Below are 57,671 nucleotides of genomic sequence, written 5' to 3'. Positions count from 1 at the left end.
TGGCCACGATGACGGTCTCCACGGCCTGCGGGTAGCGCGTCAGCGTCTGCATCATGGTTCTCAGGAATCCGATCACCCGGGATAGAATCGGCAGGTGCGGCGCCAGCACCATGAATGCGATCGTCGCCGGCACGGCAACGAGCAGGCCGGCGCCGCGTCCGGGATAGAGCTGATTGGTCAGCCAGCGGATTTGGCTGACCATGAACACATAGAAGACAACGGCGATCGTGACGTAGGCGAGGACCGCGAAATAGTAGCGATCACGCATCACGGCATAGCGGATCTCCTCGGTTTCGAAAGGGGCGTGAAAGTCGATCGCGCTGACGATGCAGATCGCGATCGCACCGAGGCCGAGAGCAACGACGGACGGGTCAAAGCCGTACATTGATGAACATCCGCTAGGGTCCAGCTCGGTCCACGAAAATTTCACCGTCGAGGCCGCGCATGTAGAGGACCGGAGAAATCCATTCGGCGAAATGCCGCGCCTTCAATTCGGCCCTCGTATGCGCCAGAGCGGCCTGAATCGATACGTTGTCGGCAAGATAAGTGTAGAACGTATCGGCGAAGGCGAGCCCCATGTTGTCGCTGATCTCGAACTGCATGGCGATCACCGCGGGCACGCCGCCCTGAATGAGCTCGGCGGCGGTGCTCGAGAACAGGGAACCGTCGGATTGCGCCCCGCTGCAGGAGTTCAGAACGACGAGGCTCGGCGTTTGGCCAGGCTGGGTGAGGAACATTCTCAATGTGTCGGCGTACAGCCGGATCCCGCTCGCCCCCCCCTCTTCCTGCACCACGATGAAGCCCATCTGCCGATCCGGATCGTGTCCGCCGTGACCGATGAAGTGAAACAGATCCCACCGCTTGCCATCATCTCCCCTCAGGAAACGACGGTTGAGATCGCGCGCCTTGGCCGAAGGAATCCAGGACAGCTTCAGTCTCTTGCCGTCGTTCAAATCGTTCAGTGCCTTCTTGATCGCGACCTGCTCGGCATCGACTTCGATCTCATCCAGCGGGAATCCGTTGAGAACCTTGACCCTCGCCGCCATGCCCAGCACCCGTATCGGCCTTGCCGCGCTCACCCGGCGTTCGTCGCCATAGTCATCGACGGCACGCGTGAACGGTGTGCTCTGGGAGGTCGTCACATAGAAGCGGTTCCTCTTGTCATACATCGTTTCCCAGGGCACGTAGGCGAGCGCGGGATCGCTGACTCGCAAGCGGATCAGGAACGGCTCGTCGCCTCTTCGCGCTGCCTGGAAACATTCCTGGTAGAGTTCGAGGATCTTTCGCTGAAAGATGAAGTCGAAGAGTTGCGAACCGATTTCCTGGACAATTCGCTCGTCCGATCCCGAAGTGAAGGCACCGGCAGCATCACGGATGGCGGGTCTTGCTTCATTGCCGCCATTTGACGCGGCCGCATCCAGGTTTCGCGGGCGTAGCGCGGCCTCGGCGCTGCGCGCGGCAGGACTCTGAAGAATCGCTTCCTGCAGCGGTCTCAGGTTCTGGCGAAAACTCGGCTTGAGCTTCTCGACTTCGATCTCGCGGCTCGAGGAGTTGTATTCCGCAACAATGCGGCAATGGTCTTCGCCACAATCCTCAATGGTCAGATTGAAAACGACCTTCGCCACGACGCAATCCTCAGCCGCGCACTATCAGCGCAAAAGGCGCCCTGCAAAAAAGTCCCGGGCGGTCAGCAAGGCCCACATCGCATGTGGAGCGCGTCGTGCCACGACATTTCCGCGCTCCGCACCTTGGAAACGGTGCAGGCCACAACCGCTATTTCGGATATCATTCTCCGCATCTTGGCAGCCGGCGTTCTGCCCGCCAAGACACACAGCTCGGGGTTCGCGCGGGCCTTCTTCTTGACTCCGGTCCTGATCGCAGCGGCGCACCGCACGGCGTCGGTCGGCGCAATCAAGGAAAGCTCGCTGGCTTCCCGAAATCTAGCGGATTTCTCTCGACATCACTGTGAGCCGCTTCACACCTCTCGCTTTGGTGATCACTGTGAAACACGCCTGCGTCGGCGACGCAGTCGATGCCCGGTTTCGGCGCTAGCCTGACTTCGTATGATGGTTCTGGAATGCGGCTCTCAGCTCAGCCAGTTGGTCGCGCGTTGCTCCCAGCTCTGCCTCGGCGCGACTTGTCGGCAGGTCCTTGTAGACAATCGGCTGATCGAACTGGCTGGCCGTGAAGTCATACCTCCGGCCTTCGATCCTGTTGTAGAAATGGTCGCCGGCCGGCAGAGGCGTCTTCAGCAAATCACCGCCGAAGAGTTCTTGAACGAGCAGAGCGGTGACGTTGCATTGTCCGGCCGCGGGATTGTTCGCCGTCCATTGGCGTGCGGTCGACAACGACCACGCCTTGCGCAACGTCCTTTGAATATCGTCGGGATCGAAGCTCATCGTTGTCTCCAGGCGGGCATCGACAAACTCTATTTCGGATTATTCGATAATTGCTTTCTACTCCTGTTTTGCCCGACAGGTCAAACTGCTCCTGGTCGAGGGGCTGCCGGGCGAAACGGTCCATCGATCGGCTGGTTCCGGAATGGATTTTACCGCAAACCGGAGCATCGGCCCCGCCTGCGTGAAGGCCGCTTGGACCGCCGATTTTTTCCGAGCCGTATCAAGCGTTGGCTACTGTGCATGGGGTTGTTTTCCAGGTTTTGATTCAACCCCTGCAAACAGCAGCGCCCCGGAGCCTTCGCTCCGGGGCGCTGCCTGCGACGGATGGTGCGATCAGCTCTGCGAACGCCGCGCCATGAAGATGTCGTAGCCGACCTCGGCGACCTGGAACCAGGCGTAGCCGTCGCTCGTGAACTTGGCGAGCGAGTCGTTCACCTTCTTGAAGTTGGGGTTGGTCGCAGCGACTTCGGCGTGCAGCTCCTTGGCGGCCTTGTAGCAGGCATCCATGATCGGGGGCGAGAAGGCATGCAGCTTGGTGCCGCCCGCGAGCAGCTTCTTCAGCGCCAGCGGATTGGCGTTGTCGTAGCGCGCCATCATGTAGTTGTTGGCGTAGTGGCCGGCCTGCTCCAGCACGCTCTGGTAATATTTCGGCAGCGCGTTCCACTTGTCGAGGTTGACGAAGGCCATCAGCATCGGCCCGCCTTCCCACCAGCCGGGATAATAATAGTGCGGCGCGATCTTGTAGAAGCCGAGCTTTTCGTCGTCATAGGGGCCGACCCATTCGGCGGCGTCGATGGTGCCCTTCTCCAGCGCCGGATAGATATCGCCGCCGGCGAGCTGCTGCGGCACCACCCCGAGCTTCTGGAGCACGCGGCCGGTGAATCCGCCGATGCGGAATTTCATGCCTTTGAGATCGTCGGGCGTGTTGACCTCTTTCCTGAACCAGCCGCCCATCTGGCAACCGGTGTTGCCGGCGAGCAGCGAGACGACGTTATAGCCCTTGTAGAACTCGTTGAGCACGTCCCGGCCGCCGCCCAGCATGTACCAGGCCTGGTTGATGCGCATGTTGGGACCGAACGGCACGGCCGAGCCGAAGGTGAAAGTCGGATCCTTGCCGAAATAATAGTAGGACGCGGTGTGGCCGATCTCGCAGGTGCCGTTCTGGACGGCGTCGAGCACCTGGAGGCCCGGCACGATCTCGCCGGCCGCGAAGATCTGGATCTGGAATTTGTTGTCGGTCGCCTCCGCGACCATCTTGCACATCATCTCGGCGCCGCCAAACAGCGTGTCGAGCGATTTCGGCCAGCTCGTCGGCATGCGCCATTTGATCTCCGGCATCGACTGCGCGATCGCGGGAGCGGCGAGCGTGGCGGCGCCGGCCGCACCAAGTCCTGTGACCTTGATGAAGTCTCTTCTCTTCATGATTTCCTGCCCTGATGTACCAGTGATTGTGGGCCTTCTTGTCGAGGCTTGCCGCAAGCATGACGCAAGCCGCGGCCGAATGCCATCGTGATCGCACTGCGGCAAAGAAAAAGCCCGGCCTCGCGAGCGAGGCCGGGCCATCCGTCTTACGACTTAAGCCGCAGATCAGCCGCGTGTGCGCGAACGGATCATGAAGCTGTCGTAGGTATATTCGGCGACCTGCCACCACAGATATTCGTCGGAGCGGTAGGCCTGCATGGCGTCGATCGACTTCTTGAAGTCGGCGTTCTTGGCCGAGATCTCAGCCCACAGCTCGTTGGTGGACTTGAGGCAGGCTTCCAGCACTTCGTTGGTGAACGGGCGAAGTTGGGTGCCGCCGGCGACCAGGCGCTTCAGCGCGGCCGGGTTCTGCATGTCGTAGCGCGCAGCCATCCAGGTGTTGGCATGGGCGGTCGCGTTGGTGAGGATCGCCTGGTAGTTCTTCGGCAGCGCATTGAACTTTTCCAGGTTGGCGAAGGCATGGACGGTCGGACCGCCTTCCCAGAAGCCCGGATAGTAGTAGTACTTGGCAACCTTGGCGAAGCCGAGCTTCTCGTCATCGTAGGGGCCGACCCACTCGGCCGCGTCGATGGTGCCCTTCTCCAGCGCCGGATAGATGTCGCCGCCGGCGAGCTGCTGCGGCACCACGCCGACCTTCTGGAGCACCTGGCCGGCGATGCCGCCGATGCGCATCTTGAGGCCGGAGAGGTCGGCAACGGTCTTGATCTCCTTGCGGAACCAGCCGCCCATCTGGGTACCGGTGTTGCCGCAGGGGAAGCCGATCACGTTCGACTTCTTGAAAAACTCGTTGGCGAGCTCGTTGCCGCCGCCCTGATAGAGCCAGGAATTCTGCTGGCGCGCGTTGAGGCCGAACGGCACCGAGGCGAAGATCGCAAAGGTGGGGTCCTTGCCGACGTAGTAATAGGAGACCGTGTGGCACATCTCGACCGTGCCGCTCGAGGTCGCGTCGAGCGCCTGGAGGCCGGGGACGATTTCGCCGCCGGCGAACACCTGGATCTGGAACTTGTTGTCAGTCATCTCGGCGACGTACTTCGACACCTGCTCGGCGCCGCCATAGATCGTGTCGAGCGACTTCGGAAAGCTCGAAGTCAGGCGCCACTTCACCTCGGGCGAGGATTGCGCGATCGCCGGCGAGGCCACTGCGGTCGCCGCCGCGCCTGCTGCCGACACTTTAAGAAAATCACGACGCTTCATATTCAGGTCTCTCCTTGCTGGGGCGTTTCCCCTTAACTTCTCTTATGCCGCCGCTCATTCCGGCGACGCGTCGATGTCGCGTCGAACCGAAGGGGCTTGACTGCCGTGCGCCTTTAACACGGACAGCACGGTTACGGAACGCGACAATGGCATGACGGGGCTCTACAAAAGTCGCATGTCCGAGGGGGCTTGCGGCCGGCCGGTTCAGGCTGCGGCGATGATGCCCTTCAGCTGGTCCCGAACCTGCCCTGCAATGGCGCGGTAGATCGCCGCATGAGGACCGTCCGGCTCGCTGTCGACGACGGGATTACCGGCGTCCGAGGTGGCGCGAATCGCCATGTGCAGGGGGATCTCGCCGAGGAACGGCACCCCGAGCTTCTCCGCCTCATGCCGCGCCCCGCCATGGCCGAAAATGTCCGACTTGGTCCCGCAATGCGGGCATTGGAAGTAGCTCATATTCTCGACGATGCCGAGCACGGGCACGTTGACCTTCTTGAACATGGCAAGCCCCCGCCGCGCGTCGATCAGGGACAGGTCCTGCGGGGTCGAGACGATCACGGCGCCCTTGAGCGGCACGTTCTGGGCCAGCGTGAGCTGGGCATCGCCGGTGCCCGGCGGCATGTCGACGACCAGCACGTCGAGCTTGCCCCATTCGACGTCGCGCAGCATCTGCGTCACCGCCGACATCACCATGGGGCCGCGCCAGATCATCGCGGTCTCTTCCTCGACCAGGAAGCCGATCGACATGATGGCGAGGCCGAAACGCCGAAGCGGAATCATCTTGCGCTCGTCGTTCAGCTCCGGCTTGTCGCGCAGGCCCGTCAGGCGCGGCACCGAGGGGCCGTAGATATCGGCATCGAGCAGCCCGACCTTGAGGCCGAGGTCGCGCAGGCCGAGCGCCAGATTGAGCGCGGTGGTCGACTTGCCGACGCCGCCCTTGCCGGAGGCGACCGCGATCACGGCGGCAACGCCCGGGATTTCCGATTGCCGCGCCATCGGCGACCCGCCGCCCTGCGGCGGCTTGTGGGCATGGGCCGGCTGCACGCCCGGCGTGCCGCGGCTCGGCTGCGGGGGTGGCGGCGGCGCGGAGCCCGGCTTGCGCTCGGCTGTCAGCGCCACCATGACGGTGGTGACGCCGGGAATGGCGCGCACCGCGGCCTCCGCTTCGGCCCGGACGGATTCCCAGGCCGTCGCCTCGGCGGCATCCACGTTGATCGAGAAGAACACCTTGCCGTCGGACGCGCTGATCGCGCTCAGCACATCGGCATGAGTGAGCGCGACCCCGCGGGGCGACTTGACCCTGGCGAGGCTGTCGAGAACCTGTTGCTGCGTCACGCTCAAAGCGCATCTCCTAGAGTTGAGGATGCCCCATTAGAGCGGAAACGCCCAAAAGGCTACTGCCTGCCGATATCGTCAGCCTTCTCGGCGGGCGCAGCCCCCTGCTCCCTGGCGGCCTCGTAATTCAGCTCGATCATGACCCCATTGGGGTCGTGGACGAAAATCTGCCAGAGATCGCCGCCGGGCACCTGGCGGGCCTCGAACTTCATCCCCTTGGATGCCAGCCGCTGCTTCATGCCGTCAAAGCCGCGACTGACGAAGGCAACGTGGTGGACAACGCCGGAATCCGGCTTTTGTGGCTCGGCGGTCGCAGAAATGTCGACGAGGTGCACCACGGGTTTACCCTCGCTGTACATCCAGGCGCCCGGGAAGGCGAAATTCGGCCGTGCGCCTTTTTCCAGACCCAGTACGTCCGCGTAGAAGCGGACGGTCTCCGCCAGATTCCGGGTCCGGATGTTGAAATGATCGAGGACGCCAACGCTCACGCCGCCCATGCTTTCGCTCCCTTGTTTTGAAGTCCTTCGGGCGCCATCCTAGCACAGGGGCCGGCCAAACGAAGCCGTTGCCCTCCGGCCTCAAGGGTTTATGGTGCGCCTCCAATCCGCCCTCACCGCGGAACCCAGGCGCCCTCGCCTGGCAAGAACCGTAAAACCCAAACTACGGACAAGGTACCACACATGGCTAAAGTCGCTTTCCTCGGTCTCGGCGTGATGGGCTTCCCAATGGCCGGACACCTCGTGAAAAAAGGGGGCCATGAGGTCACCGTCTACAATCGCACCGCGGCGAAGGCGAAGGAATGGGCGGACAAGTTCGGCGGCAAGACCGCACCGACCCCGAAGGCCGCCGCCGAAGGCCAGGATTTCGTGATGTGCTGCGTCGGCAACGACAACGATTTGCGCGCGGTCACGATCGGCCCGGACGGCGCGTTTGCCGGCATCAAGAAGGGCGCGACCTTCATCGACCATACGACCGCCTCCGCCGAGGTCGCGCGTGAGCTGGACGCAGCCGCCACCAAGGCCGGCTTCAAATTCATCGACGCCCCGGTCTCCGGCGGCCAGGCCGGCGCCGAGAACGGCGTGCTGACGGTGATGTGCGGCGGCGCCCAGGACGCGTATTCGGGCGCCGAGCCGATCATCACAGGCGCCTATGCGCGGATGTGCAAGCTGCTCGGGCCCGCAGGCTCCGGTCAGCTGACGAAGATGGTCAACCAGATCTGCATCGCCGGTCTGGTGCAGGGCCTGTCCGAGGGTATCCACTTCGCCAAGAAGAGTGGCCTCGACGTCGCCGCAGTGATCGAGACCATCTCGAAAGGAGCCGCGCAATCCTGGCAGATGGAGAACCGCTACAAGACCATGAACGAGGACAAGTACGATTTCGGCTTCGCGGTCGAATGGATGCGCAAGGACCTGTCGATCTCGCTGGCCGAGGCCCGTCGCAACGGCGCCAGCCTGCCTGTCACCGCGCTGGTCGACCAGTTCTACGCCGAAGTCGAGAAGATGGGCGGCAAGCGCTGGGATACGTCGAGCCTGCTTGCACGCCTGCAACGCTGAGACCCTGTTACGGCCTCGTCCGGGCCGTGCAGCATCGTGCTTCGTCGCGACCCCGGCCGCGACGAAGTCCAAAACGCGCGAACCGAAATAATCATAAACTTCTGGGGGAGCCTTGCTTAGCGTGATCGCCGCCATCCTCGTTGTCGCCTACGTCGGCGTCGCGCCGGAGCTCCGACCGGGATTCGCCGGGATTGCCGCGGGTGGTGCCTGTCGGCGGGGATCGGGCCTCATTGCTCGCCTGCTCCCGATCGCGCTCCTGATCCTGGTTGCATTACCTTCGCAGGCGCTCGCCGCATCGCTCGATGGGACGAGCATTCGCCCGCAATGGGCGCTCCCCTTCGCCGGCATGTTGCTGTCGATCGCGATATTTCCGCTCGCAGCGCCTCACTTCTGGGAGCACCACCAGGGCAAGATTGCCGCGATGTGGGCTGCCCTGATCGTGCTGCCGCTTGCCGTCTGGTACGGCCCGCTTCCAACCATCCAGGCGCTCGTTCATACTGCGCTGCTCGAATACATCCCCTTCATTCTGCTGCTCCTTGCTCTGTTCACTGTGGCCGGCGGAATCGTGGTGCGCGGCAATCTTCACGGCTCCCCGGTTCTGAATACGATGCTGCTCGCTTTGGGCACCCTGATTGCGAGTGTCATCGGCACGACCGGCGCGTCGATGGTCATGATCCGTCCGGTCATCCGCGCCAATGACGACCGACGGCACAACGCGCACGTCGTCATCTTCTTCATCTTTCTGGTGTCGAACATCGGCGGCTCGCTCTCGCCCCTGGGAGATCCGCCGTTGTTCCTAGGGTTCCTGCGCGGCGTGGACTTCTTCTGGACGACGACGCACCTGTTCCCGCAGACCACGTTCGTGGCGTGGATTCTGCTCGCCCTGTTCTTTTGCATCGATGCTTATCTTTATCGCAAGGAAGGCCGCGTCAAACCGGACCCAACTCCGGACAATCCCTTGCGGATCAGCGGCGGCCTCAACTTCGTTCTGATGGGAGTCATCATTGCTGCGATCCTCTTGAGCGCCAAGCTCGACCTCGGCGGATTTGAGGTTCTCGGCACGCACCTGCAGCTGCAGAACCTTCTGCGCGATGCCGTGATGATTGGCGTCGTGTTCGCATCGCTTGCCGTCACCTCGAAGGAGGACCACGACGCGAACGGCTTCTCTTGGGGCCCAATGATCGAAGTGGCAAAGCTGTTCGCCGCCATCTTCATCACCATCATTCCCGTGCTTGCGATCCTCAACGCCGGCAAATCCGGTGCGTTTGCCTCCGTCGTAAACATGGTCACCAACGCCGACGGCACGCCGAACAATGCCGCCTATTTCTGGTTGACCGGGTTGCTCTCATCGTTTCTCGACAACGCGCCGACCTATCTGGTCTTTTTTGAACTTGCCGGGGGCGACGCCAAGCATCTGATGACGAACGGCGCCCTCACCCTTGCCGCGATTTCCGCAGGTGCGGTGTTCATGGGCGCAAACTCCTACATCGGCAACGCGCCCAACTTCATGGTGTACGCGATCGCGCGAGCGGGCGGCGTCGCAATGCCGGGCTTCTTCGGGTACATGGCCTGGACTTCCGTCCTGCTGCTGCCTGTGTTCGCGTTGGTCACGCTCGTCTTCTTCAGGTGAACGTGCTGCGGGTTCCGCAGGCGGAGGTCGGGACCGAGCATGAATTAACGCCGGGTTAACGTAATTCTTTAGCTCCTTAAGTCAGCTCTTAAGGATTTCTTGCCAGAGATAGACAACGCAGAAGTCCCGCGCCCGGCGTGGGCAGGAATCGTGTTGCTTGATGAGTAACCCCGCTGAAAAGCCCGAGGTTGTGCAGCTGCCGGCCGAGCCGGTGAGCGCGCCATCGGCGAGCAGCCGAAGGGCTGCAGCGCAGCGGGTGCGCGAGGCACGGGACAAGTTAACGTCGACCAGTGGAACCCGGCCGGCTTTCGATGCCGAGATGCTGCGGCAATATGCCCAGACGCGGCTATCCGCCTCCTATGTCGTGATGCTGCTGGTGGTGGCCACCGGCGTGCTGTTCGGGCTATGGATGCAGCCGATCCCGGCCGCGGCCTGGACCGTCGGCATGATCTGCATCCACGCCGCCATGATCCGCAATTGCCGGCGCTTCCTGACCGAGCCTGCCTCGCCCGCGGCAACCCGCGCATGGCGGACGCGCTTCGTCGTGCTCGACCTGCTCTATGGCCTGTGCTGGATGGCGATCCTGATCCATCCCGTGCTCGACATGGTCACGGAAACGCTCATGATGTTCCTGATGCTGCTGGTGATCGCAGTATCGAGCATGCTCGCCGCCAACCTTCCGATCGCAGCCCTTGCCGCCACGGCGCCGGTCGCGGTCGCGATGGCGCTCAGCTTCGCAGTGACCGGCTCGCTGGACAATTACATCCTGGCAGCGCTGGCGCTTGCCGCCGAAGGCTATTTCGTCCTGCTGGCGCACCGCCTGCACTCCTCCACCTTCGCCACGCTGGAAGCGCGCGCAGAGAAGGACGCGCTGATCGGCGAGTTGGAACAGGCCAAGGCGATCTCGGACGAAGCGCGCCACCGTGCCGAAGCCGCCAACGTCGCCAAGTCGCGCTTCCTCGCGCAGATGAGCCACGAGCTGCGCACGCCGCTGAATGCCATCCTCGGCTTCTCCGAGGTGATGAAGAGCGAGATCTTCGGCGCGCACGCGGTGCCGGTCTACAAGGAATATTCCGCCGACATCCATAATTCAGGCGTGCACCTGCTCAACCTCATCAACGAAATCCTCGATCTGTCGCGGATCGAGGCCGGCCGCTACGAACTCAACGAGGAAGCGGTGTCGCTGGTCGGCATCGTCGCCGACTGCCATCATTTGATGAAGCTGCGTGCCTCGAGTCGCGGCATCACCATCCACGAAGTGTTCGAGCAGGCCATGCCGCGGCTCTGGGCCGACGAACGCGCGATCCGGCAGGTCGTGCTCAATCTGCTCTCCAACTCGATCAAGTTCACCCCGCAGGGCGGCGAGATCTGGCTCAAGGCGGGATGGACCGCCTCGGGCGGACAGTATCTCTCGGTGAAGGATACCGGCTCGGGCATCCCCGAGGATGAGATTCCGGTCGTGCTCGCCTCGTTCGGCCAGGGCTCCAATTCGATCAAGTCGGCCGAACAGGGGGCCGGCCTCGGCCTGCCGATCGCCAAGAACCTGATCGACCTGCATGGCGGCACGTTCACGCTGAAATCGAAGCTGCGCATCGGCACCGAGGTGATCGTCACCTTCCCGCCGGAGCGTGTGATGAGTGCGCTTGCCCCGCTATCGGATGATTCCCCGCCGCTCCAGCCGGAGAGTTCCGTCCTGCCCGACGAGAGACGCCGGCCGCGCCATAAACCGATCATGAGCGCGGGCACAGGCTCTTAACGAGATGCTTGCAGAGATGTCCGACGATCCCTCACTATGTCCGAATGAGCAAAGAAACACCGTGCGTCGCCGTCTGCATGATGGATCCAAAGACCAAGCTGTGCTTCGGGTGCGGCCGGACCTTGCCCGAGATCGCTCGCTGGCATGCCATGGAAAGCGCGGACCGGCTCGCGATCATGGCCCTCTTGCCGGCGCGCATGACGGCAGCTGGACTTGCGCCCATCGCGGGATCGCCGAAACGCATCTGATCCGCCTGCGGGCCCTCGGGGGCGCAGGATGATCCGCTTCCTGCTCGTTCTGGTCATGCTCGCCGGCACGGCAGGTGCCGTCGTCGCCTATGGCGACCCCGACCAAATCGCGCGGGCTAGCCATAAGGTCTCGCACATCTTCCGCGGACAGACCGCCGCCCCGGCGCCGGCCGTCCAGATCCCCCGCGGACAGGGCGGCGAATTCACGCTGCGTGCGAAGATCAACGGCGTTACCGCGCCGATGGTGATCGATACCGGCGCGACGTCGGTGGTGCTGACCTGGGAAACCGCAAAGGCGATCGGGCTACCGATCGAGATGCTTGAATACGACGTCGATCTCGAGACCGCGGGCGGCCACACCAAGGCGGCGCGGCTCACGCTTGACCGTCTCGCCGTCGGCCATCTCGTCGAGAAGTCGGTGCCGGCCCTCGTTGTCCAGCGCGGCCAGATGAAGACCAATCTGCTCGGCATGAGTTTCCTCGACCGCCTTGAGAGCTGGGGCGTGCGCGCCGACAAGCTGATGCTCACCGGCTATCCGGAACTCCAGCGCAGTCATCGCCGCTCGCGCACGGCAGTCGACTAGCTGACCTACGCCGCCTCCGCCGGCGCGCGCGCAGCGACGCGCGCGATCGCATCGCGTAACACCTCGAGACGAGCGCCCGGCTTCACCCCTTGCTCCGCCAGATGACGGCGAAAGGCCCGCGCGCCCGGTACGGCATGGAATGCGCCGACGAAATGCCGCGTGATCGCGTGCAGTCGCGTTCCGCGCGCGAGCTGCTGCTCGATGTAGGGCATCACCGCCTCGAGTGCATCCTGCATGGTCGCATGCGGCGCCGCTTCGCCGAAAATCTCCCGATCCACGGAGAGCAGCCGCCACGGTTCCTGATAGGCGGCGCGGCCGAGCATCACGCCGTCGACATGTTGGAGATGTACCTTCGCCTCTTCGAGACCAAGAATGCCGCCGTTGATGATGACAGGCACATCGGGCATTGCGCGCTTGAGGCGATAGACGCGGTCATAATCGAGCGGGGGAACGTCGCGATTCTCCTTCGGAGACAACCCGTTCAGCCAGGCCTTGCGGGCATGCACGATCAGCGCGTCACAGCCGGAGTCGACCACCGCATGTGCAAGCGCATCAAGCGCGAGTTCCGGGTCCTGCTCATCGATTCCTATGCGGCACTTCACGGTGACGGGAATCGCGACCGTGCGCTTCATCGCATCAATGCACCTCGCCACCAGCTCCGGCTCTGCCATGAGGCAGGCACCGAAGCGGCCATCCTTCACGCGATCGGACGGACAGCCGACATTGAGGTTGATCTCGTCATAGCCGAACGCCTCGCCGATCCGCGCAGCCTCGGCGAGTTCGCGCGGATCCGAGCCGCCGAGTTGAAGCGCCACCGGATGCTCGCAACGATCGAACCCGAGCAGCCGCTGCCGATCGCCATGAATGACGGCGCCGGTGGTGAGCATCTCCGTATAAAGCAAAACCCGCCGCGACAGATGACGATGGAACACCCGGCAATGCCGGTCCGTCCAATCCATCATGGGCGCCACGGAAAACCGATAGCTTTGATATTCCAACTACTTATCCTATCATTTCAACGGACTAGAACAGGAACACGTGCACAGGTGTGCACTCCAAACTAGCCAAAATTGCACACGTTTGTACCGCATTTGATCTCCCGGTGCACACGTAGCGCACACGAAATCGGGGTGGAGTTCACACGCAATGCCAACGTTTATAAAAGTCAGATCGGGAAGCTGGCGCGTTCAGGTTAGGAGGAAAAACGAATACATTGCCACACGTTCATGCCAGAGCAAGAAGGCCGGGCACACCGATATTAGGCATCGCAGCATCTACCAGCGCGACGTTCGGAACAAGAAGCCGTATTGCCTCGCTGCAGCTTGCTGCATCTCCGCGAGGGGCCAGGATCGTAAGATCACTCTGCGCGGAAAGGACGCTGCGCATACCTTGCAAGACGATCGGGTGCCGATCCGCGATGACAATTCTGATGCGGCGCATGTTTCCTCAGCCCGAGAATCAAAACCTGCACGGCGCCGCTTTATTCCGGCGATGTCCCTACTGAAACGCGTGACGCACCTTAACCATAAAACCAATACACAACTTCAAAGCGTGGCACCTGCTGCGGCCTTATCAGCCGCGGCAGTGTAACTTGTTTTGGAAATGCATGCAGCACCTCATGAATGCGGGCTTCGCTGGAGAGCGGGACCACGAATTCTTCCGACATTGACAATTTTAAGTGGTTGTGTCAAAAAATTTTGGCAGAGATGTATTAGGATCGAAATTCATCTTATCATCCCCTCGATTATTGCCGAGGATATATAGCCACAATCGCAATTTAAATCTAACATTCAGCGAAGTTTCGCTGAAGCTCGCTGAGGAGCGTGACGCTTCTCACGCGTGGGATTTCAATGGAGGTGGCCAACAGAAAGCATCACAATCGACAAAGGCTTCTGTTTCAATTTATGGGACCGTTGAACGCTGATCGGCAAAGCAGATCGGCACCTTCACCGTCCGACGTAGTTTTTTGCCAAGCGGTCAAAAGTGATCTTGTAACGATTAGGTGGTCACATGTATTCTGCGGCTGTTTTGCGTCAAAATCATCAAGCGCTCATCATTCAATTCACTGAATTGCAGAACTTGCGTAGTCGCGTGTTTAGGGCCGAGCAGCGGTTGCTTGCACCCAGACGACGAGCCCGCGGACGGAGGGCGCCTGGGGGGCGCCCCCTCGCTCGAAAGCAAGGGCCCAGCCGGTAAGTCCCACCACCACGTTCCGGCGCAGGCGCGCGAGTGGATCGAGCTTGCCGGACCCTGGTTTGACCTGATAATCCCCACTCCGGTTTCGATTCGGAGCTAGTTGGGCGGCTTTCATGGAGAACGAGGACTGGGCATCCGTGTCCACAGCTGAGCTGTGGCAACTCTACGATGAGGTCACGACCGTTCTTGGTCGCAGAATGACCGCGGAAAAGGCCAAGCTCGAAGAGCGACTTCGCAGGATTGAGGGGACGGCCGCTCCGACCCAGAACGAGGCACGTCCTCGCCGCCCCTACCCCCCAGTGCTGCCGAAATACCAGAACCCGAGGGATCCATCCGAAACTTGGTCCGGTCGCGGCAAGCAGCCCCGATGGCTGAAGGCCCAGCTTCGAGCAGGCAAGAAGCTGAATGATCTCCTAATCGACCGCCCATCTCGACAAAAGCGCCGCTGAACGGGCTGAACATCCGACCATATCGTTAGGGCGGCGGCGGTGTTCAGGGCTCGTGGGCGGCACGGCCGTTACGCGCGCGCCGTGACGATGCTTTTTGCAGCGCCGGACTTTCTCAGCGCGGTTCGGGCCGCACGCCCCTCTAGCGCCGCCTTCGCCCCTGCGGGTCTCGCCGGCCGGCTGTTGCGCTTGGCGCGATCGCCCAGTGCGTGAGCGCACCAAATCCAATGCCAGCCTCCCGACCGCGATCCGGCAAGTCCATCAAGTCAGCAGCGCACGCTACGGCAGTCTCCCGCTCCACGCCGTCTTGCGCAGCCAGGGACGTGGCGCAAGCCGTGGCCGGATCGAACGGCTGATGCAACGGCATGGCATTCGGGCGATCATGGCGCCGCCTCGTCGGGTCCGCACCTCCTACAACCGCCACAATCTGCCGATCGCACCGAACCTGATCGCGCGCGACTTCACGGCTCGCGCCCCGAACCGGGTCTGGCTCGCCGACATCACCGACATTCCGACCGCGGAGGGCTGGCTGTATCTGGCGGCCGTCATGGATCTATTCAGCCGAAAGATTGCCGGCTGGGCCATGCAAGACCATATGCAGGTCGAACTCGCATCGGCGGCGCTGGCGATAGCCATCAACCAGCAACGTCCGCAGACCAGATTGATCCATCATTCCGACCGCTGTGTGCAGCTCACACGCTTATCGCAGTTCTCACCTGCCGGCATCGTCGCATCGATAAGCCGCAAGGCCGATTACAACGACAACCTCGCTGCCTCGAACTTGAACTCGCGACTGAACTTTCGTCTCTGCATAACCTGTCTGCAGCGTGATGATTCTAAGTGCTAATTTGATTATTTCGAACAAACTGTTGCACGATGGCTTGCAACCAATCTGTACCGGCATTAATCGCGTCGTCAGACAGGGTCCGCAGCCATTCCACATGGCTCATGGAGCTTGGCTCTATTGCCAACGGACATGCAATTGAGGGGAGTTGCATGGCAGGCAGAGTGCTGACTCCAAGAAATTGAGCAAGCCTGAACCACCGCTCCGACATACTGCTATCGATGAGATGGATCGCTGCATCCATCGCCATCCCCAAATGAGACTGTCTCTGCTCGCCAGTTAAGCGTGCTTTCCGTACCGCAACATACCAAGCGCGAAGGGCCGCTAGTTGGCCGACGTATTCTAGGTTTCGTTCGACTCTTGGGCCAGAGAGTCCTCTTGCTTCGAAGGTCCAAGGAGCGTCGATTCCGCGCAGCGTTTCGGCATGGATTCGTCTGGCTCCAACATCCGAACGTATGACCTGTCCGGCAACAGTGAAGGTGCCGTAGCCTATGCGGTTAGGGCCGACCATCCCACTGATGCCGCCTATGAAAATTCGCTCCTGCCTGAGAAAGACTCCTTGAGGAACGTCGCCAATCAGCGAGGGAGTTGCTTTGTCGCCGGCTTCTCCCCACGGGGTGAAATTGAAATGAATGAACCCGCTACCGATTTCCGTGTGATTGGACCTTGAGCGCCCCCCTGAAATGAAGCAGTCGCAACAATTAATGAGCGAACCCAGTGTTACGAAGCTCGTCAGGATCGTGTGCTTAAGGCCGACCGCATGAGCAGTCGAAGCCTCCTCTTCAAGGAGAGTACCCCCGCGAACGTGCCCGCTCGAGCCTATTCTAGCTTTCGAAAGAAGCACCGAGTCGGTGACAAATCCGCTGGCAATTTCCGCATCTTCTCCAACGATCGAGTTTACAACGGTTGCCGGTCCCTCGGTCCCCAGCTTTGCGCCAGGAGCAACAACGGTTCCATACCCTAGCAAGCGGGTCCCCGGAAACAGTACAGATCCCGGAAAAATGCGATCCAGTTGGACTTCATCGTCGATGAATGTTTGGCGGGGATCAACGAGATTTACGCCCTTCTCAGCAAGGCGCTCAAGTCGGTCGACAAGCGAAAGCTTCTTCATTTGTAGCGCATCTGACTTGTTAAAAGTAGACCTCGGATCCCTTAGGATTGCGAACGATGGATCCTGCCGCGACTTTGTCGGATGAAGCCACAATCGAGCCCGGGCAGATTATAGCCCCAAGACCCAATCTAGCTCCGTCGCCGACGAATGCCACCCGATCTGGCGTTTCAGCTGCTGCATCTCCCACGAGACACCCCGCTCTGACCAATACGTCAGACCCGAGAACGCAGTTCTGCACAACGGAGTTCTCGCAAAGAGTACAGCGATTCATGACTATGCTATCAGAAACGAATGACCCGGCTCGAAGCTGTGATCCTGTCCCAATGAATGACCTGCCGAGAATTGTCGCCCCACATTCAATGACGCAGTCCGGGCCAACGATCAGAGGGCCGCTTAGAACGGCCCCCGATTTGACGTGACTATTCGGACCCAAGTAGACGAGCCCCGTCACAATGGCCTGGTCTTCGATGGTCCCTTCGATCTGCTGACGACCGAGCTTGGCGTAAAGCTGATCCCGAGAGGAAAATAGATCTTCGAGCGTCGCAAACTTCGATAGCCATTTCTCGAATTCTTCGTCCATGGGGGAGTGAAACAAGTCACTAGGTCGCATTGGTGTCTCTCAGTTCTCGCGCCAAGGCTCGCACGGCCGACCCTAAGCGTCTCTACCATGATTTGCGAGGCAATAGATAACCAGAAGGGCTTCGGAGGACTGATCTGGAGCGCCTGATGTCGCGACAGGGGCTCCATAATCCGCCACAGAGCCGCAGATCGCTCCGGAACCGAATGGAAAGCCCTCGAGGGGGGTCCTGAACCGCCCCCCTGTGCTACCATTGGCAAGGAAAGGATGATTCGCATTTTGCTCGCGCGGTCAGGATTATGTACCTTTGCCGTCGATCGTCGCCCATAGCTGGTGACTGCTCGGCATTTGCACGCGAAGCCAGCGATAGGGGACTTCCGACCAGGGCTTGATCTCCAGGGCGAGATTGTCGAGCACGAGATCGCCGCTCAGGGTGCGGACGAGCAGCACCAGATGATGCCGTCCGGAACCAACGATGACCTCGCTCAGTAGCAGGGCCCGCGCCGGCCAGCCACGCCGAAGGAGTTCGTGACGTTTGCTTACGGCGTAGTCATTGCAGTCCCCAAGATCGGGATTGATGCTCCACGCCTCGTCGGCCAGGCTCTGGTCGTTGGGCACCGGCACAATGGCCAGATTGATCATGCGATTGACATCCAACAGTTCCAACCACCGCTCGCCCGTCAGCCGGACCGGACCGCCCCGGAAGCCTCGCCGCGACCGGCATTCGGCCTCATAGCGCTGGCAGAACATCGTGTACGTCAGAGGCGGAAGCGTGGGCCGTCCGAGTTTGATGCGGACTGGTGCTGCTTGAGGAGTCGTGGCCATCGCCAGGCGCCCTGCGCCCGGCCACGGGGCACCTCCGACCATCATGGCGACCGCTGCAATCAAGACGGAGCCGGAGACTCGATACATCTGCCGATCCCCTTGCAAGCACCATTGAGGTTCGGATCCGGTCGCAGCAAAGCCATGGCCAGAACCGTGCGATTAACCATCTTCTCGTATTTAAGGATATTAATTTTGATAAAATTATCAACAAAAATCACGGAGCGATTAATTAATCCAGCGCGGACCAAAGGACCCGGCCCGCCAGTGGACAATCAACTACACGGCGGCTGCCTCATTCCGGGAGCGCTGCCACTCTCGCGCGGCCCTGGCCTCCGTCGTCGGCAGGAGCGTTCGTGTCGCGAGCATCGCGCTGCGATCGGCCGGGCTCCGACTTCGTCCCACGGTCCAGCCCACAATCGTAACGGTGACGTTGCACGCCAGGCGAATGGATGCACCGAGTGGACGCATCTCCTGCACAGGGGATCGCCGCACTGGTCCGCGGTCATTCGCCCAATTCTGTGCGCAGGGCAAACGCCTGACCGACGCCTGCGATGGAGCCTACGAGCGGGATTCAATCCGAACGCTCGGATTGGACATTCAGGGCTATTGTGCCGCGGCTCGGTCGCGTTGAGGCCGCCGATCGAACTCGGCCATCGATTCCGGCTGAGCCATCAGGACGGCTGCGGCTTTTCCATCGCCTCCGGCATGTTACCGGGGGCCTCTTGATCGGTGGGTGATGCGCTCGCGACGGCCGCAGGGCATGCGCGGCGGATCTCCCACGGCCACAAATCCACCGGCTCGCCTGCTCCCGAAGTGGAGATCTTTGTCCGTAGCGCCGGGGCGAGCCGCTCCAAAATCAGGTGCCGCTCCAAACGGATCTCGCGTTCGAGGGCGTCCGAATAGACCGGGAGCGCGTGGATCGTCTCGCGAGGGATTCTGCAGGACACGTGCCCAAACGGGGTCGCTGCCCCGACCACGATCGCCTTGCCATCCCATTCGATTTCGCCGACGAACTCGATGTCTCTGACAGAATTCAGCGTCATGTTAAATTCCAATCAGATAATTTCACACCATCAATTCGCACTATTAAATACCACGGTTAAATAAAATACAAGCGCAACTCAATTTCGGAGATTCTGCGAACCGCACTTCGGGGTCGTCAAAATCGACTCCGCCTCAGGTTCTCGCAATGATCACGCACTCTATTTTTGGCGGGATGACGTCGCGTCACCGGCCAGCAGAGCCGGATTGTCACCGTCCAACACGAAGGCGACTTTGCAGCGAATTCCCCCCGGCAGCGCCAAACGCGGGTTCGGCAAGGCAAGACGCACCCCGAACGTTCCGCTGGCAGCGTCGAGTACACGGTCGACAACGGCGACAGAGGCGATATAGACGCCTCCGATGGGCAGCTCCGGTCGCACCTCGGCTCTGCTGCCGGTACGGATCTGACCAAAATATGCGGTGGGCACGAACACTTCGACCCTTAACGGATCAATCTGTGCGAGGGTGAGGACCGGGCTCTGGTCATTTCGATATTCACCCGGAACGAGAAGCCGCTCGACCACCACGCCGTCGACCGGGCTACGCAGCTCGCGTTGATTCAAAACCTCTTCGGCGTGCGCGACCTCCAAACGAGCGAGTTCCTGGTTAAGCCGCGCCTCCTTGAGCTGCTGCTCGGCAACCTGGACCTCCGCTTCGGCTTCCTGGAGTGAGGCGAGAGGACTGACGGACCTCGCATAAAGCTCTTTCAGACGCTCATGCTTCTGACGCTGGAACAGCACGCGGGCGTCGGCCGATTTCACGGGGGCATCATTGGTTGCACGCGCCCGCGCGAGCGCTAGCGTTGCGGCCTCGACTCCATCTTCGATCTTGCCAATAATCTGGCCCTGCCGAACGATATCGCCGCGATCAACATCAAGGCGCGCGATGGTACCAACCGCCGAGCTTGCCAGCTTGACGGTTTGTTGCGGCTCGATCACGCAATTGAATTCCCGCTCCCCCGCCGAGATTTCCGTGGTCTCTGCCCCTGCACCGGATCCGGCAAGCAAGCTCCCTGCCGGCAGGTGCAAGCACAACACGATGTAGCTCATGTACCGAGCTCTGCGGACAACTCTCTCAATCGAACCCACCATGCGAGTTCCCCAATTCCGCTTCGGCTCCCAGGCTCATTGTACATAATATTAATGCACATTAAATAAAATTAAAATCGCGCAACACGAACATAATATGATAAAGGGATTTGGTTTAAAATGGCGGCCGCCCTTCGACGGGCGCCATCGAGCCATTGCTCGGCCCTTGTCCTGGACAGTACATGTCTGAACCCGACTTGACGGCAAGCGGGGGTCCCGCCCCACAATTGCGGAGGGTGCCCGCAGATAGGACGTCGTCGCCGCACTGGCAAGGATTGCTGAATGCGGAGAACGAAGCGGCATTTGTTGCGGCCTGGCTGGCGCTGCAATGCAGCCGTATTGCCGGCGTGTCAGCGGGCCTGTTGTTCATGCGCCGGGTTGATTCAGCTGCGCCGTTACTATCGGTAACGTGGCCGCCTCGGGATGTCGACGCCAGCGATCTCATGCGCCTGGCCGAGACCGCCTACGCGGAGCGCCGCCTGGTCGTTGCTCCCGGTCGCGTCGGTCCTGATTCACGGCCCGCGCAACCTGTGGTCCTAATAGTTGCTCTGCCGCTGGGCACTACGAGCGAGCCGATTGCGGCTGTGGCCATCGCATTGACAACGACGGCCGCCAGGCCGCTGGTCACCCCGGCCATCGTCGCCGAGCAATTGCGCTGGGGCGCGGGCTGGCTCGAGTCATTGCCCTGGGCCAGGCGCACCAAGGATCTCTCGTCTGACGTATCGCGAGCCGCATCGTGCCTCGACCTCCTCGCGACGGTGAACGCGCAGCCGCGGCTGAGCGGCATGGCAATCGCGGTCGTCAATGAGCTGGCAACCCGCCTCCAGTGCGAGCGTGCGTCGCTGGGTATCGTCGGCCGAAACGGCACAATCAGCCTGCGCGCAGTTTCGTTCTCCGCCAGCTTCAAACGCGAGAGCCGCCTCGTCAATGCGATCGAGAGCGCAATGGAAGAAGCGATCGAGCAGCGTGCATGCGTCGCTTATCCACCATTGCCGAGGATGGGGCGCGTCGTGGCCATCGCCCATCGGGCGCTGGCGGCGGAAGCAAAGGCGCCGGGCTCGTCGGCGATGTCAGCTATACTGGTCGGCCCCGATGGAGAACCGATCGGCGCTCTCACCTTGGAACGTCACCGCGCCGATCCCTTTACGGACGACGCGCTGAAGCTGATAGAGGGGATCGCGGCGCTGCTGGGACCTCAGATCGGATTGCAGCTGCGGGCGAACCGGCTCCTGGGCGGGCGGGCGGTTGACGGTATCGGCGACGGATGTGCGGCACTGTTCGGCCCACGGCGGCCGACCCTCAAGCTCTGCATCGGCAGTGTCATGGTGCTTGCGCTGACCTTGGTCTTTGCGAAAGGCGAGCACCGAGTCACCGCGAAATCGGTGCTTGAGGCCGAAGTGCAGCGCGCAGCTGTGGCTCCGTTCGACGGATTTGTTCGAGCGGCCCCGGCTCGGGCTGGCGACACGGTGCGGCAGGGCGATCTTCTCGCCCTGCTCGACGACCGGGATCTTGTTCTCGATCGGCTGAAGTGGCGAGCCGAACTCGACAAGCTACTTCAGCGCGATCGCGAGGCGCTCGCCAAGCACGATCGCAACGGCCTCGCGGTACTGGAACCGCAGATCCGGCAGGCGGAGGCCCAGTTGGCTCTTGCGGAAGACAAGCTCGCGCGCACCCGGATGCTCGCTCCGTTCGACGGTGTCGTCGTCTCCGGCGACCTGAGCCAGATGCTCGGCTCTCCCGTCGAGAAGGGAAAGACGCTGTTCGAGGTGGCGCCACTCAATTCCTATCGCCTGATCGTTCAAGTCGACGAACGTGATGTTCGCTTCGTGGCGGTCGGACAAAGCGGAACCGTCGCGCTCGCAGGCAGGCCCGGCGAACCGGTGCCGATGACCCTTAGCAAGATCACGCCGGTTACGCTCGCCGAGGAAGGACGCAATGCTTTTCGAATAGAGGCCCGCCTCTCGGAGCCGGGCCTTGCATTGCGCCCCGGAATGGAAGGCGTTGCAAAGATCAATTCCGGACGACGCTCGATTGCGTGGATCTGGATGCATCCTGTCATCGATTGGCTGCGCCTTGCCGCGTGGAAGTACCTGCCGTGAGAGGGGCAACATGACCGCAGCCCCGTTTCTAAGCTCATCCTGGTATCGCGTCGCGCAACGCAGGCCGAGGCTTCGCGATCATACCTCGGTCTACCGACATCGGTATCGGGGCTGCACCTGGTATGTCGTGCAGGATCACGCGACTGGCCGCATGCACCGCTTGTCGCCCGCCGGCTACATGATCGTGGCCGCGATGGACGGCGCGCGAACGGTTGACCAGATCTGGCACGAGGTCGGATCCACTCTCGCGGAGGAGACGCCGAGCCAGAGCGACGTCATCCAGTTGTTGGCCGAACTCAGCGCTTACGACCTGTTACAAACCGAAGTGACTCCGGATGCAAGCGCGCTGGTCGCGCGTGCTTCGAAAGCCAAACGGTCCAGGTGGCTCGGCAACGTGCTCTACCCGCTGGCCCTACGGATTCCGCTCTGGCATCCGGTCAGGTTTTTCGAGCGTACCCGGCCACTTGCAGAATGGCTGTTCGGCTTGCCGGGTGCCGTGCTGTGGCTGCTGGTGGTGTTGCCGGCCCCTCTATTTGCGGCCCAACACTGGCAGGAACTCACATCCGACGCGTCCGACCGAATCCTGGCCACCGATAACCTTCTGTGGCTCGCGCTGGTGTATCTCCTGCTCAAGACCCTGCATGAATTTGGGCACGGATTTGCGGTCACGGCGTTCGGGGGAACAGTCCCAGAATTCGGAGTAATGATCCTGGTGTTCGCCCCGCTGCCCTATGTTGACGCCTCTGCGGCATCGGCATTCCGCAGCAAGTGGAGGCGCGCTCTTGTCGGCGCGGCCGGAATGATCGTCGAAGTGTTCTTCGCTGCGCTCGCGCTCTACGTATGGCTCGCAGTGGAGGCTGGACTTGTCCGCGCGCTCGCATTCGACGCACTGGCCGTTGCCGGCGTCTCGACACTGGTCTACAATGGTAATCCACTCCTGCGTTATGATGGCTACTACATTCTCGCGGACCTGCTCGAAATCCCGAACCTGGCGCAGCGTGCTACCCGGTATTCGGCCTCCCTGGTCAATCGTTACGCGTTTGGCGCCGATGAACCGGGGGATTTCGTGGCCACGACCGGCGAACGAACCTGGCTCCTTCTCTACGCACCGGCTGCTTTCGTCTACCGACAGGTCGTGATGCTCGCGATCGCCGTGTTCGTCGCCTCGCAGTATCTCGCCCTCGGCGTCTCGATCGCGGTCTGGAGTCTGCTGACAGGTGTTGTGCTGCCGATCGGCAAGGCACTGTGGTTCGTGCTCGCAAGCCCGAGGCTTCATCGCAATCGCGCCCGCGCCGTAACAGCGACCTTCGGCATGATCCTGGCCGCCGGGCTGATGACTTTCCTGGTTCCGGCCCCTTCTTACAGCACGACCGAAGGCGTCGTTTGGTTGCCGGAGAACGCAATCGTGCGCGCGAGAACCGATGGCTTCGCACGCGCGCTTCTGGTCCGTCCGGGCGCGCACGTCACAGCCGGGGAAGCGCTCGTCGAAAGCGAAGAATCGACACTCAAGGCCCAGCTCGCAATTCTCGGCGCACGGGTCGCCGAGCTCGAGACGAGGCTTGCCATCGAGCGCTTTACCGACCGGGCGAGCGCAAAGATCACCACGACGGAATTGGGACAAGCACGCGCCGAGCTCACGACCGCAACCGATCGCGACGCACGCCTCATCGTGCAGAGCCGCAGCGAGGGCACCTTTTCGGTTATGAAACCACAAGATCTGCCAGGACGCTTCCTGCGCGAAGGGCAACAGATCGGCTACGTACTTACTCCCGGTTCACGAGTCGTGCGCGCAACAATCCGTCAGGACGACATCGACCTCGTTCGCCATCGGCTGCAGAGCGCCGAAGTCAAACTCGCAGAGCGCCCAGATGAGACGCTGCCAATAGAATCCATTCGCGAAATACCGTCAGGCCGTGATGTTCTCCCCAGCAGGGCTCTGGGGGGCTCCGGCGGCGGCGCCTTCACTGTCGACCCCAGCGATCCCGAAGGGCTAAAGACGCTGCAGCGCGTCTTTCAAATTGATCTCGTACTGCCCGAGAATGCACCGGCAGCCACCGCGTTCGGCGGTCGCGCCTACGTCCGCTTCAACTTCAGTTGGGAGCCGCCGGGCCAGCAGATCTGGCGCCGTCTCCGACAATTGCTGCTGTCCCAGCTGCAGGTCTAAGGGCTCGGTATGCTCAAGCGCAAACGCCACCTTGTCGGTTCGGCCCCGGTGGCGGTGGACGCACCCTACGCGGAGCAGGCCGCTCGCCGAGACATTGCACTTGACGCCGCCCTGCTCGACGCTTGGGGCCGGGTGTTGCCCTTCCTGCAGCCGGCCCTCGCGCGTGACCGCCTCGGCCGCTTTGTCCGGCTTGTCGGTGATCTGGAACCGGAGTTCGCTGTCCTGACGAACCGGCGTTTGCGTGAAACCGCGGAGGAGCTGCGCGCATCATTGCTGTCAGCCCCCCTCTACTCGCACCAGATGGCGCGCTCGTTTGCGCTTACGCGCGAGGCGGCGCGACGTCACGTCGGGAAGCGTCTCTTCCCGGTGCAATTGCTCGGCGGCACCGCCATGATGGGAGGCGCGGTCGCCGAAATGGAAACCGGTGAAGGCAAGACCTTGACGGCGTTGCTGCCGGCGATCACCGCCGCACTCATGGGACGTCCGGTTCATATCATCACGGTCAACGACTATCTCGCGCGCCGCGACGCCGAACAGCTCGCACCTATCTACAACGCGCTTGATCTCACCGTCGGGCTCGTCGAGCCTGGGCAGTCGCCGCAGGAGCGGCAAAGAGCCTACGCAAGCGACGTCACGTATTGCACCAACAAGGAGCTTGTGTTCGACTATCTCCGCGATCGGCTCGCGCTCGGCCCCCGCCGCGCCCGTTCCCGACTTTCTCTCGACGCGATATTCAACGGCCGACCTGCCGGTCACCATCAATCCCTGCTTCTGCGCGGGCTGCATTTTGCGATCGTGGATGAGGCTGACAGCGTCCTGATCGATGAGGCCCGTGTGCCACTGATCCTCTCCGGAACGCAAGAAGGGCCCGAGAACACCGACGGCCTCTACGAGACCGCACTGGATCTCGCTCGACGCCTGGTGGCCGGCGACGACTTTCATGTGCGTGCAAACGAGAAGTCGGTGCGGCTAACAACCCGCGGCGAGAGCCAGATCGCTCAGTTCGCTGCAGGACAACCGGGCCTATGGGCGATCCGGCGCGCACGTGAAGAACTCGCTCAACACGCGCTTGCAGCCCTTCATCTCTACCGACGCGACGTTCAGTATATCGTCGCTGATGGCAAGGTGCAGATCGTCGACGAATATACCGGGCGCGTCATGCCGGACCGTTCGTGGGAAGGCGGCATTCACCAGCTCATCGAAGCCAAGGAACATTGCACCATCACGGAGCGACGCACGACCCTTGCGCAAATTACATATCAGCGATTCTTTCGGCGCTACATGCATCTTTGCGGCATGTCCGGCACGGCGATCGAGCCGACGGGGGAACTGTACGGCATCTATGGCCTCCGAGTTGCGCGTATCCCGACGAACCGACCATTGCGACGAACGAATGCCGGCACACGCCTGTTTCCGACGGCCAACCTCAAATGGGACGCCGTGGTCGATTCTGTTCACGACATCGTTCGCGAAGGTCGCGCCGTGCTCGTCGGGACCCGCTCGGTTGAAGCCTCTGAGCAAATTGCGCGGCTGCTTAGCAAATCCGGACTCGAATCTGAGGTTCTTAACGCGCGACAGGACCAGGCAGAGGCCGAGATCATTGCGGGCGCGGGTCAACCGGGCCGAATTACCGTCGCCACCAACATGGCCGGCCGCGGCACCGACATACAGCTGCATCCTGCGGTCCGGAGCCGAGGCGGCCTGCATGTCATCCTAACCGAATATCACGAGTCTCGCCGCATCGACCGCCAACTCTTCGGGCGCGCCGGCCGCCAGGGTGATCCCGGTAGCTACGAAACGATCGTCGCGCTCGATGATGAGCTCTTCAAACGCTTCATGAACCCGAAGCTTCTTCGGTTGCTAGGCAAGCGATCGAAACGGGCGCAGCCGATTTCAGGACCAACAGGACGCGCACTCCGCAGTTATGGCCAACACGCGGCGGAGCGTTTGCACGCGCGCGCCAGACGGGCTGCCCTCAGCGAAGATCTTCGCTTCAACAGAATTCTCAGTTTCGCCGGGACTGAATGACGGCTCGCTTCGCGGAACTCGATGATTATATTCTCCCTCAAAATATTATAAACCAGTGGCGATTGCCATATATTGTGATATTAATAAAACGACAATTAAATATATTATTATGCAGTAGCGATTTCGCTTCTGGCATTTGGAGACAAGATGTCACGTTCCAGAGGCCTGTTCAGCCATCTGTCGCGACGGATCCTTCACGGCAGCGCGAGGAACGATCGCAAGCGCGATGCCAGCCATTCGCCGCTGATCCTCGAGGTACTCGAGCCACGCATGCTGCTCGCTGCGGATCCCCTCGGCATCACCGCAGGCTACGCCTTCAACGAGGTCTCGGGCACCACGACGGCAGATGCGTCAGGTCACGGCATCATCGGCACGCTCACGAACGGTCCGACCTTCACAGCCGGAAGATACGGTAATGCGGTGGCGCTCGACGGCGTGAACGACTACGTCGATCTCGGGAATCCGAGTGCGCTGCAATTGACTGGCAGCATGACTCTCAGTGCATGGGTTTACGTCCGTTCCTTCCCCGCCGACGATGCGCCCGTTGTGTCCAAGCGCAACTGGGGTGAATCTGGATACCAGCTTGACATCACTGCGGATACCGGACCCCGCACCATCGGATTCAAGCTCACCAACAGTTCGGGCGGACAGATGTTCCGCTACGGCGCGACAGCGCTGCAGTCCGACACCTGGTATCACGTCGCCGGTGTCTATGACGCTGCGAGCCAGGCCTTGAACGTCTACCTCAATGGTGTCCTCGACAACGGACAGTTGACCGGCACAGTCACGAGTTCGCAGCAGAATTCAACGGCCAACGTGAATATCGGTAATCGACCGGGCCGTACGGGCTTCGCGTTTCCTGGTCTTATCGATGACGTGCGCATCGCCGATCATGCGCTCACGCCCGATCAGATCCAGACCGATATGGCAACCCCTCTTGCCGGAACGGCAGACACCATTGCCCCAACCGTGTCTCTCACGCCTCCGGGCGCGATCGTGTCCGGCACCGTGAATCTTGCAGCGAGCGCTTCGGACAACATCGGCGTTGCCGGCGTCAAGTTCCTGCTGGACGGCAACACTCTGATCGGCACCGAGGATACCACTTCGCCGTACGGTGTCTCATGGACCACGAGCACGGCATCGAACGGCTCGCATGCGCTGACCGCGCAGGCACGAGATGCTGCCAATAACATAACCACTTCGACGCCGGTCAACATCACCGTCGACAATCAAGCGCCGACTGGTACGGTGACGATCAATGGCGGCGCAGCGGCGACTAACAGCCCATCGGTCACGCTGACGCTCACAGCGACCGATGCGGTGACGTCCGTCACGCAGATGCGCTTCTCCAACAGCGGGAGTTCGTATTCGACGGCGGAAGCCTTCGCCCCGACCAAGTCCTGGACGTTGTCGAGTGCAACGGGAACCAAGACGGTCTATGTCCAGTTCATGGACGCCGCAGGCAACTGGTCTGCGGCGGTGACTGATACCATCGTGCTCGACACGACCGCACCGATGATTTCCGGGGAGACAACAACGAGCATTACCGGCAGCACCGCACAAGTCACGTGGACGACCAATGAAGCCGCGACCTCGCGGGTCGAGTATGGGCTGACGACCAGTTACGGGTCCTCGACGATACTTGATGCGACCTTGGTGACGGCACACAGCGTTGCGCTAACCGGCCTTGCTCCCAGCACTACTTACAACTACCGCGTTCGTTCGATCGACGCTGCCGGGAACGAAAGGATCGGCTCAAACGCCACATTCACGACGACCGCCACCCAGGACACCACGCCACCATCGACTCCTACAGGCCTGGTGGCGACCGCGGCTTCGACAACGCAGATCAATCTGTCGTGGAACGCCTCGACCGACAACGTTGCGGTCACCGGCTATCAGGTCTTCCGCAATGGTGCGCAGGTAGGCACCCCGACGACGACCACGTTCAGCGATACCGGCCTATCGCCAGGCACATCCTACACTTATACCGTGCGGGCGAGGGACGCGGCGTCGAACCTCTCCGGACAGTCCACACCGGCCAGTGCCACCACGCTGACGCCCGACACGACACTGCCTACGGCCACGATCACAGTGCCGATGGGATCGGCGACCGTTTCAGGTACGATCACGATCAGTGCCAATGCATCCGACAATGCCGGGGTGGCGGGCGTGACCTTCCTGGTGGACAACATCGCAGTCGGCGGGGGCGAAGACCTGACATCACCCTACAGCGTCAGCTGGGACACGACGACGGTCGCGAATGGCGTCCACACGATCACGGCGCGCGCACGGGACACCTCCGGAAACACCGGCGATTCGCTGCCCGTCAGCATCACTGTGTCAAACACTCAAACACCGGGCCTGGTCGCTGCCTATTCCTTCGATGAAGGATCAGGAACGACTGCGGGCGACTCCTCAGGGCAGTCGAACCTGGCGACACTCAACAACGGCGTTGCCTGGGTAGCCGGCAAGAATGGCCGCGCCGCGAGCTTTGACGGAGTCAACGACTTCGTTTCCATTCCAGACTCTGCCTCGACCAACATTTCCGGTAATGCCCTCACACTGTCGATGTGGATCAATCCCCAGTCGCTCGCGAGTGGCGATTCTGTCGTCATTGGTAAGTTCTGGAATACGACAATGTCGTCGCCCTACTACCAGTATGGGCTCGAACTTCGCGGCGGCAATCAGACCGATTTCTATATTGGGACATCCAGTGGCGCGCGAGTCGCCTCCGGAGGAACCACTTTGCCGTTCAACCAGTGGTCTCACCTCGCCATCACCTTCGATGGCGCGCAAGTCATGACCTATGTCAACGGAACCCTCGTCAACACGCAAGCGCTGTCGGCAACGATCACCGCGCGCGGCAACCCCATGCGCATCGGCGCGGATGCGTCGACCGCTCAATTCTACAAGGGAGCGCTCGACGATCTGCGCATCTACAACCGCGTACTGACCTCTGCGCAAGTACAATCGGACATGACGACGCCCGTCGGCAACTCGACCGCCGAATCACCGCAGGTCTTGATCGATTCCCCAATCAACGGGGTGCAGGTTAGCGGCATCGTCAATGTGACCGCAGATGCAACCGACGATACCGGCATCGCCAACGTGCAGTTCTATATCGACAACGTGGCAACCGGCTCCCCCGATACGACCGATCCTTACGCGCTTGCGTGGGACACACGTACGGCAAGCAACGGCGCGCACACTATCACCGCGAAGGCGACTGACATCGACGGCCACGCGACACTATCAGCGCCGATAACCGTCAACGTCGCGAATAGCAGCTTCTTCCAGAACGAGATCCTGGCGACGGGCTTCAATCTGCCGACCGCGATCAAGTTCCTGCCCGACGGCCGCATGCTGGTGGTGGAGCTCGCCGGCACGATCAAGACGATGCCGCCGCCCTATACCACGCCAGATCCCACGCCCTTCCTGCAACTCACCAACATCGGCTCGGCGGGCGTGCAACAAGGCATCTATGACATAGCGCTCGATCCCAACTTCAGCACCAATCACTACTACTACATCTTCTATACGCTGGGTACGCCGAACGTAGATCGCTTCTCGCGCTTCACGGCGAACTCAACGCTGACGGGCACCGTTCCCGGCAGCGAGTTCGTCATTTATCAGGACACGGAAATTGCCAATGCCGAGCACCACGGCGGAGCAATCAACTTCAGCAACGACGGCAAGATCCTTCTCACGACCGGGGAGCATTTTCAGGCCGGCGAAGCTCAGGATCTCACGAAGCCGCGCGGCAAGATCCTGCGATACAACATGGACGGTACCGTTCCCACCGACAATCCGTTCTATGACAGCAACGGACCGAACTACGATGCGGTATGGGCACTTGGTCTGCGGAATCCCTTCCGCGCCTACTACGACGCGCCCACAGGGCGGCTGATCATTGGCGATGTTGGTGGGAACGTCTACTCGACTGCAATCGAAGAAATCGACATCGGAGCGAAGGGTGCCAATTACGGCTGGCCGAACGTAGAAACTCCGAACGGGAATCCCGCTTACACCGCACCGGCCTATTACTACCCACACAATGGACGCGACGCCGCAGTCGTCGCCGGGTTTGTCTATCACGGCACGCAATTCCCAAGCAGCTATCAGGGCAGCTTCTTCTTCGCGGACTACACTCAGAACTGGATCAAGCGCATGACGTTCGACGCCAACGGAAACGTCACCGGCGTCTTCAACTTCGAGCCAGCCGACGGCTCGGTGGATGGCCCTTACGGGGACATTGTCTACTTGACCGAAGGCCCCGATGGCGCGCTTTACTATGTCGACCTCGGCTATTCCGATATCAGCGGTACATTCGGCGTAAGCAAGATCCGCCGCATCGAATTCATTCAATCGGATCTGCCTCCGGTCGCGACGGCTTCGGCATCACCGACGACAGGACCCAGCCCGCTCACCGTCGACTTCTCCAGCAACGGTTCATCTGATCCGGAAGGAAAGCCTCTCACCTATTCGTGGAACTTCGGTGACGGCGCGACTTCGACCGCGGCCAATCCATCGCACACATATACGATCTCCGGTCCGTATCAGGCCCGGCTGACGGTCTCCGACGGAGTCAATTCCACGCTATCGACCCCGATCGCGATCAGCGTCGGCAATAGTCCCGTTGTCAGTCTCCTTGCGCCAACCGATGGCGCGACCTTCAGGGCGGGCGACGTGATCACATTCAGCGGCACCGCGACCGATGCCGAAGATGGTACACTCCCCGCAAGTGCATATACCTGGAATATCGACTTCCTCCACGAAGGCCATATTCATCCCGGGACTCCCATCACCGGCGTGACCAGCGGCACGCTCACGATCCCGACCTCCGGGCACGACTTCAGCGGGTTCACGCGGTACCGAATAATGCTGACCGTAACCGATTCCAGTGGGCTGCAATCGAGCCAATCCGTCACGATCTTCCCCGATAAGGTCAATCTCAATTTCAACACGGCGCCTGCCGGATTAACGCTGTATCTGGATGGCATCGCACGCACCACACCGTTCACCTACGACACCTTGATCGGCTTCAATCATGAGATCGAAGCGCGCAACGCGACCGTCGGAAGCACGACCTATAACTTCGTCTCGTGGTCGGATAGCGGCGCTCAAGATCACATCATCACGGTCCCCGTCGGCGGTGCGACCTATACTGCGACTTATGATGCCGTCACGACGCCGGCACCGTTAGCATTCGTCCAAGGCAACTACGCCACCCCGCAAACCAACCAGACTCAGGTATCGGTCGCCTACACGAATGCCCAGACGACAGGGAATACGAACATCCTCGTAGTCGGATGGAACAATACGACATCGAACATCACGTCGGTCACGGACTCGGCCGGCAACGTCTATCAGCTCGCCGTCCCGACGGCTCGAGGCAGCGGTATCAGCCAGGCCATCTACTACGCCCCGAATATCAAGCAAGCCGCCGCCAGCGCGAACACTGTGACGGTGACCTTCAACACTGCGACTCAATACGTGGACATTCGCGCCCTGGAGTACAGTGGTCTCGCTCCCCTCAATCCGTTTGACGTAGGCACCTCGGCGTCAGGCACCACCAGTTCGGCAAACAGTGGAGTCGTTACGACCTCCACCGCGCACGAACTCATTTTTGGTGCCGGAACGACCGTCGGTGGGTTTACGGAGGCAGGCAGTGGTTTTACCACGCGTCTCATTACGAGACCCGACCTTGATATTGCTCAGGACCGTTTCGTAACCGCCACGGGTACCTACAATGCGACCGCGCTTCTCCAAGGTTCCGCGGCATGGGTGATGCAAGTCGCGACCTTCAAGGCAGTGGGTTAGTCCGCATGCCGGGATCCCGAGACTCATGCGATGCCGTCGTGCGCCACCTCGTGTGTAGCAATGCCCTGAACGGCCAACTTACCCACGCGATCCCAGCCGTTTGGCGGCTGGTCGGTCGAACTGACGCACCGAGGTCTCGGACCGAGCAGGACGACCGCTTGCAAGGAGCCCTTGCATGTACCCGACCGCCGCGGGGGCTCCAGGGACGGAGAGACCTCGGAGAGTTCGAAATGGCGCTCCAGTTGTCGCCTGGGCCTCTCACGGCTAGGTTGAAGTGGCACGAGGCACTTACATTATGACTGCTTCGGATGAACCGATTGTCGGAAGTTACGCATCGCCCCTGGTGAAGGATCTAACTCGTGGCGGATACTTCGGAGGATTATTTGCTCTGGGGTGTGCCAGTGGCCTTGCATCCCGTGTCATTCAATCGGTCCACGGACGTGGATGGCTAGACGCGTTTCTCGACACCTTTGAGATCAGTATAATCGTTTGGATATCGTGTGTCGCCGGAGTTTCCCTCGTTCTTCAAGACCGAACGGTTGGGATTCGTTCTTCAGAACTCGTCTTGGGAGCGGCCTTTGTGCTGCTCGCTATTCTACCGGTAGGTCCCGCCAGCTGGCTGGCGGTAACCGCGCTCAGTCTCTATGTCATCAGCACGTCGGATGCCTCTTCGACGCGGCGTGGCACTCTTATTCTTCTTGCCGTTACTGTGCCCATGCTTTGGAGCCGGTTGTTATTTCATTTCTTTGCTGAGCTGATTTTGCGGATCGACGCCGCACTCGTCGGTTGGATATTGCGCGTCCCCCGAACCGGGGACGTCGTCGAATTTGCCGACGCTTCCGGGGTTCTCGTCATTCTGCCGGGCTGTTCCTCGCTCGCGAACGTGTCGCTTGCATTTCTCTGCTGGGTGACTGTGAGCCAGTTAGCCGGCCACAAGCGATCTGCTTACGATCTATTCTGGTGTCTGATGGCTTGCTTCTCGGTCGTAGCTGTGAATGTCACTCGTATAAGCTTCATGGGCTTGAGCCAATGGCACTACGCCATGTTTCATAGTTGGTGGGGAAGCGCGGTCGCGAACACAGCCATTTTGGGCCTGACGGTCGGCTTCTGCGTGCTGGGGGTGAGGCGTGAGCTGCTCCGTCCGCTTTAACTGGGTTATCGCCGCCGTGCTGTTGCTAGCCACTGCATGGAAGATTGCGATACCATTCGAAAATCCAGGCCAGCTAAGAGAGGATCTTGTTAGATTTCTCGAACAAAATCACTTCAGCGTCGTAGCGACCAATGAAGTTACGACCGGCACTCTGATCATCCGCGCCACCAGAGCGTCATGTCGATTGCAGGTCGCAAGGCTTACTCCCGACGGCTCCAACAGAAATCTCGTTCGACATCTGGCACCAGGAACCGATCGCTCGTTCGTCGTGTTTCGGGGCGAAGTGTACGCGCAACAGCCGATAGCCTGGACGGTGCTTCATTATCTGTGGTCGAGATTTCTTCGCGAACTTGGATTCGTTCGACACATCACCCCGGTCATCGACGTGGCGGAGAGCTTGGGCTGCAATGCGGAACGGCTCCCATGGGCTACGATTCAGGATCGCACCGCGTGATTCAGTTTCGACCTTCTCGTGCGACCATCGGGTCTTGATGTCCTGGCGCCAAATCGTCGCGCGCGTATTCTCCATTAAGCTCTATCCGAGATTTATATTGACATCGATTTAATTTTTGATGATTATAATATCGTAAACATTTATTTTATAAACTGCAGGAGAAAAGGCCATGACGTTGCCCGGGTGGGTCCTCGCAATTTTCCTCACGATGGCCGCAGCGGTGCCGGCCGGCGTCTATTTCACGGCTACCCTGTTCTTTCCTCCTGACCAAAGCTACACCTACGTCGGCCAGGGAACAGCACAGGGCGCGCCTGGACCGGTCGCGGGCGCGGGGCTATCCTTCGCCGGGGTTGCCTATGCGGCCTATTGGATAATCAGGCGCCGTCAACGCAAACCGGACTAGGCGCGACTTGATCGAGCTCTGTACCGCGCGAAGTCGAACAATCCTGCTCGGGGCGTATGGCGTGCGAGCAGGGAGGGAACGGCGGCTAGCTTCATGCCCCCCTCGCTGTTTGCAAGCCGGGTCCCACCGCCGTCTCGACCGGCAGGCCACAGTTGCGTAAGCGGACGAATGCCGGTTCGGCGCGACGCGGCCCCAGTTACGACTCATGCCGGCGCGCTGTCGTGTTGTGACGGCTGTCGAGACTATCCAGCCAATCGTCGATTGAACCAGCTGTTCACCGAGACAAGATCTTCAAACGGGCCTTCCTCGGGGAGGACAGATTTAAAATGCCAGGTGAGCTGCTCGTCGTTCTGGGGGCCGAAACTATAATACTTGCCTGTGTGGCGGTGATGACCCTGTACGCCAAGCGAATGGACGTGCTGAGCGGACGGTCGCTCGAGCGATCGGTAGTTCCACCCAGGAGCAACAGGCATCCGCCACGCTCGATCCGTCGAAAGCCGCGTGCTCTACTGCGGTTGATCGGGAGGTGGGGCAACCTCACCATGTTCGCCCCGCCAGACCTCTTGCGGCGAGCTGACATCACCATAACGGCGCGGTTGGGTCTTCAAGCCAGGCTGCAGATTCTGTCTCGGCTCGTGACGCTCTTTCGTCGGTCGGGTACGCCCGGTGCTGACGCCGTGCTTTCAGAGGCTGCCCCAACGCCGACGCCCACGTATAGGCGTTGGCCCGATCGCCCTGAAGTCGAGCGCCGCTAGCTTCCCCGAGGAATCAGCGCTCCTTGAACGCACGCTCGGCCTGATCGTGCAGCGGCTTGAGCAGGTAGGACAGCGCGGTCCGACCTGCCGTCTTGATGAAGACCTCCACCGGCATGCCGGGCAGCAGCTTGGCCGACCCGAGTTTCGCCAGCTCTTCGGGCTTCAGCAGGACGCGCCCGGTATAGTAGCTCGTGCCGGCCCGCTGATCCTGCGTACTGTCCGCCGAGACCATGCTGACCTCGCCGTCGATTTCGGGCGTGGTCTTCTGGTTGAAGGCCGCGAAGCGCATTGTCGCGGTCTGCCCCACATAGACCTGGTCGATGTCCTTCGGTGCGATCTTGACCTCGACGGCGAGCGAATCCGCGTCAGGCACGATCAGCATGATTTGCTCGCCGGGTGCGATTACACCTCCGACCGTGTGGACGCTGAGTTCGTGGACGCGGCCGGATTGCGGTGCCCTGATGTCGACCCGATTCAATTGATCGACCGCCGCAGTTCTGCGCTCGCTCAGTTCGGAGAGTTTCGAGCGCGTCTCGATCAGGTCCTTACCGACCTCCGTCCGAAGGTCCTGGTCGACCTGAATGATCTGGAGGCCGATTTCGGAGATCTTGCCCTTCGACTGAGCAATCATTCCTGCGAGCTGGCTGCGCTCGCCTTCGATGCGGGCCGAGTCGCGCTCGAGGGAATTGAGCCGCGTGATCGGCACCAGATTCTTCTGCCAGAGGCTGCGCACGCCCTCCAGCTCCTGACGGATGAATTCGACTTCCTTCTGCTTGGCCTCGGTCTGTCCCACATAGCCCTTGATCTCGTTCTCCAGCTGCGTGCTTTTCTCCTGCAGCTGCGCCTTCTGGCCGCTCCTCGCCTGGCGACGCAGGTCAAACAGCTTCCGCTCCGCGGCGATCGCACGGCTCGCTTCCGAGTTGTTCTCCTTGGCTCGGTCGAGCAGCACTTTGGGAAACGTCACCCGCTCGGAACCATCGCGCTCGGCCTCGAGACGCGCCTGCCGCGCGAGCAGCTCATCGATGCTGTTGGTGACGATTGTCGCATTCGCGAGCGTCTGAGTCTCGTCGAGGCGTATCAGAATGTCGCCCGCCTTGACCCGGTCGCCCTGCCGCACGCGCAACTCTCCCACGATCCCGCCGGTGGCGTGCTGAACCTTCTTGACGCTCGAATCCACCACGACCACGCCCTGGGCGATCACCGCGCCCGACAATTGGGTCGTCGTCGCCCAGCCGCCGACCCCAAAGGTCACCAGAGCGAGCATGATCAATCCGACGATCATGTAACGCTGGATGGATTGCAGCGCCGGCGCTACCTGAGCGTTCATCGCCCTCCTCCGTGAGCTTCAGCGACGACCTTGAGCGGCACCGGATTCCGCAACACTTTCTTGAGAACCTCCTCTCGCTTGCCGAAGGACTGAACCCTGCCTTCGCCAAGGCACAGGACATGGTCTACGCCTTCAAGCGCCTTGGGACGATGCGCGACGACGGCGACAATCCCACCGCGGCGGCGCACGTTCAGGATCGCCTCGGTCAGCGCCTCCTCGCCCTCTGCATCGAGATTGGAGGAGGGCTCATCGAGCACGACCAGGAAGGGTTTACCGTAGAAGGCACGCGCGAGACCGATGCGCTGCCGCTGCCCGGCGGACAGCGCCAGTCCTCCCTCGCCGATCTTCGTGCCGTAGCCGTCCGGAAGCGAAAGGACGAGATCGTGCGCACCGGCGGCATGTGCGGCCTCCAGAACAGCGGCAGCCGTCGCTTGCGGATCGAACCGTGCGATGTTCATGGCAATGCTACCGTCGAACAATTCGACGTCCTGGGGCAGATAGCCGATGTGCTTGCCGAGGGCATCCGAAGACCAGTGATCGAGTGCGGCATTGTCCAGCCGTATCCGGCCGCGAATGCACGGCCATACCCCCACCAGCGCTCGCGCCAGCGTGGATTTGCCGGATCCGCTCGGCCCGATGATTCCGACGGCCTGCCCGCTCCGCAGTTGGAACGACACTTCGCCGAGCGTGGGCTTCTCCGAGTTTGGTGCGCCGATATAGAGATGCTCGACCGTAAGCGTTTCGGCAGGGGGAGGCAATGCCAGCCGCTCCTCCTCGTGAGGCAGCAGCTTCAGCAGATGATCGAGCCGTTGTCCCGACTGCCGCGCGGCGACGAATCCTTTCCAGTTCGCAATAGCCATTTCGACGGGCGCCAGTGCCCGCGCGGTGAGGATCGATCCGGCAATGATGATGCCGGCCGTCGATTCCTGGTTGATGACGAGGACCGCGCCGACGGCAAGAACCAGCGATTGCAGGATCGCTCGAAAGATCTTGGAGGCCCCCCCGAGCCCGTTTGCGACGTCGCTGGCCCGTTCATGGGCCGCGAGGTACTTCGCGTTGACTTCCTGCCAGCGCAACGCCGCCTGCTGCCGCATGCCCATGGCCTGCAGAACCTCGGCATTTCGCCGCCCCTCGAGCGCCAATGCCGTTCGCGAGACCGCAAGACGCGAGGACGCCTTTGCCGGCCCTCGTGTCCGCGTCTCCGTGAGCACCGTAATGCCGACCAGCACCAGCGCGCCGGCCAGCGCAGTGACGCCAATCCAGAAGTGAAAGAGGAAGCAGACGCCAAGATAGATCGGCATCCAGGGCAGATCGAACAGCGCCGTCGGCCCTCCGCTCGACAGGAAGCTGCGGACCTGATCAAGGTCGCGCACCGGCTGCAAGCCGTCGCCATCGGCTCTGGTCTTCAGGGGCAGGCGAACGAGCGCGTCGAATATGCGAACGCCGAGCCTTTCATCGAAATACCGGCCGACCCGGGCGCTGATCCTGCTCCTGACGAGGTCGAGCCCGCCCTGAAACAGGTAAAGCACCGTGGCCAGAACCATTAAGGCGATCAGCGTCGGTATGCTGCGCCCGGGCAGCACCCGATCGTAGACTTGCAGCATGAAGAACGAGCCGGTGAGCATAAGGAGATTGCTCATCCCGCTGAAGGCCGCAAGTGCCCAGAATATCCGGCGGCAAGACCGCAGGAAGCCCGACAACTCCGACCGCGACTCATCATAGTCGTTAGCCGGCCGCGGATGACCGGAGAACAGTCGTTGCCGCAGGACTTCGACGAGGTGCTTTGCCGAGCCGATCGGACCTCGCGTCCGCAGTTCGGCGTCTTCCACCCACTGTCGTACGACAGCCCCAAATCTCGCCAGATGCGAAAGTTGGATCCGAAAAAAGCTTGCTGGCAGGGGGATCACCCCCCACCGCTCAAAGTTTGTCATGGCTCCCACCCTTGAACCGTGCCTTATGTGAGATCCCCAAGAAGTCCCGAAGGCAGATTTGAGTTTGATGTCCCTGTCGTCGAGCTAGTTACGCGAAGTAGAAGTCAGGCCAATCTGCGCACCGAGCCTTGTCAACCTGAGCGTGTTGCCCGCCGGCGCTACCGTGAGATGATGGCCATCCTGCCATTTGATCTGCGCTCCCAGTTTCTTCGATCCGTACTCCACGACCAAGCCGTTCGCAGAGCGCGTATCGTGGCGATCCGCATCACCACCTCATGGTTAATCAGCCTGGCCTCACGTGCCGGTCGCCATGGGCTTTTTTGGGACCAGATGGGGGCCGGGCCGAGGTTTTTTTTAACCATCACGCCAACTCGCGGCGCCGAAATAATCGCGCATTTTCCCTGATTAAATCGTCGCGCATATCCCTGATCTCACGCCGGACAGCCAGACTCAACACGCTTTCCGTTGCGGCATGGCCTTAGCCCACAGAAATCGTTTGCTTCAACGCCCCGACGAGACCGTGCGGGGCACGTGACCGGCACTGCATTTAATTCTATTTATTCCCACGTACCCGCAATAGCCCTGACGCGATGAGAGCCGGACAAGACCGTCAAATCGGAGCGACAAAGTGTAGCGGCGCGCGCTTGGTTGCTGGCGGTCCGAGAATGACCGTCGCCAAAGCGCCGGCCGGCCAAGGTTGCGCATAGCGATCCTGTCCGCGCCTTGTATCCCGCCAACACGGCGAAGCTGCTCATGCGTGGAGCAAGAGAGGCAGCCGGAATAGAAGAAGGCGGGGACCATCCCCCGCCTTCCATGATCTGCACCGCAGATGGGTGGCTACTCCCTGTCGCCGAACTCGCGACTACGCGAAATGGAAGTCGTGGCTGTTCAGCTTGTCGAGCTGCGTGTTCTTCAGCGTGAGGGTGTCGCTCCCCGTCGCGATCACGACGTCGTGGCCTGACTGGGCCGCATGGGAGAGAACGCTCGCAAAACTGTCGAACACGCTCTTGCTGAACTCGATCGTGTCGTGAGCCGGCCCGCGGGCAGCGAAGTCCTTGATAACGTCATGGCCGAAGTTCGACGCGAACTGGAACGTATCCGCACCCCATTTGCCAACCATGATGTCGTTGCCCTTGGTACCAGTCAGCGTGTCGCTGCGGCCCGAACCGACGATCGCCTCGCCCGAGTTGGTCCCGACCACGTGGCCTGTGGTGTCGACCTGCTTTGCGGAAAAGGCGTGGCTCTTGCCCGACAGGTCCGAGGTCTTGAAGCTCCACATGCCGTCGGCTCCCGTGGTGACCGAACCAACCGAGGTCGTGCCGTCAAACAGCTTGATGGCGCTGTTGGGATCGGCCGTGCCCTTGATCGTTGCCGTGTGACCCCAATGGTGCTGCACATTGGTGACTTCCACGGTTGAGGTGCCGCCGCCGCTGTGCGGGCCAATCGGCGGATCAATCGGCTGCGACAAGGCGCTGGTGTTGTCGGCAGCGTCGGTGGCCGTCGCGGTGAAGGTGTGGGACCCCTGCTTGAGATTCGGGGTCGTCACGCTCCAGCCGCCGTCACTTGCAACGGTCGCGGTACCGAGCAGGTTCGTGCCCTCATAGAGCTTGATCAAGCTTCCCGCTTCCGCGGTGCCGGATACCGTTGCCCGGTTGTGCGTGGTCGAATCGCTCAACAGAACCGGAGCATCGGGGGCAGCGGTATCCACCGTGACATCCAGCGCAGTCGATGCCTTGCTGGTGACGCCGGAAACCGTGTCGGTCGCGATGAAGCTGTGCTTGCCGTCGGGCAGCGCTGCAGTCGAGTAGTGCCACGCTCCCTTCGCATCCGCCGTGACCGTGCCGAGCTGGGTCTTGCCGTCGAACACCTTGACCGTGCTGTTGGCTGCCGCGGTCCCCGTCAGGGTCAGCGTGTTGTCGCTCGTGATGTGATCACCGGCGACACCGGTGTCTTTCGAAAAAGTGGCGATCTTCGGTGCGGCCGGTGCAGAGGTGCCCGTGCCCGATGTGCCGGTGCCAGAGGTACCCGATCCGGAAGTACCCGAGCCGGAGGTGCCTGTACCCGAGGTACCTGAGCCAGACGTGCCCGAGCCGGAAGTACCTGTACCCGAGGTACCCGAACCGGAGGTGCCCGAGCCGGTGGAGCCCGTCGTTCCGGAACCAATGACCGGATCCACAGCCGTCGACGCAGCGCTGACGTTGCCGGCAACGTCCGTCGCCTTGGCCGTCAGCAGGTGCGAACCGGACGACAGCGCAGACGTCGTGACACTCCACGCACCGCTCGAGTTGGTTGTCGCCGTCCCGACCTGCGTCGTTCCGTCATACACCTTGATCGCGCTGTTCGCTTCGGCAGTCCCCGTCACCACCACCTGATTGGCAGAGTTCACGGTGTCGCTCGCGATCGTCGGAGCAGCCGGGGCCTCGGTGTCGATGGTGACGACCTTCGCAGCCGATGCCACGCTGGTCTGGCCCGACGAGTCGGTCGCAGTCGCGGTGAGCGTATGCTTGGCGTCGGTCAGGACCTTGGTGATGTAGTCCCAGCTGCCGGTCGAGCTCGCAGTGGTCGTGCCGATTTGCGTCGAGCCGTCGTAGATCTTGACCGTGCTGTTGGCCGCAGCGGCGCCTTTGAGTTCGATGGTATTGTCATTCGTGATACCGTCGCCGGCAACGCCGCTGTCGCCCGAGAGGGAGGCGATCGTCGGGGCGCTCGGCGGTGCCGGGACGCTCGGAGCAGGCGAAGTCGGCTCCGTGTAGGTGGGCCCGGTGTAAGCAGGCGCATTGGCATCCTGCTCGACCTCGCCGGTCACCATGTTCACATTGTGCACGAAGGAGGTCTGGGAATAGGAGTCGTCCGGCCCGGCGGCCGGATAGTTAAAGCCGAAGGCTTTGGTCACATCGAAGTAGTTGTCGTGCGTCGAAAATGCTCCGCTGAGATTGGCGGCATCGGTCCCCGGACCGGAGACGGACATCCAATAGCTGACGCTGCCGATCAGCGTGTTGCCGGCGAACTCGCCCGACTTCGTGTTGTCGGCAATGAAGCCCTGGGTCGTACCGCCATCCTGAACCGCCGTGTTGTAAAGGATGTGGGTCGAATCAATGGTCGGACCATAGACTTGGAGATAGTCGCCGTGGGTGCCCGAGCCGCCCATGCCGGCCTGCTGCAGCAGGTTATATTGGATCGTGATGTCGCCGCCGTCTTGACCATGGCGGCCGATCAAGTCGGAGTTGGAATTCTTCAGCCACGAATATTCGATTGTAAGGCCAGGCCCCTCCATTTCGACGAGAAATTCGGCATGCCCGCCGCCGCTCAGACCGTCGATGGTGCAGTTGGAGATATGCAGATTGGAGGACGACGACGTCCCTGTAATAACGGCGTCCTGCGGCCCGGACGGATTGAGACCATTGAAGTTCGAGTTGGTCAGGGTGGTGTTCGCTGCCGAGGTGACGACAGCCCAGCCGCCAAAATCATAACCGTCGAGCGTGACGTTGCTGCCCGTCACCGTGATGCTCTTGTGGGCCGTGTCAACGGACACGCCTGCCATCGAGATCGTTGCCGGATCCTTGAGCGCCAGTCCCGTGGGCACGCCGACGTGATAGTCCACCCCTGCGACTTTCCATGCCGGCCGGTTCGCACCATACGTATCCAGCAGGCTCGAAAGCTGCGCTGATCCAATTGGCGCGTTCGCAGAACCGTCGTTAACTGCCATTACCTGTTCTCCTGATTTGATGTCATCCGCATGTGCTCGACCCCGAAGGGCCTTCCCCGAGCAACATGCCGTTCACTTTGATTATTGGACAAACCACCACGTGATGATCGCCGAGCCGACTATTGGCCGGGCACCGCGGGCTTTTTTGGGACCACAACTAGGCTACGCCGGGGTGATGTTTGGCTCCCACCTGCCACACTCACTCGGATACGAATCAAATTGTGGAAGACTGCATTGTGAATCGCCTGCGATTCAAAAACAAAGAGTATTATCGCCGGCTGCGCTCGTTTTTCTTTGGAATAGTTGCTGTTGCGCACTGCGGCGCATGACACCTACGGCACTACGCAGAATCCGCAATTTAATATTTTCATTTGGGCACCTTAATTTAATCGGCGGCATGATAAATATTGTGGCAAGGCCCATCTGAATCTTCATCACGTGGCGCGTGGCTCGCCCCGCCGCTGATGCGAGAGGACAGCGAACCGACCAAACTCGATCAACCGCGTCTTGTCCTCATGGAGCGTCGGGCCGAGGCTGGCCAACCGCGCGTTGAGGGCCAAGAGCATTTCCTGCGCATCTGCCTCGCTCTCCAAGCCCATGACGAGGTCGTGCGTACAGCGCACGGTCACAACGCGACCGCGTGCATGGCGACAACGCCATTGGTGGACCCAAAGATCGAGGATGCAATGCAGGAAGATGTTGGCAAGGAGCGGGCTGATGCCTGTGCTCCTTGCAGCGTGCCTTGTCCGTCTCCTGCTTCTCGCCGCTCTCGATGACGCCAGCTCGTAGCCACAGCCCGATGAGCCCCAGGATACGCGGATCGGCGATCCTGTGCGCCACCATCCGCAACAGCCACTCGTGATCGACCGAGTCGAAGAAGCTGCGCATGTCGGCATCGAGCCCAGTTCACATGCTCGCCAGGCGACTCCGGCCAGGCGACGAATCATCGGCGACCACCGCCAGCACTGGGGGCACGACCAAGCTACGCTCCCCGCGGGACAAACAGAATGCTGGTTGAAGGAGTCATAGTTGGACGAGGTCCGGCGAACCGGCCTTGCCCCATGGCCGATCGTCCGCCGCTTGAGTCCAGAGCTGACCTGTCTTGGGGCGACGCGCGGCCAGCGTCGAGCAACGAATTAATCTTAAGTATAGTATTTCGCAATTTATTTACCGAACGGATTAATGTAGCCTAGAAATTAATGGAGTTGCACGCATGGACCGGAATCTCGCAAAGAACCATGCGAGGTCATCTTTGCTTTCGGTCATCCCTGCAGCGGGCACGGGCGCCGTCTGGGATGGACTGTCAAAAAGCACATTCTCCGCGCTAATAATTGCGCTCGCCGCTGCAATCTTCGGATTGCAATTTTCCGCGGCAAGATTCAGCGAGACCGCAAGCGGCATCTGGGATCGGGACCTTCTTCTCAGGCTCAACTCGCTGGCCGCAACTGACTCGCTGCACATCTGGGAGCTCGACAACAATTCCCTGTTCAGGGGATCTCCGATATTCTTCTCCCTGCTCGCATTGTGGTTCGCCGGCGATGACCGAAAGCGGCGCAGCCGGATGCTCGTAGGACTAATTGCGGTTTGCCTTGCGACCGTTATCTCCGTCTGGATACAATTTCATGTCACCTCTCATATGCGCCCGCTTCTCGACCCCGCGCTTCCTTTGAATGTAGCCGATCCACGATGGAGTTTGGGTTGGGATCGCAGCGACTCATTCCCCAGCGACACCTCGACACTATTCTTCGCACTGGCCACACTGATCCTCATAGAGCATCGGTTGGTCGGAATACTTTGCTTCCTCTGGGTCGCCGTCATTGTAGCAGTGCCGCGGGTCATCTTTGGATGGCACTATCCGAGCGATTTGGGCGGCTCCCTGGCCTTAGGGCCGGCATGCGTCTTACTCTTCAATGCAGTTCCATACCCGCAAGCGCTGTGTGAGCGGATGTTGATCCGATTTCAGAACCACATGTATCTTGTCCATGCATTTCTATTCATTTTCTTGAGTGACGCGTCCATGTTGTTCATCAGCCTACAAAAACTCGGAAAAGATCTTGTGCGATTGTTCGGTTAGCCACACTGCGCGCGCGCCGCGCCCCCGTCAACTGACGCCTTGCCGTCATCAAAAGATATGCGATCGCGCGCTTTGCGCAAAAGAAATGATCTCGCCTACGGATCGATCCTCTGAACATCGTCTACATCTTGCCCGACGTTCCAGAAGACATCGGTCCACACGAGCGCCTAGCCAAGCATGTGCAATTGCAGGGATGCGTCCGGCTTTCCAGTCTTGCCCAACACTCCGTCTATCAGTCCCCTGACCGTGATCTTCGCGGCGGTTGGAGCCCCGATGGCGACGTATCTGATCGCGTACAACAAGCCGAAAGCAAAATGGAGGCCCCACCGCCATCCTGCCTCCCGGCGAGCGTAGACAATGCTATTGCGTGCAGACAGATACACAGACAAGTAGGAGCGCTTCCTCGGATCGACGGCAGAGCCGATAGCCGTGCCTCCAACGTGCCGTACGATCGCTCTTTCTGCAAATCCTATCCGATGCTCGCCACGACGACGCCCCCAGTCCAGGTCCTCCATGTAGAGAAAATAGTCCTCAGTCATCAGACCGACCTCTTCAACGAAGTCGCGCGTGACCAGAACGCAAGCACCGCTGATGGCGTCAATCTCGGACATCTCCTCGCGCGATGGAGCCCTCCCCGCCGGAGCGTTTCGGCCAACTGCTACGACACGGCCCGTCGTCGACGACCAGTGAAGACCGTAGTTGATGATTTTATCCGGCACGTGATCGAACACCAAGGTCGCACCAACCATACCGAATCCTGCGGCAGCCTTCGCCATCAGTTCAGACAAGCAATGACCGTCCACTTCGGTGTCGGGATTGAGAACGAGCACCGCATCCCAGCCCGGGCTGTCAAGGAATTGCTCGAGCCAGGCGTTGACACCACCGCCATAGCCCAGATTATCCACCGCAAGTCCAAGCCGAACGATATTTGTCCTGCTCGGAAATCGACATTTCTCGACGGCGGCCAGTCTTCCTCCCGCTTGATCCAGAAGATCCGAGCCGCCGTGCAGCTGCCGGAGCGTTCGCTCTGGACCGGCAACTCCCGCCATCAGCCGCTCGAACGCTTCCTTGCCACCGTTCTCACAGACGAAGACCTCGAAATCCTTCCAATCAGAATGAGCCAACGACTTCAGACAGCGATCAACGTCACCCGGATTGCAGTACGAGACGATGAGCACCGCAAGTTTGGCGCGATCAGTTGCCATAGCCTAGGCACCCCATCACTTGCTCGCGGCGCCTGCTAGCGACCGCGGTCCACGTAAAGCGCTGCGCATGTTCAAGCGCAGCAACCGACATCCGTTGTCGAAGTTCAGTATCCTCAGCCAGCCGACGAATAGCCGCAATCCAACCAACTGCATCATACGGATCCAGCACAAGACCCTCACGTTCATTTCGGACGATCCGTCCCGCGCCCATGCCGGTCGTTATGACCGGTAGACCGCAAGCGCACGCCTCGTAGGTGACTTGAGGTCCGCCCTCCTCCAAAGATGGGAAAACGAAGATATCCGCCGATCGATAAAGCGACCCGACATCCTCGACATAGTCGAGCACCGTCACGTCATCCCGTGCGAGCAAGTCGCGGTATTTTTCCTTGATGACCGGCTCCATTCTTCCAGCGAGAACCAGCTTGCCAGCCACCCGGCTCCTCACCCAATAATCGAGGATCAAATGGGCTCCCTTTCGCACGCCAATGATCCCGACGAAGACCGCGGTCAAACCATGGCTCGAGGGAAGAAGCCGATTCTTTCCCGAAAGGCGCACTGGGTCCCACCCGTACGCTGTTTCTAAGCATTTGCTTTTCGGCACACCGTTCTCAAGCAACGAACTTTCGACCGGTTGATTCGGACAGAATATGTAGTCCACGGCCTCAAGATCTCTGGTTTCGCGATCAACGACCGCGTCCGTGATCCCATGCATAGGCGCCACACCAATCCGGCCATATGCTCCGTCGAGAATTGTCTTGGCGGTCCTGGTATGACAATTGAACTGCTCTCGAAACACCGTGACGTCACGCCGTTTCAATTCCTGGAGCAACTCCATGCTTGCGCTGGGCCAGAGATAGGCAGCCAACCTGCGCGATCGACAGCGATCCAGACGATCCAGATATGAGAGGAACGCGGCCTCCATGCTTCGGCTGGCGCTGTTCTTCACCCAGCCATATGGGACGTACCGCTTCCAAGCGGGCAAGGCCTCGATCACTTCCACCAGGGGCAGAGGCCATCGGCTCCGCGGAGTGACGATCGTCACGTCAAAATTCTGATCGACCATAGCCTCTGCGAGGGAGCCGCAGGTGTAGCCCACTCCTTTGCCTGTAAGTGGCAATGGCATCAAAACGCCCGTCGAGAAACTCAATGCAACCTCTGCAGTCTGACCGTCTAGACCGGGTACCATCGCCGGCGCACAGTCTTCCAAAACGCAGACATCCTGCGCCTAGCTCGATTGGATGCCTTCACGTGTGCCTCTGTCAGGTACCAAGTGAAGGTTACGGATGGCGGTGCAGTTCCCGACCTAAAGCATCCCCGATCGTAGACGTAGGGGCGATAGCCGAGGTCAGACAGGAATTCAGTAACCGCCGGCGAGGCAAACGCACACATCAATGCAGGTATCTGCTGCTGTAACGTTCCTAGCGCCCCCTTGAGGATATCCAGCTCCGCTCCCTGGGCATGAAGCTTGATGAGAGCCGGAGCCAGATCGAGAGAATCGAGAGCTTTGCACGTAACCCGCTGCTCCCGAACCGTTAGCTTCTTCGCGTCAAAACGGTACATCCGTCCCGGATTCTTTAACCATTCCGTCGCCTCCTCGTAGGAAGTCGCAGCCATTCCGTCGCACTCCCATCGGCCGTATCTTGGAAGAAAGAAATCAATTACTCCGGATCTGCAGCCAAGCGCGCAATCGAGAACGGTCACGGCGTCATCTCGACGATGACGAAATGCGAGACGCTTCGCCGACCTCGGCTCGGGCTCGACGGCCACGATGCGGGAATTCGGCGCGAGCTTCTTGAACGCCGCTGTGCTTTGGCCTCGGTTCGCGCCCACGTCCACAATCAAGCCGCTTTCGATCTTGAGCAGAATGACCCCGAGAAACTCCCGCTTGAACAAATATGGCGCGGCAAAGTCCTTGGCAGCGAATCTCACTGCCGCGGCACCGGGAATGTTGGCGTAAAAATAGCGAGCCACCGCCTTTAAGTTCATAATGCTCGATCACCATGCTTCGGGAACGGAAATGAGAGCCGGCGTAATGCCTCTACTTCGAGTCAGTCTTGCCGCTCGCCTGATGTCTTCTTCACGATGACCATAAAGCCTGACCTCCCCTGCAGGATCGTGGACGTGTACTGTTTGGGAAGAATTGCCGAGACGAGTTGCCAGACCGGTACGCTCTTTTCAGCCACATCCTCAACGACAAACCAACCGTTGGACTTGAGCTTCTTTAACGCAAAGATCAGCGTGGCAATGTTCGCACTGGGTGAATGGAGGCCATCGTCGATAATTAGATCCAGCGGTTCGCTTGGCAGGGCAGCCGCAAGCTCGTCGAGCGATTTCAAGCTTGTCTGATCAACGAAATACGTTTTGATACGGTCCTCCTCGAAGAGAATCCTACGGTCGACATCGGCGCCAAAGATCTCAGAATTCGGAAGGAAGTCGCGAAAAGCGCGCAGCGACGCGCCAGGCCGGCCAAACTTGCCCATTGTCGAGACGACGTCGGGGTTATTGGAGCCGAGGCCGATCTCGAGAATCCTCAGATGATTCCGACGCAAGGCCCCTAGAATTTCGCAATAGACGAGATAGTAGTTGTGACTGGACGCCTTATCACTGCCATATGCGTTGAACAGTCCGGCCAGTTCGATTGCCTGGCTGTTCGGAAAGTCTGCGGAGCAAAACGATCCCAGGGGGCGGGCTTGGAGGGGCCGCTGCCCCTGCTGCGCCAGCAATTCGCAAATCAAGGGAAACGCCGTCTGGGCCGAAAGCATCGTGAGATCGGCCTTGGCCTTCGGAGAACCGCTGGAGTTCGGGGCAAATAATGCCAACTTGTTCACGAGTTCGTGGTTAGTAATGAAACCGCCCAGTAATCTGGCGCCCGCCAGTCTCGCAGACGTCGCAAGGCCAACGACCAGTTTACTGCGCTTCAGGAGGCTCTTGAAGAACTCGATAGTGGGAGAGCGCCTGACGTAAGAGGAGTCGCTAGCCTCAGACATGATGCAGTCTCCGTATTGATGGTTAGGCATAAAGCCACTCACTTGGCGCGCGGTTCGTCAGGCCACATGCGGTGCTCTCCAGCAGATTTCGGCAGCGAGTGAGCTCAGCCTTTCGTCTCACTTGGCGATCATCCACTTGACCGGCCGCTGACGCACTTCGCCCTCTATCGGCTCTCCGAGCATGATGTACTGCTTCGCCAAATGGTGCCGCAAGAGACCCAACGAAAGACGATTGAGCGTCTTCGCCTTGTAGCCCTGCATTCCGGAAATCAGTCCCTTGGAGACGTTCAAGCTCGCGGCATTCATGAGTCCGATGGCCGTATCCTCGACAAAGAACCTGAGATGGGTGCGATCCAGAATACCTGCATCGTGGTAGTCAAATTGGCGCCTGAACAGGAGCGGAATAGTAACGCTTAGATGCGCGAGGTTCGGTACGGAAACCACGACGTGGCCACCGGGCGCGAGCAGCCCTCGCAAGTTCCGTAGAGCAGTTGCCGAATCGACAAGATGCTCCAGGACGTCGAGCAGCAATATGAGATCATATTTCTTAAGCTGAGGCAGACATTCATCTATACCGCCGATGATCGCAACATCCGCGTTGCGGCTCAACTCCGCGGCGACCGCATCATTTATCTCGACGCCGGTCGTCACGGCGTTTGGGTAGATCGTCTTGATCCAGCTCAACGTCAGCCCGGAGGCGGCCCCGATCTCGAGGATGCTGGTTGCGGTCTTCGGCAGCAACGGTTGTATCTCGTGACGTACATGATGAAAGTAGCGGCTCATGTTTGCTTCGGGCGCCAAGGCGCGTTGCTTCTTCAGATCGCCCAGCAGAGGAGCACGGGGGCTTTCAACCGCATGATCGAGGCTCCGCATCTTCCAAACCCTTCCAGTTGCCGTGTCCATCAAGAGCGGCCAAACCTTCGCTCGGATAACTCCGGTTGGTGGCCCAGTGCGTAACGCGTTGGCCTGCCCGCCCGGTCAATGCAGTTGCGTTGCCCCTTCAGTCTGATTCAGTTCGCTCCTTGAGGGCGGCTTCGGCAATGCCGCGTCCGCCATCATTCTCGCGAAGTCGCTCGGGTCCACGGAATCCGGATCAATGACAATATGATCGGCCCGGTATCTGCGTCGAACCTGAGATGATTTGAAGTGGTATGAGAGGCTGCGGAAAACGAAAGGACTCATGACCTCATGAAGCATGCTCTTCCACCTCGGGATATTCTGTCTATCCCAGGCTGCCCAGCTTCCGGTAGCGAAGCTCGTCCACGTCGCATCGTAGTCTGACTGTTGTACGCTCAAGTCGGGAACGCTGCGGACCTTTCTCGAGAATACCACCAGCATCGTCTGCTCCTCAAACGGGATCTGGTTCCTGCGGTTGAGGGCCACGGGCGGCTTGATCAGATGCCACCTCTTCGCGCGGGATGGCTTGATCAGAAAGACAGCGGTATCCTCGAAGCCATTTCGTTTGCTGAAAAGACTGTAGAAGAACTCGGGCGAGTACTGGTAAAGGCCGTGCGCGGGAAAGCCGTTAGCATTCGTCGCGATAAGGACATTTCCGCCAGACTTGACCAGGTTCACTATGTTGTCGACCACCTGAGCGACATCAAAGATGTGTTCGATCGACCCGAAGTCGAGGAACGTATCGAACTTTTCGTGCATGTCGTTCGGTATCGGAAGATTGAAATCATGTATAAGCGATGCACCTTCGAAAGCTGAGGCGTCAATCGAGACGATGTTCTCGGCACCAAGCTTGCGAAGGAACGGCTCGCAGTAAAGCCCTACTGCAATCGACTGATCGTACGCGATGCTTGAATTCTTCCGAACCGCATCAAATTCCTGCTTCCAGAAATGAATCTCGTGTCTTCCGAGAGTGACCGTGTTCCGAAAATCGAATCCATAGACGCGGTTTGCAAAGCTGAGCGCACGGAGGCCCGTCAGATCGATGCCCACAACTCTCTCCCTCTGAACGCTGGACCATGACGTGGCGCCTCCTGCGAGGTCACGTCGTATCGCGGCCCATTGACAATTCTCGATCTACAAATCTGTGCATGCGGTCGATATCATCGTGCCGGACTCCAAGCTTTGATAAAGCCGGACCGCGCATAGTAGACGCGTCTGCGTGCGCCTCGAACCATTCTGAGACCTTCACGCACAAGCGAGGATGGAATCGAAGATGGCACGGCGACCGGGCCCTGAGGCTCGAGCCATTCACGGATTTGCGGATGTCCGGGTACGAGCGTCTTGAGAAGCTTGTTCCAGAGCTTCGGCTCCATGGAATCGTGAAAGTGAAGTACACTTACTCCCGTTATCTTTGCCGCGTCATAATTTCTCGGCAGATAGCTACACAGGGGGAAGTTGCTTGAATCCGGAAGCGCCTGCCAAGCCAGCCCAAGCCGGATCACCGTCAAACCCAGCACGACTTGATCCATGAAGTGCACTTGCGAGTGTGTTCTGGCCACCTGCCGATCAAGAAACGTCTTGAAATCGGCGAGAAATTCTCTGCCGAACCGCGTGCTGCGCCGGTACACGTAGAGCCCCGCATTCCAGTAGAACCTAATCCGGTGTCCGTCGCCCGTCTGGAGCCATGGAAGGTCGTCAGCAACTCGTCCGATGAGTGCAGCGGACCGTTCCCAGAACGGATCATTTGGATCGGTTACCCCCCTCGACCCGATCACCCCGGCATCCGGAGCGCTCGCGAGGAAATCTACCCCGGGGGGAAGTTCAAGACCGTTGGGCTCACGCAGGAAGAGGATATCACTGTCGATCCACGCAATCGCTTCTGTCGTGACCCTGCTCTCGACGGCAGCAATCGCCTCCGCCTTATTCATATAATGGTGCCAGACATACGGGTTATCGGGAAAGACGCGTAGATGCTTGATCCCAAGCTCCTCCATTCGGCGATGCGTCTCTCGCGTGAGAGCCGGAGTAAACCGAGGCGTGACGGCAATAACTTCCAGGTTCGCAAAGCGGCCGCCGAAGCGCCGAAGGCTCTCCACCATGCGCAGCGTAAGGGGCTCCAGCATCCCTGACTCGATGCAGACCACAATCGTCATCGAAGGCTGCCTACCAGCGGCATTGTCCTGCTTCTGCACGGCACCAGTCAGGCTATCGGCCACAAATGGCATCCTCACTTGCTTGTGCAAATCCGAGCTCCCTCGCCTTCGCTTCAGGACACTCGAACTTGGGGTTTAGCGTGGGCGCGCTCAGTATCGCCCTGTACCTCAGCCGGAGACGACGAAGCAGCAGCGGCAGGGGATTCCGGGTCAACTGAACGATTACCGTCGGCCAAGGAAGGTGCGCCCTCCACTTCCGAATCATGAAGCGGTAGGCAGTCAGGTAGGAGTGGTCGAGACGAAGCGTTGCCTTGCTATTGTGGATAATCGGCAGGTCGATCACATAGGATTTCATGCCGGCCCTCTTTGCCTCCAACACGATGTCCGTTCCGTACAGGTGGAAGGAGGGCAGGCTCGGATCGAACAGGGTGCCCGCGGCGCGGCGCACGATCAAAACGACCTCATCGAGACTCGCAGCAGGGCGAGGTCGGTCAAATCGCCCGCCGCATACGGTGCCCAGGCCGGAATCCCACAAATGCCCAACGAATTCGCCGTCGGGCGTCATGCCGCAGATACCGGCGACAGCCCAGGACGGATCAATCGAATTCAATCTCTCGCAAGCTGCTCGCAGTGCCATGAACCAGCCTTCGGGAAAATAGACGTCCTGATGAGCGAACACGACGACATCCGACCTGGCCGCGGCGATTGCTTGGGAGTATGCCGCTGATGCAGCCGCGGCCCCCCAGAGAACGGAAATCCCAATACGGCCGTCCGCAAGGTCCGGAGATCGCTTCAGATTTCGAGCAAGTGTCGCTTGCTCGTTCGCAACACAACATACCTCTATCGAGCAGGTCATTTCCCACCTTCGGCCGCGTCGCCAACTAAATTAAATATAATCCGTCGCGATTTATTATCAACATATTATTTGGCAGCCGACATTAAATAATATATCTTTATTCCAGTCCAGTTAATGTTTTCGGATCGAGAAGGCACATGTCATCCTACGGCCTCAGCGGGTCCGGCCTAACGGAGAGTGGACCGCCACTCCAGGCCGTCGCGCTCGACGGGAGAACCGCGACAGCTTCAAACGGATGGGCGGCATGGCTGATATTGCTCGGGTGCGCCATGCCCTCCTACATGACGATTTACGTGGGGGGCGCCAAGTTCATTCCGGCGCGGATCGTAATTGTCCTGCTGCTCGTTCCGGCCCTGACCGAATTGTTTCAAAGAAGCCGATGGCTACGCGCGTCGGATTTTTTCGTATGCGCGGCGTCGGCTTGGATGCTGGCAGCGGTACTGGAAACGGATCAGGGGTGGTCTTCCGCGGCCGCTCTCATACTCGAATTTTCCGGCGGCTACTTCGTGGCTCGCGCCTACTTTTTTGGGCGCCGGGGATTGGAGGCTTTTGTCCGAGTGCTCAAGCCCGTTACCGCAGGGATCGTTGCTGTTGCGGTCCTGGAGCATCTTACCCAGCACAACGTCGTCGCAGCCCTTATGGGCTTGCCGAGCACGGGATATGAATATCGCTATGGCTTGCTGCGGGCGACCTCGACATTTCCTCACGCGATCCTATACGGCTCGTTCTGCGCCGTTGCCGGCGCTGTTTTTCTGTACTCCGAACGCAGCTTTTTTGGTCGAAGCTTGTATTGCGGGCTGTGCCTTTTTGGATGTGTACTGGCGATGTCTTCGGCCCCGCTGATGGCATTCGGGATTGTGCTATCCGTCTATTGTTATGATCAGCTGCTGCTAGGGTGCCGCTGGAGGTGGCACGCCTTGGTGGCCAGCCTCTTCACGCTCCTTGGCGTCGTATTTCTGGTCGCCAACAAACCAATCTCTTGGATCGTCGCAAATCTCACGCTCGACCCAGCTACCGGATATTTCCGTGTTGCGACCTGGGAAAGCGCCGGCTACTATATCGATCTCTCTCCCTATGTGGGGTACGGGTTTGGCTCGTACGCCTCCCCTGACGATTTCTTTGGCAACGCCTCAGTCGACAGCGTTTGGCTGACCTTGGCGCTCCGCTTTGGCATCCCATTAGTCGTATTTATTCTTCTGGCGAATATTACGGCATTCCTTCCGTCAAGGCGGACCGCCAGCATTCCGTACTACCACGATGCTTACATGAGCAACATGCGTACGGCATTCACATTGGGTCTCACAATGTTCATGTTCGTGGGATTGACAGTCCACTATTGGAACAACAGCTGGATACTCTGGGGAATATGGATCGGCATCCGCGCATCGCTGAAGGAGGAATCCGTCGCGGTAGTCGAAAACCCCGTGCTCTATCGCCAAGGGATGGCTAGCATCGATCGTGATCTCACCGTCGGGCAGGCAACTCGGGGATTCCATGCGTCCAGGTAATGAACCACGCCGGGCAAGGCTCCAGTTTCCAACATGACAGCCCGCTATATTCAACCTCTTTTCGCGTTCATGCTGCCTTGGTCGATAGCCGCCAGTCAGGCGCAAGGCGTCCCATCCGTGCGGCCGCCAGAGCGCCCCGCAACCGACAAATCAGCCCTCGATGACGGCTCATCCTCCGCGCCCAGTTGTACAATTCAGCATCCGTCCCTCCTGACCAAATACAGAGTCCGTCCGGAGTGGAGAGTTGCGGGTGTGGACTATTGCGTTGGCTATTCGACGAATACTCCCATCAAAGATCCGGCAACGATCTCGATGGAAGGCGTTTCACTCGACGTGGCTCAGAAGAGCATCACAGTGACGGGCGACAATGTTACGCTCGATGGCTATGATTTCGGCGGCTGGTCCATTGTGACTACGGCAGCGAACACCAATCTGATCAACTCGGAATTCGATGGTCTGAATCCAAGCGGCCCGCAGAATAGTGTCATCAGCGGTGCACCGTCCTCCTCCGATCTACGCATCGCCAATTGCGTCATTGACGGGCTGAGCGGAGGCGGACGTGCCGAATTCCTGATCGAAATGGAAGGGCCCGGCCTCACGATCGAATATTCCTGGCTGAAGAATTCCAATTCCGACCTGATCGGCCGCCATGGCCGAGACGGCGGCAACATCGTCATTCGATATAGTGTACTGGAACAGGCCGGAATGCGCGGCCCAGGGACCCACGGCGACTATCTGCAGGTTTACGGCCCGACCGTGGAAGCGATCCGCATTCTCTACAACACGGCGATCCAGAATGGCGGCAGTACTCAGGGGTTCATTGCGGATAACACGAAGTTGGGCGAGTTTGGCGGCAATACCCTGATCGGCAGCGTCACCTACTGGATGTCCGTATCCGGTCCGGGGACCGACGCCGCCAATCTGTCCGGGACATTCTCCACGCACGACAACTATTTTGATGTGACAAGAGCGTTCGGCTTCAACTATCCGGCCGCCGGGCCGAACGACCGCTACGCGAAGACCGTTTTCACAAACAATGTAAACATGGTAACGGGGCGGGTCGTCCAGGATTCTACCAGCCCGAAGCCGAAGCCGTCACGTCCGTGACTTCGCGTATCATCCGATCTCGCCGCTACGCTTTCGACGTGAGCTTCCTCTTGAGGCGGCGGAGCCCGCCGATAATTGGTGCAGGAATAAGCAGCCAGCAGGCCAGGCGCATGACGGTGAACGTGTCCTGAGCCTGCAAGGCCACTAGGTCGCGCCCCCATTGCCTCAACATTGGAAGTAGTTCGCGAAGACGAGTGCCTCTTTTGCGATACGATGTAATGATCCCGATGGTCTCCCGGGCCAGGAAATGTCTGGCTCGCAATTGCAACTGATGGCGCCTTCGTTCATTCCCGATCCTGTGCTCGGCGGTGACCGTTATGAGATCAACCAGTTTCTTGAGATCCTCCAGGTGGCTCTCGAGCGCAAGACGAGATGTCTGCGTGGCGTCGTGAAGGGAATAGGAGCCACAGCTTTCATTGATGAAGCCTGCCTTGCCTTCCAACAGTAGGGGGAGATGCCTTGCAAGATCACTCGCGAACGGCCATCCCGCCGGGAATCCTCCCCAGGCCCGAAGTCTCTCGGTACGAATTATCGTGGTGCAACCCTGCACCATGATGCGCCGTTGCAGATATTCATCGAGGACATCCACGCCGTCCCAGATTCCAGTTCTCAGATTTCGACTAGCCTGTGGTGGCAAGATGCGCCCCGACGCGACGATCCGGGCCTCACCCAATGCCATCACGATCGGCACTTCAGGCTCTCTTCGGATCAGCGAAATGCATCGCTCCAATAGCCAGGGGGCTATTCTGTCGTCGTCTGGAACAAATACGATATAGTCCCCCCTCGCCTGTGCCACGCAAGCATTCCAGTTTGGGGTCGCACCTATGTTCTTCGGCTGGCGTACGAGGCGTAGTCTTTCGTCCTTGAATTGGTTCAGAACCAGGGCAGTTTCGTCGGTCGACGCATTGTCCGACACGAGCACTTCAAAACGTGGATACGACTGACTTAGCGCCAGGCGAACACAGTCCTGCAACCACGCAGCTCGATTGAACGTAGGAATGGCAATGGTCACCAGAGGGTCGGTCCAGCGTGAGACGGAATCCGGTGCCGCTATGGCGCCTTCAATTCCCGGCCGCTGCAGACTGACAGGACGGGCTGAATTCTCGATCTCGCTTGAAGCTCGCATGGCGAACTCGAAAACCTGTGTCATTCCAAGGGTCGCGATTGGTGACGACGGATCAATGTTCCATCGCCCCTACTTTTCCGGCATCCAAGACCGCGCGGGGCCCATCAACGAGCTCCAATCGCGATCCCTCTCTTAAACGACCATCAGCCGCGAGCCCCTGCTCGTGCGTTGTGTCAGTAACCCTTTCAAGCCACACTTCGCGCCACCACGAATAGATGCTCCTCGGGCAGAACATTTTGCAATTGCTGTATCGAGATCTACACCAAACGTCCTCCAAGATCACCGCCGGCGTCTTGAGTGACCTCATCTTTCCGGTCTTCTCATCGATGAATCTCGTCATCCGTGTCTTGACCCTGTAGAGACCGCCGCAATATGGAACCAGCTCTGCATCAAAGGCCATGCCTCTATTTATGTTCTCGGCATCGACGGTCGCAAGAATCTCCTTGTAGCTCTTCACTCTCACCAATTCACCAGGCTGGAGGTTCAAGGTGACAGTGGGCGTCTCATGCCGATGAGGTATTTTTCCCTTCCACCTCGGAAACGGAATACCGCCCCGCAGCTCCTGGAAAAAATCGTAAGCCAGGCGGGAAACGTGACCCAGGCGTGCCCTCTTGGCCAGTGCAAGATGCCAGTAGGCCAGGTATACGACCCCGCATGCGATCCGCCCCAAGCTGGCGTTCCTCGAGGTGTAATCCTCCACGTACTGCCTGACGTCCCACCATCGCGCCAACGTCGTAAAGCGGGGCAATTCGGTTGCCTGGCAAGAGTAGCGGATTTCTGCATCCGCGGCGCTATCGCCGATACGCGTCCCCCGAAGGACGTCTTCCTCTGTACATTGGCCTTTATCAGCGGATTGTCCGACGCATTCGCTCCGATGATCTGGTGAACCCACTACAGCGTTTGCGCTTTCGTTGATGGGCCTGAGCCAGGCCTCCTTCCAGAAAATGAGGCATGCAGCTTGGCAGCCACCATAGGCCTCACCGTCGCATCGGAGTTCAAGATGGATTCCATTCGGCAGCCATCTGCCACCCGTGTTTGTGACGGTGTCACAAGTCTTGTGGGAGCGCTTGTAGACCTTGAACCGCTTACCACAATACTTGAACATTTGCGGCATGAACGGCAGCCCCTCGAAGCGGCCATTGCTGTCGAGCGTGCTAAGGATCTCCTCCTTGGTCCGCACTTCTACCCAGTCGCCCGCTCGCAGCTTAGTCATCGTGCCCTCCAAATGCGGTGGCCGTCGTCCAATCCCGAACCCAGCCCGCTCGCTTTTCAATGAGTCTTCATGGAAAGTGCGCCTTGCAGCTCTTTGAACAGGCCGAAGTAGACTGTCTTCTGTCCCATGAGAAACAGCAGCATCCAGAGATAGATTGCGGCGATAACGCAGCCTCCAAGAAGGAGCCTCAAAAGATGCGACTCTGAACCACCAAGAAAGGGTTGAACTCCGAGAGCTACCGCCGCCACCGCCGCACTTGCGATCAATGGCCGGCCTGCTGCGAAAAGTAGATCTCGCAGAGAAATCACCGTTCCATGCAAACACCAGAGAACGTGGGGGATGACCCACAATACCATCGCGGCAGAATACGCGAACGCGACGCCGGTCGGACCATAGG

General features: G+C 60.1%; 46 protein-coding genes (2 of these 46 running past the window's edge). 19 read left to right on the top strand and 27 right to left on the bottom strand.

Annotated elements, in window-relative coordinates; translation table 11 throughout:
• Positions 1-112, bottom strand: the 5' portion of a protein-coding gene (locus EHH60_RS06430; RefSeq protein ID WP_124158626.1) for a hypothetical protein. Its footprint begins 1,235 nt before the window's first position; the window shows 112 of its 1,347 coding nt (coding positions 1-112); the start codon lies at positions 110-112; the stop codon falls past the left edge of the window.
• On the opposite strand from EHH60_RS06430, the gene EHH60_RS06425 reads away from it, so the two are divergent.
• Entirely contained in the window at positions 95-388 is a 294-nt protein-coding gene (locus EHH60_RS06425; protein ID WP_124158625.1) for a hypothetical protein, read from the top strand. The genes EHH60_RS06430 and EHH60_RS06425 overlap by 18 nt on opposite strands.
• A gap of 10 nt (positions 389-398) precedes the next feature.
• Here EHH60_RS06425 and EHH60_RS06420 read toward each other — a convergent pair whose 3' ends face one another.
• From EHH60_RS06420 to EHH60_RS06395, 6 genes are all read right to left on the bottom strand, one after another.
• The gene (locus EHH60_RS06420; RefSeq protein WP_124158624.1) at positions 399-1,625 is read right to left on the bottom strand and encodes a CHAT domain-containing protein; all 1,227 of its coding nucleotides are present in this window, start codon (positions 1,623-1,625) and stop codon (positions 399-401) included.
• Between the two features lie 423 nt (positions 1,626-2,048).
• Complete coding sequence (locus tag EHH60_RS06415) at positions 2,049-2,399, bottom strand: YunG family protein (protein ID WP_124158623.1); 351 nt, start codon at positions 2,397-2,399, stop codon at positions 2,049-2,051.
• 333 nt (positions 2,400-2,732) lie between these two features.
• Positions 2,733-3,821 carry a TRAP transporter substrate-binding protein gene (locus EHH60_RS06410; protein ID WP_124158622.1) on the bottom strand — a complete coding sequence of 363 codons (1,089 nt, stop codon included), beginning with the start codon at positions 3,819-3,821 and terminating at the stop codon, positions 2,733-2,735.
• Positions 3,822-3,986: 165 nt separating this feature from the next.
• A complete protein-coding gene (locus tag EHH60_RS06405; protein ID WP_124158621.1) occupies positions 3,987-5,075 on the bottom strand; it encodes a TRAP transporter substrate-binding protein in 1,089 nt (362 codons plus the stop codon).
• Between the two features lie 204 nt (positions 5,076-5,279).
• On the bottom strand, positions 5,280-6,416 hold the full coding sequence (locus EHH60_RS06400; RefSeq protein ID WP_124158620.1) for an Mrp/NBP35 family ATP-binding protein: 1,137 nt from the start codon (positions 6,414-6,416) through the stop codon (positions 5,280-5,282).
• Positions 6,417-6,469: 53 nt separating this feature from the next.
• Positions 6,470-6,907, bottom strand: a complete 438-nt coding sequence (locus EHH60_RS06395; RefSeq protein WP_124158619.1) for a VOC family protein — start codon at positions 6,905-6,907, stop codon at positions 6,470-6,472.
• Between the two features lie 183 nt (positions 6,908-7,090).
• Here EHH60_RS06395 and EHH60_RS06390 point away from each other — a divergent pair, with 183 nt between their 5' ends.
• From EHH60_RS06390 to EHH60_RS06370, 5 genes are all read left to right on the top strand, one after another.
• A complete protein-coding gene (locus EHH60_RS06390; RefSeq protein ID WP_124158618.1) occupies positions 7,091-7,963 on the top strand; it encodes an NAD(P)-dependent oxidoreductase in 873 nt (290 codons plus the stop codon).
• A gap of 238 nt (positions 7,964-8,201) precedes the next feature.
• Positions 8,202-9,593 carry a sodium:proton antiporter gene (locus EHH60_RS06385; protein WP_502697397.1) on the top strand — a complete coding sequence of 464 codons (1,392 nt, stop codon included), beginning with the start codon at positions 8,202-8,204 and terminating at the stop codon, positions 9,591-9,593.
• Between the two features lie 160 nt (positions 9,594-9,753).
• Positions 9,754-11,349, top strand: a complete 1,596-nt coding sequence (locus tag EHH60_RS06380; RefSeq protein ID WP_124158617.1) for a sensor histidine kinase — start codon at positions 9,754-9,756, stop codon at positions 11,347-11,349.
• A gap of 44 nt (positions 11,350-11,393) precedes the next feature.
• A complete protein-coding gene (locus tag EHH60_RS06375) occupies positions 11,394-11,597 on the top strand; it encodes a DUF1289 domain-containing protein (RefSeq protein WP_124158616.1) in 204 nt (67 codons plus the stop codon).
• Between the two features lie 28 nt (positions 11,598-11,625).
• Complete coding sequence (locus tag EHH60_RS06370; protein WP_124158615.1) at positions 11,626-12,180, top strand: TIGR02281 family clan AA aspartic protease; 555 nt, start codon at positions 11,626-11,628, stop codon at positions 12,178-12,180.
• Between the two features lie 5 nt (positions 12,181-12,185).
• Here EHH60_RS06370 and dusA read toward each other — a convergent pair whose 3' ends face one another.
• Positions 12,186-13,178 (bottom strand): tRNA dihydrouridine(20/20a) synthase DusA, encoded by a 993-nt coding sequence (gene dusA / locus EHH60_RS06365; protein WP_124158614.1) that lies wholly within the window; start codon positions 13,176-13,178, stop codon positions 12,186-12,188.
• Positions 13,179-14,489: 1,311 nt separating this feature from the next.
• Here dusA and EHH60_RS06360 point away from each other — a divergent pair.
• A complete protein-coding gene (locus EHH60_RS06360; protein ID WP_124158613.1) occupies positions 14,490-14,825 on the top strand; it encodes an H-NS histone family protein in 336 nt (111 codons plus the stop codon).
• Positions 14,826-14,919: 94 nt separating this feature from the next.
• Positions 14,920-15,669, top strand: a complete 750-nt coding sequence (locus EHH60_RS06355; RefSeq protein ID WP_124158612.1) for an IS3 family transposase — start codon at positions 14,920-14,922, stop codon at positions 15,667-15,669.
• Here the strand turns inward: EHH60_RS06355 and EHH60_RS06350 are convergent.
• The 5 genes from EHH60_RS06350 to EHH60_RS06330 all read right to left on the bottom strand — a co-directional run bounded on the left by EHH60_RS06350 (position 15,659) and on the right by EHH60_RS06330 (position 20,269).
• Positions 15,659-16,777, bottom strand: a complete 1,119-nt coding sequence (locus EHH60_RS06350) for a UDP-N-acetylglucosamine pyrophosphorylase (protein WP_124158611.1) — start codon at positions 16,775-16,777, stop codon at positions 15,659-15,661. The two genes, EHH60_RS06355 and EHH60_RS06350, sit on opposite strands and share 11 nt — an antisense overlap.
• A gap of 19 nt (positions 16,778-16,796) precedes the next feature.
• Positions 16,797-17,357, bottom strand: coding sequence for a GlgC family sugar phosphate nucleotidyltransferase (locus EHH60_RS38760; protein ID WP_158626719.1), 561 nt, complete (start codon positions 17,355-17,357; stop codon positions 16,797-16,799).
• Between the two features lie 294 nt (positions 17,358-17,651).
• Positions 17,652-18,266, bottom strand: a complete 615-nt coding sequence (locus tag EHH60_RS06340) for a transglutaminase-like cysteine peptidase (RefSeq protein WP_124158609.1) — start codon at positions 18,264-18,266, stop codon at positions 17,652-17,654.
• Positions 18,267-18,850: 584 nt separating this feature from the next.
• Positions 18,851-19,222 carry a hypothetical protein gene (locus EHH60_RS06335; RefSeq protein WP_124158608.1) on the bottom strand — a complete coding sequence of 124 codons (372 nt, stop codon included), beginning with the start codon at positions 19,220-19,222 and terminating at the stop codon, positions 18,851-18,853.
• 159 nt (positions 19,223-19,381) lie between these two features.
• Positions 19,382-20,269, bottom strand: coding sequence for an efflux RND transporter periplasmic adaptor subunit (locus EHH60_RS06330; RefSeq protein WP_158626718.1), 888 nt, complete (start codon positions 20,267-20,269; stop codon positions 19,382-19,384).
• A 221-nt stretch (positions 20,270-20,490) separates the two neighbouring features.
• Between EHH60_RS06330 and EHH60_RS06325 the strand changes: the two genes are divergently transcribed.
• The 7 genes from EHH60_RS06325 to EHH60_RS06295 all read left to right on the top strand — a co-directional run bounded on the left by EHH60_RS06325 (position 20,491) and on the right by EHH60_RS06295 (position 34,429).
• A complete protein-coding gene (locus tag EHH60_RS06325) occupies positions 20,491-22,407 on the top strand; it encodes a GAF domain-containing protein (RefSeq protein WP_124158606.1) in 1,917 nt (638 codons plus the stop codon).
• A 10-nt stretch (positions 22,408-22,417) separates the two neighbouring features.
• Positions 22,418-24,571 carry a PqqD family peptide modification chaperone gene (locus tag EHH60_RS06320; RefSeq protein ID WP_124158605.1) on the top strand — a complete coding sequence of 718 codons (2,154 nt, stop codon included), beginning with the start codon at positions 22,418-22,420 and terminating at the stop codon, positions 24,569-24,571.
• A 9-nt stretch (positions 24,572-24,580) separates the two neighbouring features.
• Entirely contained in the window at positions 24,581-26,599 is a 2,019-nt protein-coding gene (locus EHH60_RS06315; RefSeq protein WP_124158604.1) for a preprotein translocase subunit SecA, read from the top strand.
• Positions 26,600-26,746: 147 nt separating this feature from the next.
• Positions 26,747-32,422, top strand: coding sequence for a LamG-like jellyroll fold domain-containing protein (locus EHH60_RS06310; RefSeq protein ID WP_124158603.1), 5,676 nt, complete (start codon positions 26,747-26,749; stop codon positions 32,420-32,422).
• A gap of 580 nt (positions 32,423-33,002) precedes the next feature.
• Entirely contained in the window at positions 33,003-33,572 is a 570-nt protein-coding gene (locus EHH60_RS06305) for a hypothetical protein (protein ID WP_124158602.1), read from the top strand.
• Positions 33,550-34,026, top strand: coding sequence for a hypothetical protein (locus tag EHH60_RS06300; protein WP_124158601.1), 477 nt, complete (start codon positions 33,550-33,552; stop codon positions 34,024-34,026). Before EHH60_RS06305 ends, EHH60_RS06300 begins: the two co-directional genes overlap by 23 nt.
• A gap of 169 nt (positions 34,027-34,195) precedes the next feature.
• Positions 34,196-34,429, top strand: coding sequence for a hypothetical protein (locus EHH60_RS06295; RefSeq protein ID WP_124158600.1), 234 nt, complete (start codon positions 34,196-34,198; stop codon positions 34,427-34,429).
• Positions 34,430-35,197: 768 nt separating this feature from the next.
• Here the strand turns inward: EHH60_RS06295 and EHH60_RS06290 are convergent.
• The gene (locus EHH60_RS06290; RefSeq protein ID WP_124158599.1) at positions 35,198-36,511 is read right to left on the bottom strand and encodes an HlyD family type I secretion periplasmic adaptor subunit; all 1,314 of its coding nucleotides are present in this window, start codon (positions 36,509-36,511) and stop codon (positions 35,198-35,200) included.
• Positions 36,508-38,442 carry a type I secretion system permease/ATPase gene (locus EHH60_RS06285; RefSeq protein ID WP_283811802.1) on the bottom strand — a complete coding sequence of 645 codons (1,935 nt, stop codon included), beginning with the start codon at positions 38,440-38,442 and terminating at the stop codon, positions 36,508-36,510. The genes EHH60_RS06290 and EHH60_RS06285 overlap by 4 nt, the downstream gene beginning before the upstream one ends.
• A gap of 168 nt (positions 38,443-38,610) precedes the next feature.
• On the opposite strand from EHH60_RS06285, the gene EHH60_RS06280 reads away from it, so the two are divergent.
• A complete protein-coding gene (locus tag EHH60_RS06280) occupies positions 38,611-38,847 on the top strand; it encodes a hypothetical protein (RefSeq protein ID WP_124158598.1) in 237 nt (78 codons plus the stop codon).
• Between the two features lie 457 nt (positions 38,848-39,304).
• On the opposite strand, the gene EHH60_RS06275 is transcribed toward EHH60_RS06280, so the two are convergent.
• Complete coding sequence (locus tag EHH60_RS06275) at positions 39,305-42,148, bottom strand: Ig-like domain-containing protein (protein ID WP_124158597.1); 2,844 nt, start codon at positions 42,146-42,148, stop codon at positions 39,305-39,307.
• A 1,213-nt stretch (positions 42,149-43,361) separates the two neighbouring features.
• Here EHH60_RS06275 and EHH60_RS06265 point away from each other — a divergent pair.
• Positions 43,362-44,222 (top strand): phosphatase PAP2 family protein, encoded by an 861-nt coding sequence (locus tag EHH60_RS06265; protein WP_124158596.1) that lies wholly within the window; start codon positions 43,362-43,364, stop codon positions 44,220-44,222.
• Positions 44,223-44,389: 167 nt separating this feature from the next.
• Here the strand turns inward: EHH60_RS06265 and EHH60_RS06260 are convergent, their stop codons facing one another.
• From EHH60_RS06260 to EHH60_RS06225, 8 genes are all read right to left on the bottom strand, one after another.
• Positions 44,390-45,427: a glycosyltransferase family 2 protein gene (locus EHH60_RS06260; protein WP_124158595.1), complete on the bottom strand. Its 1,038-nt coding sequence runs from the start codon at positions 45,425-45,427 to the stop codon at positions 44,390-44,392.
• Positions 45,417-46,574: a glycosyltransferase family 4 protein gene (locus tag EHH60_RS06255; protein WP_158626717.1), complete on the bottom strand. Its 1,158-nt coding sequence runs from the start codon at positions 46,572-46,574 to the stop codon at positions 45,417-45,419. The genes EHH60_RS06260 and EHH60_RS06255 overlap by 11 nt, the downstream gene beginning before the upstream one ends.
• 23 nt (positions 46,575-46,597) lie before the next feature.
• A complete protein-coding gene (locus tag EHH60_RS06250; protein WP_124158593.1) occupies positions 46,598-47,413 on the bottom strand; it encodes an FkbM family methyltransferase in 816 nt (271 codons plus the stop codon).
• A gap of 62 nt (positions 47,414-47,475) precedes the next feature.
• Positions 47,476-48,414 (bottom strand): class I SAM-dependent methyltransferase, encoded by a 939-nt coding sequence (locus tag EHH60_RS06245; protein ID WP_124158592.1) that lies wholly within the window; start codon positions 48,412-48,414, stop codon positions 47,476-47,478.
• A 117-nt stretch (positions 48,415-48,531) separates the two neighbouring features.
• Positions 48,532-49,287, bottom strand: a complete 756-nt coding sequence (locus EHH60_RS06240) for a class I SAM-dependent methyltransferase (RefSeq protein ID WP_245454415.1) — start codon at positions 49,285-49,287, stop codon at positions 48,532-48,534.
• A 105-nt stretch (positions 49,288-49,392) separates the two neighbouring features.
• The gene (locus tag EHH60_RS06235) at positions 49,393-50,361 is read right to left on the bottom strand and encodes a class I SAM-dependent methyltransferase (RefSeq protein WP_124158591.1); all 969 of its coding nucleotides are present in this window, start codon (positions 50,359-50,361) and stop codon (positions 49,393-49,395) included.
• 110 nt (positions 50,362-50,471) lie between these two features.
• Positions 50,472-51,527: a GT-B fold glycosyltransferase domain-containing protein gene (locus tag EHH60_RS06230; protein ID WP_124158590.1), complete on the bottom strand. Its 1,056-nt coding sequence runs from the start codon at positions 51,525-51,527 to the stop codon at positions 50,472-50,474.
• Positions 51,517-52,143: a hypothetical protein gene (locus tag EHH60_RS06225; protein ID WP_124158589.1), complete on the bottom strand. Its 627-nt coding sequence runs from the start codon at positions 52,141-52,143 to the stop codon at positions 51,517-51,519. The genes EHH60_RS06230 and EHH60_RS06225 overlap by 11 nt, the downstream gene beginning before the upstream one ends.
• 446 nt (positions 52,144-52,589) lie before the next feature.
• Between EHH60_RS06225 and EHH60_RS06220 the strand changes: the two genes are divergently transcribed.
• On the top strand, positions 52,590-53,828 hold the full coding sequence (locus EHH60_RS06220; RefSeq protein WP_124158588.1) for an O-antigen ligase family protein: 1,239 nt from the start codon (positions 52,590-52,592) through the stop codon (positions 53,826-53,828).
• Between the two features lie 33 nt (positions 53,829-53,861).
• Positions 53,862-54,935, top strand: a complete 1,074-nt coding sequence (locus EHH60_RS06215; protein WP_124158587.1) for a hypothetical protein — start codon at positions 53,862-53,864, stop codon at positions 54,933-54,935.
• Between the two features lie 25 nt (positions 54,936-54,960).
• Here the strand turns inward: EHH60_RS06215 and EHH60_RS06210 are convergent, their stop codons facing one another.
• The 3 genes in view from EHH60_RS06210 to EHH60_RS06200 are tightly spaced (at most 56 nt apart) and all read right to left on the bottom strand, a layout consistent with a single transcriptional unit that may run on beyond the window.
• Positions 54,961-56,085 (bottom strand): glycosyltransferase family 2 protein, encoded by a 1,125-nt coding sequence (locus EHH60_RS06210; RefSeq protein WP_124158586.1) that lies wholly within the window; start codon positions 56,083-56,085, stop codon positions 54,961-54,963.
• Between the two features lie 28 nt (positions 56,086-56,113).
• The gene (locus tag EHH60_RS06205; RefSeq protein ID WP_199751325.1) at positions 56,114-57,274 is read right to left on the bottom strand and encodes a hypothetical protein; all 1,161 of its coding nucleotides are present in this window, start codon (positions 57,272-57,274) and stop codon (positions 56,114-56,116) included.
• A gap of 56 nt (positions 57,275-57,330) precedes the next feature.
• A protein-coding gene (locus EHH60_RS06200) for a lipopolysaccharide biosynthesis protein (protein WP_124158585.1) crosses the window boundary here: on the bottom strand, positions 57,331-57,671 show its end. Its footprint extends 1,123 nt past the window's final position; only the last 341 of its 1,464 coding nucleotides appear in the window; its start codon lies beyond the right edge, outside the window — the gene reads right to left on this strand; it ends in the stop codon at positions 57,331-57,333.

The sequence above is a fragment of the Bradyrhizobium sp. RP6 genome, from assembly GCF_003837805.1.
Classification (GTDB): domain Bacteria; phylum Pseudomonadota; class Alphaproteobacteria; order Rhizobiales; family Xanthobacteraceae; genus Bradyrhizobium.
The sequence above is the reverse complement of the archived record's forward strand: the minus strand, read 5'-3'. Positions and strand labels throughout refer to the sequence as shown.

Coding starts and splice junctions, on each gene's coding strand:
- EHH60_RS06415 (WP_124158623.1), bottom strand. CDS start 2,399: ATGAGCTTCGATCCCGACGATATTCAAAGGACGTTGCGCAAGGCGTGG.
- EHH60_RS06410 (WP_124158622.1), bottom strand. CDS start 3,821: ATGAAGAGAAGAGACTTCATCAAGGTCACAGGACTTGGTGCGGCCGGC.
- EHH60_RS06405 (WP_124158621.1), bottom strand. CDS start 5,075: ATGAAGCGTCGTGATTTTCTTAAAGTGTCGGCAGCAGGCGCGGCGGCG.
- EHH60_RS06395 (WP_124158619.1), bottom strand. CDS start 6,907: ATGGGCGGCGTGAGCGTTGGCGTCCTCGATCATTTCAACATCCGGACC.
- EHH60_RS06390 (WP_124158618.1), top strand. CDS start 7,091: ATGGCTAAAGTCGCTTTCCTCGGTCTCGGCGTGATGGGCTTCCCAATG.
- EHH60_RS06380 (WP_124158617.1), top strand. CDS start 9,754: ATGAGTAACCCCGCTGAAAAGCCCGAGGTTGTGCAGCTGCCGGCCGAG.
- EHH60_RS06375 (WP_124158616.1), top strand. CDS start 11,394: ATGAGCAAAGAAACACCGTGCGTCGCCGTCTGCATGATGGATCCAAAG.
- EHH60_RS06370 (WP_124158615.1), top strand. CDS start 11,626: ATGATCCGCTTCCTGCTCGTTCTGGTCATGCTCGCCGGCACGGCAGGT.
- EHH60_RS06360 (WP_124158613.1), top strand. CDS start 14,490: ATGGAGAACGAGGACTGGGCATCCGTGTCCACAGCTGAGCTGTGGCAA.
- EHH60_RS06350 (WP_124158611.1), bottom strand. CDS start 16,777: ATGAAGAAGCTTTCGCTTGTCGACCGACTTGAGCGCCTTGCTGAGAAG.
- EHH60_RS38760 (WP_158626719.1), bottom strand. CDS start 17,357: ATGGACGAAGAATTCGAGAAATGGCTATCGAAGTTTGCGACGCTCGAA.
- EHH60_RS06340 (WP_124158609.1), bottom strand. CDS start 18,266: ATGTATCGAGTCTCCGGCTCCGTCTTGATTGCAGCGGTCGCCATGATG.
- EHH60_RS06335 (WP_124158608.1), bottom strand. CDS start 19,222: ATGACGCTGAATTCTGTCAGAGACATCGAGTTCGTCGGCGAAATCGAA.
- EHH60_RS06330 (WP_158626718.1), bottom strand. CDS start 20,269: ATGAGCTACATCGTGTTGTGCTTGCACCTGCCGGCAGGGAGCTTGCTT.
- EHH60_RS06325 (WP_124158606.1), top strand. CDS start 20,491: ATGTCTGAACCCGACTTGACGGCAAGCGGGGGTCCCGCCCCACAATTG.
- EHH60_RS06320 (WP_124158605.1), top strand. CDS start 22,418: ATGACCGCAGCCCCGTTTCTAAGCTCATCCTGGTATCGCGTCGCGCAA.
- EHH60_RS06315 (WP_124158604.1), top strand. CDS start 24,581: ATGCTCAAGCGCAAACGCCACCTTGTCGGTTCGGCCCCGGTGGCGGTG.
- EHH60_RS06310 (WP_124158603.1), top strand. CDS start 26,747: ATGTCACGTTCCAGAGGCCTGTTCAGCCATCTGTCGCGACGGATCCTT.
- EHH60_RS06295 (WP_124158600.1), top strand. CDS start 34,196: ATGACGTTGCCCGGGTGGGTCCTCGCAATTTTCCTCACGATGGCCGCA.
- EHH60_RS06290 (WP_124158599.1), bottom strand. CDS start 36,511: ATGAACGCTCAGGTAGCGCCGGCGCTGCAATCCATCCAGCGTTACATG.
- EHH60_RS06285 (WP_283811802.1), bottom strand. CDS start 38,442: ATGACAAACTTTGAGCGGTGGGGGGTGATCCCCCTGCCAGCAAGCTTT.
- EHH60_RS06280 (WP_124158598.1), top strand. CDS start 38,611: ATGATGGCCATCCTGCCATTTGATCTGCGCTCCCAGTTTCTTCGATCC.
- EHH60_RS06275 (WP_124158597.1), bottom strand. CDS start 42,148: ATGGCAGTTAACGACGGTTCTGCGAACGCGCCAATTGGATCAGCGCAG.
- EHH60_RS06265 (WP_124158596.1), top strand. CDS start 43,362: ATGGACCGGAATCTCGCAAAGAACCATGCGAGGTCATCTTTGCTTTCG.
- EHH60_RS06260 (WP_124158595.1), bottom strand. CDS start 45,427: ATGGCAACTGATCGCGCCAAACTTGCGGTGCTCATCGTCTCGTACTGC.
- EHH60_RS06250 (WP_124158593.1), bottom strand. CDS start 47,413: ATGAACTTAAAGGCGGTGGCTCGCTATTTTTACGCCAACATTCCCGGT.
- EHH60_RS06245 (WP_124158592.1), bottom strand. CDS start 48,414: ATGTCTGAGGCTAGCGACTCCTCTTACGTCAGGCGCTCTCCCACTATC.
- EHH60_RS06240 (WP_245454415.1), bottom strand. CDS start 49,287: ATGCGGAGCCTCGATCATGCGGTTGAAAGCCCCCGTGCTCCTCTGCTG.
- EHH60_RS06220 (WP_124158588.1), top strand. CDS start 52,590: ATGCCCTCCTACATGACGATTTACGTGGGGGGCGCCAAGTTCATTCCG.
- EHH60_RS06215 (WP_124158587.1), top strand. CDS start 53,862: ATGACAGCCCGCTATATTCAACCTCTTTTCGCGTTCATGCTGCCTTGG.
- EHH60_RS06210 (WP_124158586.1), bottom strand. CDS start 56,085: ATGACACAGGTTTTCGAGTTCGCCATGCGAGCTTCAAGCGAGATCGAG.
- EHH60_RS06205 (WP_199751325.1), bottom strand. CDS start 57,274: ATGACTAAGCTGCGAGCGGGCGACTGGGTAGAAGTGCGGACCAAGGAG.